54 protein-coding genes (1 of these 54 only partly in view) are annotated in these 56,245 nt (G+C 65.7%); 39 read left to right on the top strand and 15 right to left on the bottom strand.

Features of this window, described 5'->3' with window-relative positions; translation table 11 throughout:
• Positions 1-43: 43 nt before the first annotated feature.
• Positions 44-2,734, bottom strand: coding sequence for an aconitate hydratase AcnA (gene acnA, locus PCA10_RS18960; RefSeq protein ID WP_016493683.1), 2,691 nt, complete (start codon positions 2,732-2,734; stop codon positions 44-46).
• 357 nt (positions 2,735-3,091) lie between these two features.
• On the opposite strand from acnA, the gene rlmM reads away from it, so the two are divergent.
• The gene (gene rlmM, locus PCA10_RS18955; protein ID WP_016493682.1) at positions 3,092-4,141 is read left to right on the top strand and encodes a 23S rRNA (cytidine(2498)-2'-O)-methyltransferase RlmM; all 1,050 of its coding nucleotides are present in this window, start codon (positions 3,092-3,094) and stop codon (positions 4,139-4,141) included.
• Positions 4,142-4,239: 98 nt separating this feature from the next.
• Here rlmM and PCA10_RS30750 read toward each other — a convergent pair whose 3' ends face one another.
• A complete protein-coding gene (locus tag PCA10_RS30750) occupies positions 4,240-4,410 on the bottom strand; it encodes a hypothetical protein (protein WP_016493681.1) in 171 nt (56 codons plus the stop codon).
• A gap of 112 nt (positions 4,411-4,522) precedes the next feature.
• Between PCA10_RS30750 and tusA the strand changes: the two genes are divergently transcribed.
• On the top strand, positions 4,523-4,762 hold the full coding sequence (gene tusA, locus PCA10_RS18950; RefSeq protein WP_016493680.1) for a sulfurtransferase TusA: 240 nt from the start codon (positions 4,523-4,525) through the stop codon (positions 4,760-4,762).
• 52 nt (positions 4,763-4,814) lie between these two features.
• On the opposite strand, the gene PCA10_RS18945 is transcribed toward tusA, so the two are convergent.
• Positions 4,815-6,197 carry an MATE family efflux transporter gene (locus tag PCA10_RS18945; RefSeq protein ID WP_016493679.1) on the bottom strand — a complete coding sequence of 461 codons (1,383 nt, stop codon included), beginning with the start codon at positions 6,195-6,197 and terminating at the stop codon, positions 4,815-4,817.
• A gap of 254 nt (positions 6,198-6,451) precedes the next feature.
• Between PCA10_RS18945 and pdxB the strand changes: the two genes are divergently transcribed.
• Positions 6,452-7,582: a 4-phosphoerythronate dehydrogenase PdxB gene (gene pdxB, locus PCA10_RS18940; RefSeq protein WP_041770357.1), complete on the top strand. Its 1,131-nt coding sequence runs from the start codon at positions 6,452-6,454 to the stop codon at positions 7,580-7,582.
• 34 nt (positions 7,583-7,616) lie between these two features.
• Here the strand turns inward: pdxB and PCA10_RS30745 are convergent, their stop codons facing one another.
• Positions 7,617-7,793 (bottom strand): PA1571 family protein, encoded by a 177-nt coding sequence (locus tag PCA10_RS30745; RefSeq protein ID WP_016493677.1) that lies wholly within the window; start codon positions 7,791-7,793, stop codon positions 7,617-7,619.
• Positions 7,794-7,982: 189 nt separating this feature from the next.
• Between PCA10_RS30745 and PCA10_RS18935 the strand changes: the two genes are divergently transcribed.
• From PCA10_RS18935 to PCA10_RS18910, 6 genes are all read left to right on the top strand, one after another.
• Positions 7,983-9,101 (top strand): ATP-NAD kinase family protein, encoded by a 1,119-nt coding sequence (locus PCA10_RS18935; protein WP_016493676.1) that lies wholly within the window; start codon positions 7,983-7,985, stop codon positions 9,099-9,101.
• A 180-nt stretch (positions 9,102-9,281) separates the two neighbouring features.
• Complete coding sequence (locus PCA10_RS18930; RefSeq protein WP_016493675.1) at positions 9,282-10,514, top strand: OprD family outer membrane porin; 1,233 nt, start codon at positions 9,282-9,284, stop codon at positions 10,512-10,514.
• A gap of 29 nt (positions 10,515-10,543) precedes the next feature.
• Positions 10,544-11,335 carry an acid phosphatase gene (locus PCA10_RS18925; RefSeq protein ID WP_016493674.1) on the top strand — a complete coding sequence of 264 codons (792 nt, stop codon included), beginning with the start codon at positions 10,544-10,546 and terminating at the stop codon, positions 11,333-11,335.
• A gap of 55 nt (positions 11,336-11,390) precedes the next feature.
• On the top strand, positions 11,391-11,831 hold the full coding sequence (locus PCA10_RS18920; protein WP_016493673.1) for a thiol-disulfide oxidoreductase DCC family protein: 441 nt from the start codon (positions 11,391-11,393) through the stop codon (positions 11,829-11,831).
• Between the two features lie 42 nt (positions 11,832-11,873).
• On the top strand, positions 11,874-13,655 hold the full coding sequence (locus tag PCA10_RS18915) for an ABC transporter transmembrane domain-containing protein (protein ID WP_016493672.1): 1,782 nt from the start codon (positions 11,874-11,876) through the stop codon (positions 13,653-13,655).
• Between the two features lie 164 nt (positions 13,656-13,819).
• Positions 13,820-15,022, top strand: a complete 1,203-nt coding sequence (locus tag PCA10_RS18910) for an ISL3 family transposase (protein WP_016493671.1) — start codon at positions 13,820-13,822, stop codon at positions 15,020-15,022.
• A gap of 52 nt (positions 15,023-15,074) precedes the next feature.
• Here PCA10_RS18910 and rne read toward each other — a convergent pair whose 3' ends face one another.
• Positions 15,075-18,206, bottom strand: coding sequence for a ribonuclease E (gene rne / locus PCA10_RS18905; RefSeq protein ID WP_041770355.1), 3,132 nt, complete (start codon positions 18,204-18,206; stop codon positions 15,075-15,077).
• Between the two features lie 556 nt (positions 18,207-18,762).
• Here rne and rluC point away from each other — a divergent pair.
• Genes rluC through sppA form a run of 3 tightly spaced genes read left to right on the top strand, consistent with a single transcriptional unit; the run spans position 18,763 to position 21,374 of the window.
• Positions 18,763-19,716, top strand: coding sequence for a 23S rRNA pseudouridine(955/2504/2580) synthase RluC (rluC, locus tag PCA10_RS18900; RefSeq protein ID WP_016493669.1), 954 nt, complete (start codon positions 18,763-18,765; stop codon positions 19,714-19,716).
• The gene (locus PCA10_RS18895; RefSeq protein WP_016493668.1) at positions 19,709-20,401 is read left to right on the top strand and encodes an HAD-IA family hydrolase; all 693 of its coding nucleotides are present in this window, start codon (positions 19,709-19,711) and stop codon (positions 20,399-20,401) included. The genes rluC and PCA10_RS18895 overlap by 8 nt, the downstream gene beginning before the upstream one ends.
• Entirely contained in the window at positions 20,394-21,374 is a 981-nt protein-coding gene (sppA, locus tag PCA10_RS18890; protein ID WP_016493667.1) for a signal peptide peptidase SppA, read from the top strand. The genes PCA10_RS18895 and sppA overlap by 8 nt, the downstream gene beginning before the upstream one ends.
• Positions 21,375-21,450: 76 nt before the next feature.
• On the opposite strand, the gene PCA10_RS18885 is transcribed toward sppA, so the two are convergent.
• The gene (locus PCA10_RS18885) at positions 21,451-22,029 is read right to left on the bottom strand and encodes a Maf family protein (protein WP_016493666.1); all 579 of its coding nucleotides are present in this window, start codon (positions 22,027-22,029) and stop codon (positions 21,451-21,453) included.
• Positions 22,030-22,138: 109 nt separating this feature from the next.
• On the opposite strand from PCA10_RS18885, the gene PCA10_RS18880 reads away from it, so the two are divergent.
• The 13 genes from PCA10_RS18880 to PCA10_RS18820 all read left to right on the top strand — a co-directional run bounded on the left by PCA10_RS18880 (position 22,139) and on the right by PCA10_RS18820 (position 32,240).
• Entirely contained in the window at positions 22,139-22,666 is a 528-nt protein-coding gene (locus PCA10_RS18880; RefSeq protein WP_016493665.1) for a YceD family protein, read from the top strand.
• Positions 22,667-22,679: 13 nt separating this feature from the next.
• A complete protein-coding gene (rpmF, locus tag PCA10_RS18875; RefSeq protein WP_004422311.1) occupies positions 22,680-22,862 on the top strand; it encodes a 50S ribosomal protein L32 in 183 nt (60 codons plus the stop codon).
• 33 nt (positions 22,863-22,895) lie between these two features.
• Positions 22,896-23,876 (top strand): phosphate acyltransferase PlsX, encoded by a 981-nt coding sequence (gene plsX, locus PCA10_RS18870; RefSeq protein ID WP_016493664.1) that lies wholly within the window; start codon positions 22,896-22,898, stop codon positions 23,874-23,876.
• 103 nt (positions 23,877-23,979) lie between these two features.
• Positions 23,980-24,918, top strand: a complete 939-nt coding sequence (fabD, locus tag PCA10_RS18865; protein ID WP_016493663.1) for an ACP S-malonyltransferase — start codon at positions 23,980-23,982, stop codon at positions 24,916-24,918.
• Positions 24,919-24,933: 15 nt separating this feature from the next.
• A complete protein-coding gene (gene fabG, locus PCA10_RS18860; RefSeq protein WP_016493662.1) occupies positions 24,934-25,677 on the top strand; it encodes a 3-oxoacyl-ACP reductase FabG in 744 nt (247 codons plus the stop codon).
• Between the two features lie 191 nt (positions 25,678-25,868).
• On the top strand, positions 25,869-26,105 hold the full coding sequence (gene acpP / locus PCA10_RS18855; protein WP_016493661.1) for an acyl carrier protein: 237 nt from the start codon (positions 25,869-25,871) through the stop codon (positions 26,103-26,105).
• Positions 26,106-26,274: 169 nt separating this feature from the next.
• Entirely contained in the window at positions 26,275-27,519 is a 1,245-nt protein-coding gene (fabF, locus tag PCA10_RS18850; protein ID WP_041770354.1) for a beta-ketoacyl-ACP synthase II, read from the top strand.
• Positions 27,519-28,334: an aminodeoxychorismate lyase gene (gene pabC, locus PCA10_RS18845; RefSeq protein WP_016493659.1), complete on the top strand. Its 816-nt coding sequence runs from the start codon at positions 27,519-27,521 to the stop codon at positions 28,332-28,334. Before fabF ends, pabC begins: the two co-directional genes overlap by 1 nt.
• Before the next feature lie 3 nt (positions 28,335-28,337).
• Positions 28,338-29,375: an endolytic transglycosylase MltG gene (gene mltG / locus PCA10_RS18840; RefSeq protein ID WP_016493658.1), complete on the top strand. Its 1,038-nt coding sequence runs from the start codon at positions 28,338-28,340 to the stop codon at positions 29,373-29,375.
• A 13-nt stretch (positions 29,376-29,388) separates the two neighbouring features.
• Positions 29,389-30,021: a dTMP kinase gene (gene tmk, locus PCA10_RS18835; RefSeq protein WP_016493657.1), complete on the top strand. Its 633-nt coding sequence runs from the start codon at positions 29,389-29,391 to the stop codon at positions 30,019-30,021.
• The gene (locus tag PCA10_RS18830) at positions 30,014-31,000 is read left to right on the top strand and encodes a DNA polymerase III subunit delta' (protein ID WP_016493656.1); all 987 of its coding nucleotides are present in this window, start codon (positions 30,014-30,016) and stop codon (positions 30,998-31,000) included. The genes tmk and PCA10_RS18830 overlap by 8 nt, the downstream gene beginning before the upstream one ends.
• 35 nt (positions 31,001-31,035) lie before the next feature.
• On the top strand, positions 31,036-31,392 hold the full coding sequence (locus PCA10_RS18825; RefSeq protein ID WP_016493655.1) for a PilZ domain-containing protein: 357 nt from the start codon (positions 31,036-31,038) through the stop codon (positions 31,390-31,392).
• 65 nt (positions 31,393-31,457) lie between these two features.
• Positions 31,458-32,240, top strand: a complete 783-nt coding sequence (locus tag PCA10_RS18820; protein ID WP_016493654.1) for a TatD family hydrolase — start codon at positions 31,458-31,460, stop codon at positions 32,238-32,240.
• A gap of 246 nt (positions 32,241-32,486) precedes the next feature.
• Here PCA10_RS18820 and PCA10_RS18815 read toward each other — a convergent pair whose 3' ends face one another.
• The gene (locus tag PCA10_RS18815; protein WP_016493653.1) at positions 32,487-33,620 is read right to left on the bottom strand and encodes an aminotransferase class V-fold PLP-dependent enzyme; all 1,134 of its coding nucleotides are present in this window, start codon (positions 33,618-33,620) and stop codon (positions 32,487-32,489) included.
• A gap of 74 nt (positions 33,621-33,694) precedes the next feature.
• Here PCA10_RS18815 and PCA10_RS18810 point away from each other — a divergent pair, with 74 nt between their 5' ends.
• From PCA10_RS18810 to PCA10_RS18795, 4 genes are all read left to right on the top strand, one after another.
• Positions 33,695-34,333 carry a TetR/AcrR family transcriptional regulator gene (locus PCA10_RS18810; RefSeq protein ID WP_016493652.1) on the top strand — a complete coding sequence of 213 codons (639 nt, stop codon included), beginning with the start codon at positions 33,695-33,697 and terminating at the stop codon, positions 34,331-34,333.
• 89 nt (positions 34,334-34,422) lie between these two features.
• Positions 34,423-35,391 (top strand): GTP 3',8-cyclase MoaA, encoded by a 969-nt coding sequence (locus PCA10_RS18805; protein ID WP_041770353.1) that lies wholly within the window; start codon positions 34,423-34,425, stop codon positions 35,389-35,391.
• Positions 35,392-35,457: 66 nt separating this feature from the next.
• Positions 35,458-36,060 carry a DUF4823 domain-containing protein gene (locus PCA10_RS18800; protein ID WP_016493650.1) on the top strand — a complete coding sequence of 201 codons (603 nt, stop codon included), beginning with the start codon at positions 35,458-35,460 and terminating at the stop codon, positions 36,058-36,060.
• Between the two features lie 10 nt (positions 36,061-36,070).
• Positions 36,071-36,640, top strand: a complete 570-nt coding sequence (locus PCA10_RS18795) for a DUF1285 domain-containing protein (RefSeq protein ID WP_016493649.1) — start codon at positions 36,071-36,073, stop codon at positions 36,638-36,640.
• A gap of 53 nt (positions 36,641-36,693) precedes the next feature.
• On the opposite strand, the gene PCA10_RS18790 is transcribed toward PCA10_RS18795, so the two are convergent.
• A complete protein-coding gene (locus PCA10_RS18790) occupies positions 36,694-38,358 on the bottom strand; it encodes an electron transfer flavoprotein-ubiquinone oxidoreductase (RefSeq protein ID WP_016493648.1) in 1,665 nt (554 codons plus the stop codon).
• 319 nt (positions 38,359-38,677) lie between these two features.
• Here PCA10_RS18790 and PCA10_RS18785 point away from each other — a divergent pair, with 319 nt between their 5' ends.
• Both PCA10_RS18785 and PCA10_RS18780 read left to right on the top strand, forming a co-directional pair.
• On the top strand, positions 38,678-39,427 hold the full coding sequence (locus PCA10_RS18785) for an electron transfer flavoprotein subunit beta/FixA family protein (protein WP_016493647.1): 750 nt from the start codon (positions 38,678-38,680) through the stop codon (positions 39,425-39,427).
• Positions 39,427-40,356, top strand: coding sequence for an electron transfer flavoprotein subunit alpha/FixB family protein (locus PCA10_RS18780; protein ID WP_016493646.1), 930 nt, complete (start codon positions 39,427-39,429; stop codon positions 40,354-40,356). Before PCA10_RS18785 ends, PCA10_RS18780 begins: the two co-directional genes overlap by 1 nt.
• 602 nt (positions 40,357-40,958) lie before the next feature.
• Here PCA10_RS18780 and PCA10_RS18775 read toward each other — a convergent pair.
• Positions 40,959-41,888 (bottom strand): alpha/beta fold hydrolase, encoded by a 930-nt coding sequence (locus PCA10_RS18775; protein ID WP_016493645.1) that lies wholly within the window; start codon positions 41,886-41,888, stop codon positions 40,959-40,961.
• 114 nt (positions 41,889-42,002) lie between these two features.
• Here PCA10_RS18775 and PCA10_RS18770 point away from each other — a divergent pair, with 114 nt between their 5' ends.
• The 8 genes from PCA10_RS18770 (at position 42,003) to PCA10_RS29390 (ending at position 49,402) form a co-directional block, all read left to right on the top strand.
• On the top strand, positions 42,003-42,821 hold the full coding sequence (locus PCA10_RS18770; RefSeq protein ID WP_016493644.1) for a substrate-binding periplasmic protein: 819 nt from the start codon (positions 42,003-42,005) through the stop codon (positions 42,819-42,821).
• Between the two features lie 14 nt (positions 42,822-42,835).
• Positions 42,836-43,192: a DUF4398 domain-containing protein gene (locus PCA10_RS18765; protein WP_016493643.1), complete on the top strand. Its 357-nt coding sequence runs from the start codon at positions 42,836-42,838 to the stop codon at positions 43,190-43,192.
• Entirely contained in the window at positions 43,189-44,001 is an 813-nt protein-coding gene (locus PCA10_RS18760; RefSeq protein ID WP_041770352.1) for an OmpA family protein, read from the top strand. The genes PCA10_RS18765 and PCA10_RS18760 overlap by 4 nt, the downstream gene beginning before the upstream one ends.
• 154 nt (positions 44,002-44,155) lie before the next feature.
• Positions 44,156-45,589 (top strand): aminotransferase-like domain-containing protein, encoded by a 1,434-nt coding sequence (locus PCA10_RS18755; RefSeq protein WP_016493641.1) that lies wholly within the window; start codon positions 44,156-44,158, stop codon positions 45,587-45,589.
• A 254-nt stretch (positions 45,590-45,843) separates the two neighbouring features.
• Positions 45,844-47,571 (top strand): vWA domain-containing protein, encoded by a 1,728-nt coding sequence (locus PCA10_RS18750; protein ID WP_016493640.1) that lies wholly within the window; start codon positions 45,844-45,846, stop codon positions 47,569-47,571.
• Positions 47,564-48,163, top strand: a complete 600-nt coding sequence (locus PCA10_RS18745) for an RNA polymerase sigma factor (protein ID WP_016493639.1) — start codon at positions 47,564-47,566, stop codon at positions 48,161-48,163. The genes PCA10_RS18750 and PCA10_RS18745 overlap by 8 nt, the downstream gene beginning before the upstream one ends.
• Complete coding sequence (locus PCA10_RS18740; protein WP_016493638.1) at positions 48,160-48,813, top strand: hypothetical protein; 654 nt, start codon at positions 48,160-48,162, stop codon at positions 48,811-48,813. The genes PCA10_RS18745 and PCA10_RS18740 overlap by 4 nt, the downstream gene beginning before the upstream one ends.
• Positions 48,814-48,889: 76 nt before the next feature.
• Positions 48,890-49,402 carry a hypothetical protein gene (locus tag PCA10_RS29390; RefSeq protein WP_016493637.1) on the top strand — a complete coding sequence of 171 codons (513 nt, stop codon included), beginning with the start codon at positions 48,890-48,892 and terminating at the stop codon, positions 49,400-49,402.
• A gap of 52 nt (positions 49,403-49,454) precedes the next feature.
• On the opposite strand, the gene PCA10_RS18730 is transcribed toward PCA10_RS29390, so the two are convergent.
• The 6 genes from PCA10_RS18730 to PCA10_RS18705 all read right to left on the bottom strand — a co-directional run.
• A complete protein-coding gene (locus PCA10_RS18730; protein WP_016493636.1) occupies positions 49,455-50,279 on the bottom strand; it encodes an SDR family oxidoreductase in 825 nt (274 codons plus the stop codon).
• A gap of 79 nt (positions 50,280-50,358) precedes the next feature.
• Positions 50,359-52,341, bottom strand: coding sequence for a geranyl-CoA carboxylase subunit apha (gene atuF / locus PCA10_RS18725; protein ID WP_016493635.1), 1,983 nt, complete (start codon positions 52,339-52,341; stop codon positions 50,359-50,361).
• 32 nt (positions 52,342-52,373) lie between these two features.
• Positions 52,374-53,171: an isohexenylglutaconyl-CoA hydratase gene (gene atuE, locus PCA10_RS18720; RefSeq protein ID WP_016493634.1), complete on the bottom strand. Its 798-nt coding sequence runs from the start codon at positions 53,169-53,171 to the stop codon at positions 52,374-52,376.
• 102 nt (positions 53,172-53,273) lie between these two features.
• On the bottom strand, positions 53,274-54,434 hold the full coding sequence (atuD, locus tag PCA10_RS18715; protein WP_016493633.1) for a citronellyl-CoA dehydrogenase: 1,161 nt from the start codon (positions 54,432-54,434) through the stop codon (positions 53,274-53,276).
• A gap of 49 nt (positions 54,435-54,483) precedes the next feature.
• Complete coding sequence (gene atuC, locus PCA10_RS18710; RefSeq protein ID WP_016493632.1) at positions 54,484-56,100, bottom strand: geranyl-CoA carboxylase subunit beta; 1,617 nt, start codon at positions 56,098-56,100, stop codon at positions 54,484-54,486.
• Positions 56,101-56,104: 4 nt separating this feature from the next.
• Positions 56,105-56,245, bottom strand: partial view of an SDR family oxidoreductase gene (locus tag PCA10_RS18705; protein WP_016493631.1) — the end only. It continues 735 nt past the right edge of the window; only the last 141 of its 876 coding nucleotides appear in the window; the start codon falls outside the window, past its right edge — the gene reads right to left on this strand; it ends in the stop codon at positions 56,105-56,107.

Here is a 56,245-nt window from a genome sequence, read left to right as displayed (position 1 = left end):
GGTGGGTTCTTCCCGGATTGCATCCGGGGCCTGGCGTGGCGACCTAGCCCGCCAGCAGCTGGCGCAGCACGTAGTGCAGGATGCCCCCGGCCTTGAAGTACTCCACCTCGTTCTGGGTGTCGATGCGGCAGAGCAATTGCGCTTGTGCCTTCGATCCATCCGCGCGGGTGATTTCCAGCTGCAGGTCCATGTGCGGGCGCAGGCTGGCGCCGTCGAGACCTTCGATGGCTAGGGTTTCGTTGCCGGTCAGCTTGAGGCTCTTGCGGTCGTCGCCGTTCTTGAACTGCAGCGGCAGCACGCCCATGCCCACCAGGTTGGAGCGGTGGATGCGCTCGAAGCTCTCGGCGATCACCGCCTTGACCCCCAGCAGGTTGGTGCCCTTGGCGGCCCAGTCGCGGGAGGAGCCGGTGCCGTATTCCTTGCCGGCGACTATCACCAGCGGCGTGCCCTCGGCCTGGTAGCGCATGGCGGCATCAAAGATCGCCAGCTTGTCGCCGCTGGGCACGTGCAGGGTGTTGCCGCCTTCCTCGCCGCCGAGCATCTCGTTGCGGATGCGGATGTTGGCGAAGGTGCCGCGCATCATCACTTCATGGTTGCCGCGCCGCGAGCCGTAGGAGTTGAAGTCCGCCGGGGTCACGCCGTGCTCGCGCAGGTAGCGGCCGGCGGGGCTGTCGGCCTTGATGTTGCCGGCGGGGGAAATGTGGTCGGTGGTCACCGAGTCCCCCAGCAGGGCGAGGATCCGCGCCTGGCGCACGCTCTCTACCTTGGGCGGCGCGCCGGTGATGTTGGCGAAGAAGGGCGGATGCTGGATGTAGGTAGAGTCCGCCTGCCAGGCGTAGGTGTCCGATTCCGGGACCTGGATCGCCTGCCATTGCTCGTCGCCGGCGAAGACCTCGGCGTACTCCTTGTGGAACATCGCGGTGTCCACCTTCTGGATGGCCGTGGCGATTTCCTGCTGGCTGGGCCAGATGTCCTTGAGGTAGACCGGTTTGCCGTCCTTGCCCTGGCCCAGGGGCTGGCTGCCCAGGTCCAGGCGCACGCTGCCGGCCAGGGCGTAGGCCACCACCAGGGGCGGCGAGGCCAGCCAGTTGGCCTTCACCAGCGGATGCACGCGGCCCTCGAAGTTGCGGTTGCCGGAGAGCACCGAGGCGACCGTCATGTCGGCCTGCTGGATGGCTTTCTCGATGGGCTCGAGCAGCGGGCCGGAGTTGCCGATGCAGGTGGTGCAGCCATAGCCCACCAGGTTGAAACCGAGCTGGTCGAGGTAGGGGGTGAGGCCGGCGGCGCGGAAGTACTCGGTCACCACCTTGGAGCCGGGCGCCAGGGAGGACTTCACCCAGGGCTTGCGGGTGAGGCCTTTTTCCACCGCCTTCTTGGCCACCAGGCCGGCGGCCATCATCACGCTCGGGTTGGAGGTGTTGGTGCAGGAGGTGATGGCGGCGATGACCACGGCACCGTCCTCCAGGGTGAATTCCTGGCCGTCGTCCAGCCTGACCTTGCCATTGCCGACATCGCGGATGCCTTCGGTCTTGAGCTGCAGGCCCAGCAGGTCGTCGAAGGCCTGGGGCACCCGCGGCAGCGGTACGCGGTCCTGGGGGCGGCGCGGGCCGGCCAGGCTGGCTTCCACGCTGCCGAGGTCGAGGGACAGGGTGCCGGTGAACGCCGGCTCGTGGCCGGGCTCGCGCCACAGCCCCTGGGCCTTGCTGTAGGCCTCCACCAGTTGCACGGTGGCCTCGGGCCGGCCGGACAGGCGCAGGTAGCCCAGGGTGATGTCGTCCACCGGAAAGAAGCCGCAGGTGGCGCCGTACTCCGGGGCCATGTTGGCGATGGTGGCGCGGTCGGCCAGGGGCAGGTCGGCCAGGCCGTCGCCGTAGAACTCGACGAATTTTCCCACCACGCCCTTCTTGCGCAGCATCTGGGTCACGGTGAGCACCAGGTCGGTGGCGGTGATGCCTTCGGCGAGCTTGCCTTCGAGCTTGAAGCCGATCACCTCGGGAATCAGCATCGACACCGGCTGGCCGAGCATGGCCGCCTCGGCCTCGATGCCGCCGACGCCCCAGCCGAGTACGCCGAGGCCGTTGATCATGGTGGTGTGGGAGTCGGTACCCACCAGGGTGTCGGGGAAGGCGTAGGTGATGCCGTCCTCCTCGCGGGTCCAGACGGTGCGGGCCAGGTACTCCAGGTTGACCTGGTGGCAGATGCCGGTGCCCGGCGGCACCACGCTGAAGTTGTCGAAGGCCCGCTGGCCCCAGCGCAGGAACGCGTAGCGCTCGCCATTGCGCTGCATCTCGATCTCGACGTTCTCGCCGAAGGCCTCCTGGGAAGCGAAGCGGTCCACCATCACCGAGTGGTCGATCACCAGGTCCACCGGCGACAGCGGGTTGATCCGCTGCGGGTCGCCCCCGGCGGCCGCCACGGCGGCGCGCATGGCGGCCAGGTCGACTACCGCCGGTACGCCGGTGAAGTCCTGCATCAGCACCCGCGCCGGACGGTACTGGATTTCCCGCTCCGAGCTGCGCGGTCCGAGCCATTCGGCCAGGGCCTTGAGGTCGGCGGCACTGACGGTTTCGTCGTCCTCCCAGCGCAGCAGGTTTTCCAGCAGCACTTTCATCGACATGGGCAGCTTGTCGATGGCGCCCAGGCGTTTGGCGGCCTCGGGCAGGCTGAAGTAGTGGTACGTCTTGCCGGCCACATCGAGACTGCGGCGGCAGTTCAGGCTATCCAGGGAAGGCATCGGGCTTTCTCCTTGAGGCCCACAAGGCATGGGCCGGTTTCTCGCTCGGACCTAGGTTCTGTACGAAAACTGCCTGCGCTCGGTGATGCTGCGTTGAAATCGGCCTCAGAATGCTCATTTGCAACACGCAAACTGCGCTTCTTCGGCCGATTTCGCCTTGCCTGACCTTCGCTCGACGACTTTTCGTACAAGACCTTGAAAGCTAGCTCCGCTTGGCCGGTCCTGCCATGTCCGCCGACCGGCAGGGTGGTACGGGCGTTCCCATGGGGCAGGTATCCGGCTGTAGGAAATTCCTTGTTGTCCTGTGTGAAAACGCTCGTCGCGCAACTATAGTGCGCGCCCAGGAGGAGCCCCCCGATGAACACCTTGCTGTTGCACTGCCGCCCCGGTTTCGAGGCTGAGGTCTGTGCCGAGATATCCGAACACGCCGCCCGCCTCGAAGTGGCTGGCTATTCCAAGGCCAAGCCCCAGAGCGCCTGCGCCGAGTTCGTCTGCAGCGAACCCGGCGGTGCCGAGTACCTGATGCGCAAGCTGCGTTTCAGCCAACTGATCTTTCCCCGCCAGTGGGCGCGCGGCGAGTACGTGCCCTTGCCGGAGACCGACCGTATCGGCGTCCTGCTGGCGGCCCTGGCCGACTACCCGGTGTGCGGCAGCCTCTGGCTGGAGGTGCTGGACACCAACGACGGCAAGGAGCTGTCGACCTTCTGCCGCAAGTTCGAGAAGCCTTTGCGCAGTGCCCTGGTGAAAGCCGGCCGGCTCAAGGACGACCCGCAGTTGCCGCGCCTGCTGCTGACCTTCCGCAGTGGCCGCGAGGCCTTCGTCGGCCTGGCCGAGTCGAACAATTCGGCGCTCTGGCCCATGGGCATCCCGCGCCTGAAGTTCCCCCGCGAGGCACCGAGCCGCTCCACCCTCAAGCTGGAGGAGGCCTGGCACCACTTCATCCCGCGCAACCAGTGGGATGCACGCCTGGCACCGGGCATGACCGCCGTTGACCTGGGCGCGGCACCCGGCGGCTGGACCTGGCAGCTGGTGCAGCGGGAGATCAAGGTCATCGCGGTGGACAACGGCCCCATGGCGGAAGACCTGATGTATTCCGGCTTCGTCGAGCACCAGCGCGCCGACGGCTTCACCTTCAAGCCACGGCGGCCGGTCAACTGGATGGTCTGCGACATTGTCGAGAAACCGGCACGCACCGCCGCGCTGATCGAGACCTGGCTCGGCGAGGGCTGGTGCCAGGAGGCGGTGGTCAACCTCAAGCTGCCGATGAAGCAGCGCTACGCCGAGGTGCGCAAGCTGCTGGCGCGCATCGACGACGGGCTGAAGGGGCGGGGTCTGAAAGTCTCCATCGGCTGCAAGCAGCTCTATCACGACCGCGAGGAAGTGACCTGCTACCTGCGCAAGCTCTAGGAGCGGAATCAGGACCCTGTAGGTTGGGCCAAGCGCAGCGCGGCCCAACGGAGGTATGTGGGGCGGCGATGTTGGGCTTCGCGTAGCTCAGCCACAACCTACCTGGGCGCCATTCGCTGCACCCAATAGCTCTGCTTGTGCCCCCGCGCCTGGTATTCGGCCGCCAGGCGCTCAGCTTCCTCGCGGGTCAGCCCGGCGCGCAGGACGAACTCGTTGCCGTTGTCGTCCAGTCGCTTGACGCACCAGTCATGCCCGTCGTCGTGCGCCATCGCCGGCCTCCGGGGAAAGTCCCATGCTGCGCCGCCTTCCGCCGGCTGGCGAGAGACGCTGGGCGGGCAGCCGGCTTTGCGCCACAATAGCGGCCAGTTTTTGGAGTGCCCCATGTCCCAACAGCCCGATGCCATTCTCGACGCCACCGGCCTCAACTGCCCCGAGCCGGTGATGATGTTGCACAACAAGGTGCGCGACCTGCCGGCCGGTGGCCTGCTCAAGGTGATCGCCACCGACCCCTCCACGCGCCGCGACATCCCCAAGTTCTGTGTCTTCCTCGGCCATGAGCTGCTGGACCAGTCGGAAGAGGCGGGGACCTACCTGTACTGGATTCGCAAGAAGGCCGACTGAAGGCCTTGTCCTGACACCATGAAAAAGGGCCGCTCGAAGCGGCCCTTTTTCGTCAGTGGCGGATCCGTGCCCGCGCACTGCGTGCCAGCCTCAGGCTGAGCAGCAGCGCAGCGCAGGTAAGCCCCACCACCAGCCCTTGCCAGAGGCCCTTGGGACCGCTGGGTTCGCCCAGCCAGTGGGACAGGCCGAGGGCGTAGCCCACCGGCAGGCCGATGCCCCAGTAGGCGAAGAGGGTGATGACCATGGTCGCGCGGGTGTCCTGATAGCCGCGCAGGGCGCCGGCGGCGGCCACCTGGATGGCGTCGGAGAACTGGAACAGCGCCGAGTAGACGATCAGCATCGCCGCCACCGCGATCACCTCGGGGTCGGGTGAATACATCTTCGCGATCAGTTCGCGACACAGCAGCATCAGGCTGGCGGACAGGCAGGCATAGGCCAGCGCCGCGCCTATCCCGATCCCGGCGGCGAAGCGCGCCTCGCGCGGCTCGCCCCGGCCCAGGGCCTGGCCGACCCGCACGGTGACGGCCATGGCCAGGGCGTAGGGGATCATGAACACCAGGGCGCTGAAGTTCAGCGCGATCTGGTGGCCGGCGACCACTGTGGCGCCCAGGCCGCCGATCAGCAGGGCAATCACGGCGAAGATGCTGGACTCGGCGAACACCGCGATGCCGATCGGCCCGCCAATGGAGAACAGGCGCTTGATCACCGGCAGTTGCGGTGTGTCGAAACGCTCGAACAGGCCGCTCGGCTTGTACACCGGGGCGCGGCTGACCCAGCCGAGCATGGCCAGCAGCATGAACCACATCACCGTGCCGCTGGCCCAGCCGCAGCCCACGCCGCCCATGGCCGGCATGCCCAGGTGGCCGTAGATCAGCACGTAGTTCAGCGGGATGTTCAGCAGCAGGCCGCCCATGCCCACCATCATGCTCGGGCGGGTGCGGCCGAGGCCGTCGCTGAAGCAGCGCAGCACGTAGTAGAGGGCCACGGCGGGGAAGCCGAAGGCGATGCCGTGCAGGTAGCCCATGGCCGGGTCGATCAGTTCCGGGTCCACGCCCATCAGTGCCAGCACCGGGCGGGCGTTGATCAGCAGCAGGGCGCCACACAGGCCGACGACCAGGGCCAGCCAGAGGGCCTGGCGCACCAGCGGGCCGATCTCCTCCTGGCGGCCGGCGCCGAAGCGTTCGGCGACCTTGGCGGTGGTGGCCAGGAGGATGCCGGTCATCAGCAGGAATACCGGAATCCAGATGGAGTTGCCCAGTGCCACGGCGGCCAGGTCGCGGGGGCTGACGCGGCCGGCCATCACCGCATCGACGAAGCCCATGGCGGTGTTGGACAGCTGGGCGACCATGATCGGCGCGGCCAGCTTGAGCAGCGCACGCAGCTCCGTGGCGGCGCGACGGAAACGGGTTTGAGCGGGGTTCAATGAGAGTTCCATATCAATAAGGCATCCTCCGGGCGTGCCGGTGGTGTCCATGCTAGAGGTGGCTGAGGGACGCTGCCTGGTTGCGACGGGCTCGCAACGGTGCACTATCCCAGCCTTTGCAGCAGAAGCTGCCGGCGGAACGGGATGTGGAGGCTGAGGGGCGTCCAGTTTACGCCCTGACGGATGGGTCAGGAAAGGGGCGTTTGCGGCACGGGCGCCTGGCGAGGGGATTGCGTAGAATGACGCTCTCTCTGCTGGAGCCTGCCATGCGAATTGTTGCCGACGAAAATATCCCCCTGGTCGAGGCCTTCTTCGGCGACCTGGGCGAGATCCGCCGTCTTCCCGGCCGCGCCATCGACGCGGCCGCCCTGGCCGACGCCGACCTGCTGCTGGTGCGCTCGGTGACCCGCGTCGACCGCGCCCTGCTGGCCGGCAGCCCGGTGCGCTTCGTCGGCACCTGCACGATCGGCACCGATCACCTCGACCTCGATTACTTCGCCGAGGCGGGCATCGCCTGGTCCAGCGCCCCCGGCTGCAACGCGCGTGGCGTGGTGGACTACGTACTGGGCAGCCTGCTGGTGCTGGCCGAAGATGCAGGCGTCGACCTTGCCTCGCGCACTTTCGGCGTGGTGGGGGCCGGCCAGGTGGGCGGGCGCCTGGTGGACGTGCTGCGCGGCCTCGGCTGGCGGGTGCTGGTGTGCGATCCGCCGCGCCAGGCCGCCGAAGGCGGCGACTATGTGGACCTCGCGACCATCCTTCGCGAATGCGATGCCATCAGCCTGCACACGCCGCTGGATCAGGGCACCCATCACCTGCTGGACGCCCAGCGCCTGGCCCAACTGCGCCCCGGTGCCTGGCTGATCAATGCCAGCCGCGGCGCGGTGGTGGACAACCAGGCCCTGCGCGAACTGCTCGGCCGGCGCGACGATTTGCGCGTCGTGCTGGATGTCTGGGAGGGCGAGCCCCAGGCGGACGCGGCGCTGGCGCAGCTGTGCCGCATCGCCACGCCGCATATCGCCGGCTACAGCCTGGACGGCAAGTTGCGCGGCACCGCGCAGATCTACCAGGCCTGGTGCCGGGTGAGCGGGCAGGCGGAAAGCGTCAGCCTGGGTGAACTGTTGCCCGCGACCTGGTTGCCCGAGCTGGCCCTGGATGCCAGCTGCGACCCCGACTGGGCATTGGCGACCCTGTGCCGGGCGGTGTACGACCCGCGCCGGGATGATGCGGATTTCCGCCGCAGCCTGGTGGGTGACGATGCCCAGCGCCGCGCGGCCTTCGACGGGTTGCGCAAGCACTATCCGGTGCGTCGGGAGATCGACGGGCTAAGGGTGGCGTTGAAGGGGGATGCGCCGAGACTGGCGGAACTGGTGCGGGCGCTCGGGGCCGAGCTGGTGTAGCGGCAGGCCCGGGATTGCCCCGGGCCTGATGCGGTCAGGCTTGTTTCAGCTCGCTGCACAGCTGCTTGTGCAGTTCCTGGCAGGCGCGCTGGATCATGTTTTCGGTAATCGGAATTTCGCGGCCCTGCGCATCGATGATGGCGCCGCCAACGGGGCGCCGTTGCTGCAGCGGGATAACGCGATGATTGGAAGTGCTGTCGTTCAAGCTCATGACCTGTCTCCTCTTCAGGTAATGCGCGCAGTCTAGGCAGCCTAGATGAATGCGCTGTGACAGCCGGCGTAGGCAATGCGCCGGAAAACGAAAGACCAGGAGACTCTAGCAGCCTTTGTGCCGGCTGGGAGTACCTGGTCCTGGTGGATGGACCCCCTGTGCGGGGCCAGAGTTCAGATCGAGGTAAGCATGTCCACGTTCCATATGGGCCTGATCATCAATCCCCTGGCCGGTCTGGGTGGCCCGGCTGCGCTCAAGGGCAGCGACAGTGTCGCCGCCGAGGCCCTTGCCAGAGGCGCCGAGCCCCGTGCGGCGGCGCGCACCCGGCTGGCCCTGGAATGCCTGTTGCCGCTCGTCGGCCGAATCGGTTTCCTGACCTTTCCCGGCCCCATGGGGGCCGACCTGCTGGCGGAGATGGGCTTCGCCCATCGGGTGCTGGGCCACCTCGACGGGCCGAGCACCAGTGCCGCCGACACGCAAAAGGCGGTCGAGGCCCTGCAGGAGGCCGGCGCCGCGCTGATCCTCTTCGCCGGTGGCGATGGTACGGCGCGGGATGTCAGCGCCGCGGTGCGCGAAGGGCAGCCGGTACTGGGTATTCCCGCCGGGGTGAAGATCCACTCCGGGGTCTATGCCATCAGCCCGCGCGCCGCCGGGGAGCTGGCCCGGCGTCTGGTGGAGGGTGACCTGGTGCGCCTGGCCAGCGGCGAAGTGCGTGACCTGGACGAGGCCGCCCTGCGCGACGGCAAGGTGGCCGCACGCTGGTACGGCGAGCTGACGGTGCCGGAAGAGGGGCACTTCATGCAGCACGTCAAACAGGCGGGCATGGAGTCGGAAGAGCTGGTGCTGGTGGACCTCGCCGATTGGTTGAACGACAGCTGGGAGGAGGGCGTGCGCTATGTCCTCGGCCCCGGCTCGACCCTGCACGGCCTGGCCGCCAACCTGGGGCTGGAGACCACGCTGCTGGGGGTCGACGTGATCGAGGATGGCGCGGTGATCGCCCGCGATGTGACCGAAGCGCAACTGTTCGCGCTGGTGGCCGACCACCCGGCGCGCCTGTTGGTCACCGCCATCGGCGGCCAGGGCCACATCATCGGTCGTGGCAACCAGCAGATCAGTCCGCGCGTGCTGCGTGCGATCGGCCTGGAGCACCTGCGGGTAGTGGCCACCAAGCGCAAGCTCGGCACCCTCGCAGGCCGCCCGTTGCTGGTGGACAGCGGCGATCCCGAGCTGGATGCGGCCTTCCCCGACGCGATTCGGGTCTGGGCCGGCTACAAGGAGGAGCTGCTCTATCCAGTGGGGTGGGACTGATCCTGCCCAGGGTTTCCCGCTTTCTATTCCAGAGTGCGGAATATCGCCGGAGATGGCCGCTTTTTTCCCCTTGGGCTTTCGGATTACGGGTTATGGAGTCCCAGGGCTGTGTGCCCCTAGCGTGTGCTTGTCCTCCCAGAGCCGCCCGGCTCGACAAGAACAACACAAGGGGAAGTCGCGATGCCTGCCTGCCGCCATCTGCTCTGGCTGTTCCTGCCTAGCCTGTCGCCCGCCTGGTCATCCTTCGAGGAAGGGAGCGCCAGCCTCGAGGCCCGCAACGTCTACCTCAACCGAGATTTTCGTGAAGGCGTCGGCCAGTCCAGGCGCGAGGAGTGGGGGCAGGGGCTGGTGCTGCGGCTGGCTTCGGGGCACACCGAGGGCAGCATCGGCTTCGGCCTGGATGCGGTGGCGATGCTGGGCCTCAAGCTGGATTCCAGCCCGGCGCGTAGCGGTAGTGGAATGCTGCCGGTAGGCAGTGACGGGCGCTCGCGGGACGAATTTTCCTGGGCCAGCTTCACCGGCAAGATGCAGGCTTCGCGCAGCCAGCTGCGGATTGGGCATCTGGAGCCGCCCAGCTCTCCGGCACTGCGGCCGAACGACGGACGTATCCTGCCGCAGACCTACGAGGGCGCCTGGTTCGAGCTGCGCGAACTCGACGGGTTGGAACTCGATGCCGGCCGCCTGACCCGCGTCCACCAGCGTAACGCCAGTGGCGCGCAAGACCCGGCCCTGGCCAATCCGTACCGGCGCTTCCCGCGGGTGGAGGCTCCGCACTACGACATGCTCGGGCTGTTCTGGCGCCCGGATCCCGGGCACTGGCTCGGCTACCAACTGGCCAGGCTGGACGAGGTCTATCTGCAGCACCACATCGCCGGTGCCTTCAGCCAGGTCCTGGGGCGTGGGCAGCTGCGTGGCGAGTTGCGTCTGAGCCAGGCCGAGGAAACCGGTGCCGCCAGGGCCGGCGAACTGGACAACCGCACCGTCCACGGATTTCTCGCCTACGGCCTGGGACCCCATCGATTGCTTCTGGCACGCCAGCAGGTGGGGGGAGCCAACGGCTTTCCCTACCTGCTGGGCGCGGACCCCGCATTGCTCAACCTTTCCCAGATCAACGACTTCGGCAATGCCGGCGAGCGCTCCTGGCAGTGGCGTTACGACCATGACTTCACGGCGTTGGGCCTGCCGGGATTCAGTGCCCTGATTCGCCGAGTTTCCAGCGAGGGCGCGCGGATACCGGGGCTGGCCGGCACTCATCACGCCCGGGAGCGGGACATCGAGTTCAGGTATCAGCCACGGCAGGGGCCGCTCAAGGACCTGAGCGTGCGGCTGCGCTTCGCCCACCTGCGGGGGGATTACGTGCGGGATACCGACGAGGTCCGCCTGCAGATCGGCTATACGCGAGCCATCTGGTGATGTCGGTCTTCACTACGGGAGGGTTCCCCATGCGTCTCAGTACAATCCTGCTTCTGGCCCTGGTGCTCGCGCACACTGCCTCGGCTCAGCAGCCCGTGGCGGAAATCCGTCCGGGCTTCCTGGCGGGCTACCTGGAAGCGCAGGCGCGGCCGGACAGCCTGCTGCTGGTGCCGCCGCCACCGGCGCCGGGCACCGCCGAGCATGCGCTGGACCTGGCCGTGGCGGAGCGCCAGCAGGCCCTGCGCGATACCCCGCGCTGGCAGGTGGCGATCGCAGACGCGCGGTTGCGTTTCCCCGAGGCGGCTGAGGCGTTCTCCTGTGCCTTGCAGGCGCCCATCGACGAGCAGCGCACGCCCAGTCTCTATCGAGTGCTCCGGCGTACCCTGGCCGATGCGGGGCTGGCAACCTATGGCGCCAAGAACCGCTACGCCAGGGGGCGCCCCTTTGCCGTACTGAAGCGGGTGTCCTGCACCCCGGAGGACGAGGCCAAGCTGGCTGTGGATGGCGCCTACCCCTCGGGGCACAGCGCCATCGGCTGGACCTGGGCGCTGCTGCTCAGCCAGCTGGCGCCGGAGCGGGGCGACGCGCTGATGGCGCGGGGCCGGGCCTTCGGCGAGAGCCGGCTGGTGTGCGGCGTGCACTGGCACAGCGATGTCAGGGCCGGCCGCGAGATAGGCGCGGCCACCTTTGCGCGGTTACAGGCCGACCCGCTGTTTCGCGCCGACATGCGCGCCGCCGCGGGCGAGATGGCGCGGCTTCGTGCCGAGGGCGTCCAGCCCCTTCGCGACTGTGCCGGGGAGGTGGACGCCCTGGCGCACTGAGCGGGTGCGGATCGGTTAACATCGAGGCACTTTTCCGTGGATGCAGGAGCCCGCGATGGCTGCCGAGCAGTACCCGCCCCATATCCGTCCTGGCGAGCGCGTCGTGCTCTTCGACGGAGTCTGCAAGCTGTGCAACGGCTGGGCGAGGTTCCTCATCCGCCATGATCGGGCCCGTGTGTTCAAGCTGGCTTCGGTGCAGTCCCCGGAAGGCCAGGCGATCCTGCGCTGGTTCGGCCTGCCCACCGACAGCTTCGCCACCCTGCTCTATGTCGAAGGCCGCCAGCTGTTCGTCCGCTCCGATGCCATCACCAGCATTCTGCGCCAGCTGCCGGCACCCTGGCCGGCGCTGGCGGTGTTCCGCTTCCTGCCTCTGGGCCTGCGCGACTGGTGCTACGACCGCGTCGCGCTGAACCGCTACCGCCTGTTCGGCCGATATGACGTCTGCCTGTTGCCGTCCCCCGACCACGAGGGGCGCTTCCTCGATGCCGATCGCTGAGCGCTTCCGACCGTTTTTCCGCACCCATCCATCGAGTCCCCAATGACCGACCTGCTCACTTCACGGCGGCGCGATGCGCTGCGCATGGCCGGGCGTTTCGTCGCGCCCTATCGCTGGCGTGTGCTGGGCGCACTGCTGGCCTTGCTGTTCACCGCCGGCATCACCCTGTCCATGGGGCAGGGTATCCGCCTGCTGGTGGACCAGGGCCTGGCGACCCAGTCGGAGGCGGCGCTGCGGCATTCGATCATGCTGTTCTTCGGCCTGGTGCTGGCCCTGGCGCTGGGTACCTTTACCCGTTTCTATCTGGTGTCCTGGATAGGCGAGCGTTTTGTCGCGGATATCCGCAAGCGCGTGTTCGACCACCTGATCCAGCTGCATCCCGGTTTCTACGAGAGCAACCGCGCCTCGGAGATCCAGTCGCGGCTGACCGCCGATACCACCTTGCTGCAATCGGTCATCGGTTCGTCGCTGTCCATGGCGTTGCGCAACGGCATCATGCTGGTGGGTGGCATCGGCCTCTTGTTCGTGACCAACCCCAAGCTCACCGGGATCGTGCTGCTGGCGTTGCCGCTGGTACTGGCGCCGATCCTCGTTTTCGGCCGGCGGGTGCGGCGCCTGTCGCGGCAGAGCCAGGACCGGGTCGCCGATGTCGGCGTCTATGTCGGCGAGACCCTGGGGCAGATCAAGACGGTGCAGGCCTACAACCATCAACCCCAGGACCGCCAGCGTTTCGCGCGCACGGTGGAAGGGGCGTTCGACACGGCGCGGCAGCGCATCGCCCAGCGCGCCTGGCTGATCACCCTGGTGATCGTGCTGGTGCTGGGGGCGGTGGGCGTGATGCTCTGGGTGGGTGGGACGGATGTGATAGCCGGGCGCATATCCCCCGGCGACCTGGCTGCCTTTGTGTTCTACAGCCTGATCGTGGGCGCAGCCTTTGGCGCCATCAGCGAAGTGATCGGCGAGCTGCAGAGTGCGGCCGGCGCCGCGGAGCGTATCGCCGAACTGCTGCAGGCACGCAATCTGATCCACGGCCCCGAGGACGGGCGGGTGACACTGCCGGCGCGGGTAAGCGGGCGTATCGAGATGGACGCCGTGCGCTTCGCCTATCCCGGTCGGCCCGAAGTGAACGCGCTGGACGATGTCAGCCTGACCGTGCGCCCTGGCGAAACCCTGGCGCTGGTGGGGCCTTCCGGAGCCGGCAAGTCGACGGTCTTCGAGCTGTTGCTGCGCTTCTTCGATCCCCAGGCGGGCACTATTCGGGTGGAAGGCGTGGAGCTCAGGCAGCTCGACCCGGCGGACCTGCGTCGCTGCTTCGCCCTGGTGTCCCAGAACCCCGCCCTGTTCTATGGCAGCGTCGAGGACAACATCCGCTATGGCCGTCCCGGCGCCAGCGATGCCGAGGTGGAAGCCGCGGCCCGCGCGGCCCATGCCCATGAGTTCATCGCCCTTCTGCCACAGGGCTACCGGACGCACCTGGGGGAGGGCGGCATCGGCCTCTCCGGCGGCCAGCGGCAGCGCCTGGCGATTGCCCGCGCGTTGCTGGTGGACGCGCCCATCCTGCTACTGGACGAGGCCACCAGCGCCCTGGATGCGGAAAGCGAACACCTGATCCAGCAGGCCCTGCCGGCGCTGATGAGCGGGCGTACCACCCTGGTGATCGCCCACCGCCTGGCCACGGTGCAGAACGCCGACCGCATCGCGGTGATGGAGCGGGGCAGGGTGGTGGCGGTTGGCAGTCACGCGCAACTGGTGGCCACCAGCCCGCTCTACGCGCGGCTGGCCGAGCTGCAGTTCGGTAGTCGGGAAGAGGCGGGCGCGGAATAACTCATTGGCACGACCCATCCGGACTGCCACAACCTACTCGCTTTCCTCAGGCGCAATAAAAAAAAGGTTCTTCGCGGATTCAGGGGGAAGAGCGAGTTGACAGTCAGGGAAGTGGGTAGATTGGCAGTCGCCAAACGAACCAACCCCCACTCCCTGCTGCCGCCGTGAATCCTATTGATCTTGCCCAGTTCTGGCCAGGCTACGAGGTCGTCGCCTGTCGCCAAGCCACTCACGACACCCTGCTGATTGAGCTCGAACCTCAAGCCGGCTCCCTCCCCAAATGTGGCCGCTGTCACCAAGACTGCCCGCTGATCCACGAGCGGCGAATCCGCCAGGTGCGTGACCGTGACCTGCTGGATCAGCGCGTGCTGCTCCAACTGCCGGTGCGTCGCGTCGATTGCCTGGATTGTGGGCGGGTGACCGAGCGGATCGACTGGCTGGAGCCGGCGTCACGCCTGACTCAGCGTTTGCGCGTCTGGCTCGAGGGTTTGCTGCAATTGCTGCCGATCAGTCACGTCAGCCGCCTCACTGGCCTGCATTGGCACACGCTCAAGACGCTCGACAAGCGCCGCCTGGACGCCTCGGTTGGCGCGTTTGAGCCAGGCGAGGTGCGTCGGCTGGTGATGGACGAGTTTGCCCTGCACAAGGGGCATCGTTACGCCACGGTGATCATGGATGCCGAGCGCACGCGGGTGCTGTGGGTCGGGCATGGCAACAGCCGTGAGGCGATCCGTCCGTTCTTCGAATTGCTCGGCGAGCACTGCCGGCAGATCGAGGCGGTGGCCATGGACATGAACACCGCCTTCGACCTCGAGGTGAAACGGCATTGCCCGCAGGCCGAGGTGGTGTACGACCTGTTCCACGTGGTGGCGCGCTACGGCCGGGACGTGATCGACCGGATCCGGGTCGACCAGGCCAACCGCCTGCGCGAAGACAAACCGGCGCGCAAGGTGGTCAAGCAGAGCCGCTGGCTGCTGCTGCGCAATCGCGAAAACCTCAAGGGCGGACAGGCCGTGCAGTTGCAGGAATTGCTCGCGGCCAACCAGCCACTGGCCACGGCCTACGTGCTCAAGGATGCATTAAAGGAAATCTGGTACGCCCCCAGTGTGCAGGACGGCTGGCGGCGCTGGCGAACCTGGCTGCGGCACGCCCGGGACAGCGGCTTGGCGCCGCTCCAACGCTTTGCCAGGAACCTCAAGCGTTACGCGCGCGGCATCCTCGCCAGCGCCCGTTTCCCCTTGCACACCAGCCAGCTGGAAGGGGTGAACAACCGCATCAAAGTGATCAAGCGCATGGCCTATGGCTTCCGCGACTCGGCCTACTTCTTCCTGAAAATCAAGGCCGCCTTCCCCGGGAAAGCGCGATGAACCAAAAAAAAGGGGATGCCAATGGCATCCCCTTTTTCATTCAGGACAGGCTTCAGACGACCGGTTTGGTCTCGTCCTTGGCTTCGTCCTTCTCTTCTTCGGCCTTGGTCTCGGTCGCTTCGGCCAGTTGCTCGGTTTGCTCGGTTTGCTCGGCCGGAGCCTCGACAACCTGTTCAACGGCAGCTTCGACCTGCTGCTCGGCGGCAACCACTTCCTCTTCCACGCCGGCGATGGCGTGGGCGGCAGCGGAGACCGGCTCGGCGGCGGCTACGGCTTCGACGGCCTTGGTAGCGGACTCATTGGCTTCCTTGGCCAGGCGCTCGGCTTCACGCTGACGACGGCGCACTTCACGCGGGTCGTTGGCAGCGCGACCGCCACTGACGACAGCGGGGGCCGGAGCCACTTCTGCCGATTCGGCGACGACTTCAGCGATCGGGGCTTCCACTACCGGAGCGGCAACAGGTGCTTCGACCACGGCTTCAACCGGAGCGGCTTCGACAACCTGGGGTGCGTCGAACTCGATCGGAGCCTGCTCGACCACTTGAGCCTGCTCGGCGACCGGAGCGGTTTCCTCGGCCGGAACTACGACGGCTTCGGCAACCTGAGCTTCGACAACCTCGGTTTCGACAACCACGGCTTCCACAACCTGGGAATCGGCCTGGGCCGGCGCTTCCTGGGTCGATTCGGCCAGCACTTCGGTGGCGACTACAGCAGTAGCGGCTACGGCAGCGACCTGGACGGCTTCAGCGGGAGAGGCCTGCTCGGCTTCTTCCTGGCCTTCCTGACCTTCGACGATCTCGTCGCCGTTGGCTTCACGCTGACGCTCGCGGCGGTTGCTGCGGCGGCGCTGGCCACGGGAGCGGCGGCGAGGACGTTCGCCATCGGCGCCTTCCTGATCGTCGTCCAGCAGCTCTTCGTTGTTCAGCAGCTCTTCGTCGACCACCTCGGCCGCGGCCATTTCGGCACGTGGCTGGCGTTCTTCGCGAGGCTGACGCTCTTCACGGGGCTGGCGTTCTTCGCGGGCCGGACGCTCAGCGCGTTCGCCACGCTCGCGACGACCTTCCTGGCCTTCACGGGCTTCGCGCGGCTGGCGCTCTTCACGTGGCTGGCGCTCTTCGCGCGATTCACGGGGCTGACGCTCCTCACGGGGCTGACGCTCTTCGCGAGGCTGACGTTCCTCACGCGGCTGGCGCTCTTCACGCGGTTCGCGCGGCTGGCGCTCCTCACGGGGCTGACGCTCTTCGCGCGGCTGGCGTTCTTCACGGGCCGGACGCTCGCGACGACCTTCCTGGCCTTCGCGGGCTTCGCGCGGCTGGCGCTCTTCACGCGGCTTGCGCTCTTCGTCGCGGCGGCCTTCACGGCCCTCACGACCTTCGCGGCCGTCACGGCGACGGTTCTGCTGGCGGCTGTTGCGACGCTCTTCACCGCGCGGCTGGCGCTCGGTAGCGGGCTTCTCGGCTTCGACCTTGGGTTCTTCCTTGCCGGCGAACAGGCCTACCAGGGACTTCACCAGGCCCTTGAACAGGCTGGGTTCCGGAGCCGGGGTGGGCGGTGCCAGCGGGGCGGCCGGAACCGGTGCCGGAACGGGACGCTCGGGAGAAACGGTCTTCACCGCGGCTTCCTGGCGAACCAGGGTGCGGGTGGAGCTGACCGGCTGGATTTCTTCAGCTTCGGCCGGGGTCATTTCGTAGCTGGACTGGCTGCTCTGTACTTCCGGGCTGTCGTCGCGCAGGCGCTGGACTTCGAAGTGCGGAGTTTCCAGGTGGTCGTTCGGCAGGATGACGATGCGCGCACGGGTGCGCAGCTCGATCTTGGTGATGCTGTTGCGCTTCTCGTTGAGCAGGAAGGCGGCAACCGGGATCGGTACCTGGGCGCGAACTTCGGCGGTGCGGTCCTTGAGGGCTTCTTCCTCGATCAGGCGCAGGATGGCCAGAGAGAGGGATTCGACGTCACGGATGATGCCCTGGCCGTCGCAACGGGGGCAGACGATGCCGCTGGTCTCGCCGAGGGACGGACGCAGGCGCTGACGGGACATTTCCAGCAGGCCGAAGCGGGAGATGCGACCGATCTGCACGCGGGCGCGGTCGGCTTCCAGGGCTTCGCGGACTTTCTCTTCCACGGCGCGCTGGTTCTTGGCCGGGGTCATGTCGATGAAGTCGATGACGATCAGGCCACCGATGTCACGCAGGCGCAGCTGGCGGGCGATTTCCTCAGCCGCTTCCAGGTTGGTCTGCAGTGCGGTTTCCTCGATGTCGCCACCCTTGGTCGCGCGAGCCGAGTTGATGTCGATGGACACCAGGGCTTCGGTCGGGTCGATGACGATGGAGCCGCCGGACGGCAGCTTCACTTCACGCTGGAAGGCGGTTTCGATCTGGCTTTCGATCTGGAAGCGGTTGAACAGCGGAACGCTGTCCTGGTACAGCTTGATCTTGCTCTGGTACTGCGGCATCACCTGGCGAATGAAGCTGAGGGCTTCTTCGTGGGCTTCGACGCTGTCGACCAGCACTTCGCCGATGTCCTGGCGCAGGTAGTCGCGGATGGCGCGGATGATGACGTTGCTTTCCTGGTAGATCAGGAAGGGGGCGCCACGCTCACCGGAAGCTTCCTTGATGGCGCTCCAGAGTTGCAGCAGGTAGTCCAGGTCCCATTGCAGCTCTTCGCTGGAACGGCCCAGGCCCGCGGTGCGCACGATCAGGCCCATGTCGGCCGGGGCGTCGAGGCCGTTCAGCGCTTCACGCAGTTCGTTGCGCTCTTCGCCTTCGATGCGGCGGGAGATGCCACCGGCGCGGGGGTTGTTCGGCATCAGTACCAGGTAACGGCCGGCGAGGCTGATGAAGGTGGTCAGGGCAGCGCCCTTGTTGCCACGCTCTTCTTTCTCGACCTGGACGATGACTTCCTGGCCTTCGCTGAGCACTTCCTTGATGTTGATGCGACCTTCAGGAGACTTCTTGAAGTATTCTCGGGAGATTTCCTTGAGGGGCAGGAAGCCATGGCGCTCGGCGCCAAAGTCGACGAATGCGGCTTCGAGGCTGGGTTCGATGCGAGTGATCCGGCCCTTGTAGATGTTGGCTTTCTTCTGCTCGCGGGCACCCGATTCAATGTCCAGGTCGTACAGGCGTTGGCCGTCGACCAGTGCAACACGCAACTCTTCGGGCTGAGTCGCGTTAATCAGCATTCTTTTCATGTGGTACCAATGGGTTTCCGGGCTTCCGGAAACGGCGATTGGCGCACACGACTCTCGCGGTCGGTGTCAGGTGCGTGTCAGGGGCGGCAGGCCACCCCAGTGTCTAGCGAGCCCCAGCCAGTGGGGCCAGGATCGCGACTACGTCTCCTGCTTGCTGTCGTGACAGAAGCACTTTGTCAGGAGGAGGAATCAATGGTCGGTAGCGGACGAAATGAAGCGTCTTGAAACTACGCAGTCCGACGATTGTGCATCTCCACCCTACACTTATCCCTTGAAAATCGGGTGCCGCTCGCTGAATCCGTAGCGGGTTGCATTTACCGCGATCGCCCATTTGAAAGGGTGATCGCGCGTCATGGCTCAAGGCTTTTGTTTCGGAAAAATCGCGGTCATTGCGGCGAATTTTCTGTAGGACGGCCTCACGTCCTGAAAGGGTTGCAGCGGTTAGGGCGGCAGAATTGGCGAACGCCCCGAAACCAGGCCGCTTTTGGCGGCGTTCGCGACTATAGCAGTAATCATTAAGTGCTTCAAATCCATAAAAAATTGTTATGATACGCAGATGAATACTCCCGCCTCTCCAGCCTCCAGCGTCCAGCTGCTTGAGGTTGCGCCGGAATATGCCGGCCAACGCATCGATAATTTCCTACGCACTCAGTTGAAAGGTGCGCCCAAGACATTGATTTATCGCATCCTTCGCAAGGGCGAAGTCCGCGTGAACAAGGGGCGGATCAAACCTGAGTACAAGCTGCAGGCGGGCGATATCATCCGTGTTCCGCCGCTGCGCCTGTCCGAGCCCGACGAGCCGGCACCGGTCGCCCAGGGGCTGCTGGAGCGGCTGGAAAGCGCCATCGTCTACGAAGACAAGGCCCTGATCGTGCTGAACAAGCCGGCGGGCATCGCCGTGCACGGTGGTAGCGGTCTCAGCTTCGGCGTGATCGAGGCCTTCCGTCAGTTGCGCCCCGAGTCGAAGGACCTGGAACTGGTGCATCGCCTGGATCGGGATACCTCCGGCCTGCTGATGATCGCCAAGAAGCGCAGCATGCTGCGCCACTTGCACGAAGCGCTGCGCGGCGACGGTGTCGACAAGCGCTACCTGGCGTTGGTGCGCGGTAGCTGGCCGACTTCGAAGAAGAAGGTCAGTGCGCCCTTGCTGAAGAACAACCTGCGTTCGGGTGAGCGCATGGTCGAGGTGAATCCCGAGGGCAAGGAGGCGCTGACCGAGTTTCGCGTGGTGCGCCGCTTCGGTGAGTTCGCCACCCTGGTGGAGGCGAGTCCGATCACCGGCCGCACGCACCAGATCCGTGTGCATGCCAAGCATGCCGGTCATTCCATTGCCGGCGACCCCAAGTACGGTGATGAGGATTTCACTCGCGAAATTCGCGATCTGGGCGGCAAGCGGTTGTTCCTGCACGCCCATTCGCTGGCCATCACGCTGCCCGACGGCGGTGAGCTGAAGGTGGAAGCGCCGGTGGACGAGATGTGGCAGAAAACCCTGGAGCGTCTCGGTGCCTGATTACCAGCTGCTGATCTTCGATTGGGATGGCACGCTGGTGGATTCCATTGCCCGAATAGTTGAATCCATGCGTGTGGCGGCGGAGCAGACCGAGCTGCCCTGGCGAGACGATGCCGCCATCAAAGGCATCATCGGTCTCGGCCTGCCCGAGGCTATCGCCACCCTCTACCCGGAGCTCGACGATGCTCGGCTCATCGATGCATTCCGGCGCCGCTATGGCGAGCATTACAACGCGCTCGAATGTCAGCCTTCTCCGCTGTTCGAGGGCGTGGGCGAGGCGCTGGAGGCTTTCCGCTCGCAGGGCTACCGTTTGGCGGTGGCCACCGGCAAGAGTCGGCGTGGGTTGGATCACGTATTGGCTGGGCGGGGCTGGCTGGAGTACTTCGACGTCACGCGCTGCGCTGACGAGACCGCCAGCAAGCCCGATCCGCGGATGTTGCAGGAAATCCTCGCCCATTGCGGCGTGACCGCCGAGCGGGCGGTGATGGTGGGGGACTCGCCTTTCGATCTGCGCATGGCGCATCGGGCGGGCATGGATTGTGTTGCGGTGGGCTACGGCGCCCAGTCGCTCGCTGAGTTGCTCAAGGAGTCGCCGACGCTGGCGATCGAACGTTTCGACGAGTTGCGTCACTGGCTGGATGGTGACCTGAATCGGCAATCCCGAGAGGTGGAGCTCTATGTCTGACGAATGGAAAGAATCGGCTGCCGACAAGGCTGAACAGAAGAGCTGGAAGCTGCTGGAGAAGGCCGTGCTGGCTGGCGTCCAGGAGCAGCGCCGGGCGCGTCGCTGGGGGATTTTCTTCAAGCTGCTGACCTTCGCTTATCTGCTGGGCATCCTGGCGCTGTTCTCGCCGGCGCTGGATCTGCGCAAGAGTGCGGCGCGCAGCCAGGAGCACACTGCCCTCGTGGAGGTCCAGGGGATGATTGCCGACCAGGAGGCGGCCAGCGCCGACAATATCGTCACCAGTCTGCGTGCGGCCTTCGAGGATCCGAACACCAAGGGCGTGGTACTGCGCATCAACAGTCCGGGCGGCAGCCCGGTGCAGTCCGGCTATGTCTTCGACGAGATCCGCCGCCTGCGCGACAAGCACAAGGACATCAAGCTCTATGCCGTGATCTCCGACCTCGGAGCCTCCGGTGCCTATTACATCGCCAGTGCGGCCGACGAGATCTATGCCGACAAGGCCAGCCTGGTGGGCTCCATTGGTGTCACGGCGGCCAGCTTCGGTTTCGTCGATGCCATGAGCAAATTGGGTGTTGAGCGTCGCGTCTATACCTCCGGCGAGCACAAGGCCTTCCTCGATCCCTTCCAGCCGCAGAAGCAGGAAGAAACCCAGTTCTGGCAGAGCGTGCTGGATACCACCCATCAGCAGTTCATCGAAAGCGTGAAGAAGGGGCGTGGTGATCGGCTCAAGGTCGATGATCATCCCGAGCTCTTCAGTGGACTGGTGTGGTCCGGCGAGCAGGCCCTGGAGTTGGGGTTGGTGGACAAGCTCGGCAACGCCAGCTTCGTCGCCCGCGAGGTGGTCGGTGCCGAGGAGATCGTCGACTACACCGTGCAGGAGTCGCCGTTCGACCGCTTCACCCGGAAGTTCGGCGCCAGTGTCGCCGAGCGCCTGGCGCTGTGGATGGGGTTCCAGGGCCCCAGCCTGCGCTGATCGTCTCTCGTGCGAAAAGAAAGCCCGGCCAATGCCGGGCTTTCTTCCTTTTATATGGGGGCGGACTGCTTGGGTGTCAGGGTACTTGCACGCCTTCGGCCAGCAGCATGTCCACCAGGCGGATCAGTGGCAGGCCCACCAGGCTGGTGGCGTCGCTGCCTTCGGTGGCGCGGAACAGGCTGACGCCCAGGCCTTCGGCCTTGAAGCTGCCGGCGCAGTCGTAGGGCTGCTCCGCTTCCAGGTAGCGACCGATGCGTGCTTCGTCCAGGTCGCGGAAGTGCACGGTGAAGGGCACGCAATCCACCTGGAATTGGCCGGTTGCACTGTTCAGCAGTGCGAGGCCGGTCAGGAAGCTGACGCTGGTGCCGCTGGCGGCCAGCAATTGCTCGCGGGCGCGTTCGAAGTCGTGGGGCTTGCCGAGGATTCTCTCGCCGAGCACGGCGACCTGGTCGGAACCGATGATCAGGTGGTTGGGGTGCTGGTGGGCGAGGGCGCGGGCCTTTTCCAGGGCCAGTCGGCGCACCAGGGCTTCGGCGGGCTCTTGCGCCTGGCGGCTTTCATCGATGGCCGGTGCGCTCCAGCTGAAGGGCAGGCGCAGGCGTTCGAGTAGTTCGCGGCGGTAGGGTGAGCTGGATGCGAGCACCAGGGGTGGCATTGGCGATCTCCGGGCTGTGGGGCGGTGAATTCTATAGAGCCCTTTTACCCACGGACAATGCGGAAATTCTTTTGACAGGTCGGGTACCCATCCCTAGAATGTCGCGCCTATGTCGAATGGGCCGATTCCACCTCATGTAGATCCGCGCAAGCTGGCGGACCGCGAAGTCACTCTAGAGGGTGAGATCGCACTTGCCAGCCTGGAGCGACTCTGCGATCCCCTAGCGGACAACGCGGGCAGCATCCATGCAAGCCTGTCGTTCAGCCGTGAAGAACGTCGCCTGGTCGTTATCCGCAGCAAGATCGACGTTGAGGTCAAGATGGTTTGCCAGCGTTGTCTAGAGCTGGTCGCCCTGAACATCCACAGCGAATGTGATTACGCCGTGGTGAAAGAAGGGGCTGACAGTCAGTCGCTGCCGAAGGGCTATGACGTGCTGGAAGTGGGAGAAGATCCTCTGGATCTGCTGACTCTGGTCGAGGACGAGCTTCTGCTCGCCCTGCCTATAGTTCCGGCCCATGACCCTGAAGATTGCCAGCAGCCGGCGGGTGCCATCGAGCCCACGCCGAGCGAGGACGAGGTTCCGCGGTCCAACCCGTTCAGCGTACTGGCGCAGTTAAAGCGTGACCCAAACGTTTAGGAGTTAATTGATTATGGCTGTTCAGCAGAACAAAAAATCCCGCTCGGCACGCGATATGCGCCGTTCCCACGACGCTCTCGATGCCAACGCTCTGTCCGTTGAAAAAAGCACCGGTGAAGTTCACCTGCGCCACCACGTTTCCCCGGACGGTTTCTACCGCGGTCGCAAAGTGATCGACAAGGGCGCCGCCGAGTAATCCTTGGCTGCCTCGATCGTCGCGATTGATGCAATGGGCGGGGACTACGGTCCCCGCTGCATTGTTCCAGCCAGCATCGCCTGCCTGGCTGAACACCCCTCGCTCCACCTGGTCCTCGTCGGCCAAGCCCCCCTCCTTGAAGAATTAGTCGCCCGTGTTCCCGCGGTCGATCGCCAGCGCCTGCAAATCGAACATGCCAGCGAAGTGATCGCCATGGACGAGCGTCCTGCGCAAGCGTTGCGCGGCAAGCCCGATGCCTCCATGCGTGTCGCCCTCGACCTGGTGCGTAGCGGTCGTGCCCAGGCCTGTGTCAGTGCCGGCAACACCGGTGCGCTGATGGCGCTATCTCGCTATGTATTGAAAACCCTGCCGGGCATCGATCGTCCCGCCATGGTCAGTGCCATTCCCACCGCGCGCGGGTATTGCCATCTGCTGGACCTGGGCGCCAACGTCGACTGCAGCGCCGAGCATCTCTACCAGTTCGCCGTGATGGGGGCCGTCGCGGCTGAAGCGCTGGGTACGGCCAATCCGCGCGTGGCGCTGCTGAACGTGGGTACCGAGGACATCAAGGGCAACCAGCAGGTCAAGCTGGCCGCGAACCTGTTGCAGCAGGCCGAAGGCCTCAACTACATCGGCTTCATCGAAGGCGACGGTTTGTATCGCGGCGAAGCGGACGTGGTGGTGTGCGACGGTTTCGTCGGCAACATCCTGCTCAAGTCCAGCGAGGGTCTCGCCTCGATGATCTCCGCGCGCATGGAGGCGCTCTTCACCGAGAGCCTGGGCGCGCGCCTGGTGGGTTCGCTGGCCTTGCCGCTGCTGCGCAGGCTGCGCACCGACCTGACTCCCGCGCGCCACAATGGCGCGAGCTTCCTGGGCCTGCAGGGCATCGTCATCAAGAGTCATGGCTCGGCCGGTTCGGAAGGCTTCCAGAGCGCCATCCGTCGGGCGCTCGTGGAGGTTCGCGAGAATCTGCCGCAGCGGCTCCATGGTCGGCTGGAACATCTGTTGCTGTAGGATGTGACCGCTATCGGCAGCCTGTCATCCAACTGTCAGTTTCGTGCGCTTGGCTATGCCGGGCGCTCCTCTCCCTATACCGCCAGACAAGGGACCTCACTCAATGTCCGCATCCCTCGCTTTCGTGTTTCCCGGTCAGGGCTCCCAGTCTCTGGGCATGCTGGCCGAGCAGGGGGGCCAGAACAAACTGGTCCTGGATACTTTCGCTGAAGCCTCCGAGGCCCTCGGCTACGACCTCTGGGCATTGACCCAGCAGGGTCCGGAAGAACAGCTCAACCAGACCGACAAGACCCAGCCCGCGATCCTCACCGCCTCCATCGCCCTGTGGCGTCTGTGGCTGGCCGAAGGTGGCGCTCGTCCGGCTTTCGTCGCTGGTCACAGCCTGGGCGAATACTCCGCCCTGGTGGCCGCCGGCAGCCTGGGCTTCGCCGACGCGGTGAAGCTGGTGGAGCGTCGCGGTCAGCTGATGCAGCAGGCCGTTCCGGCCGGGCAGGGCGGCATGGCCGCGATCCTCGGCCTGGAAGACGCCGACGTGCTCGCCGCCTGTGCCGAAGCGGCGCAGGGTGATGTGGTCAGCGCCGTCAACTTCAACGCCCCCGGCCAGGTGGTAATCGCCGGTGGCAAGGCTGCGGTCGAGCGTGCCATCGAGGCCTGCAAGGCCCGTGGCGCCAAGCGCGCCATGGCGCTGCCGGTGAGCGTGCCATCCCACTGCGCGCTGATGAAGCCGGCCGCCGAGCGTTTCGCCGAGTCCGTCGAGGCGCTGGCCTGGCAGGCGCCGCAGATCCCGCTGGTGCAGAACGTCAGCGCCGCCGTGGTGGCCGACCTGGGCGTGCTCAAGGCGGACCTGCTGGCCCAGCTCTACAGCCCGGTACGCTGGGTGGAGTCGATGGTCAGCCTGTCCGAACAAGGCGTGACCGACCTGGTGGAGTGCGGCCCGGGCAAGGTGCTGTCCGGCCTGAACAAGCGCTGCGTGAAGGGTGTCAACACCCACAACCTGGATACCCCTGATGCTTTCGCAGCCGCCCGTGCTGCGCTGGCCTGAACAAGGAGAAGACCTATGAGTCTGCAAGGTAAGGTGGCATTGGTCACTGGTGCGAGCCGCGGCATTGGCCAGGCTATCGCTCTCGAACTGGGCCGTCAGGGCGCCGTGGTGATTGGCACCGCGACCTCCGCTTCCGGTGCCGAGCGCATCACCGAGTACCTCAAGAGCAACGGCATCGAAGGTACCGGCCTGGTGCTGGACGTCAGCAACGACGAGTCGGTTGCCAACACCCTGGAGCAGATCCAGAAGAACCAGGGCCAGCCGCTGATCCTGGTGAACAACGCCGGCATCACCCGCGACAACCTCATGCTGCGCATGAAGGACGACGAGTGGTTCGACGTCATCAACACCAACCTCAACAGCCTGTTCCGCCTGTCCAAGTCCGTCCTGCGCGGCATGACCAAGGCACGTTGGGGTCGCATCATCAACATCGGTTCGGTGGTGGGCTCCATGGGCAACGCCGGCCAGACCAACTACGCCGCCGCCAAGGCCGGCCTGGAAGGCTTCAGCCGCGCCCTGGCGCGTGAAGTCGGCTCCCGCGCCATCACCGTCAACGCGGTGGCGCCCGGTTTCATCGACACCGACATGACCCGCGAACTGCCGGAAGCCCAGCGCGACGCGCTGCTGACCCAGATTCCGCTGGGCCGCCTGGGGCAGGCCGAAGAGATCGCCAAGGTGGTGGGATTCCTCGCCTCCGATGGCGCTGCATACGTCACCGGAGCTACCATTCCGGTGAACGGCGGCATGTACATGAGCTGAATGTGACGAATCCCTTCAGGAAGCTGTCATATGGGCTGTCTAGAATTCGCTATAAGCGTGCAGCCGGGTTATAGACATTTCGTTGCGGCGATCCCGAAGGGGTTCAGGCGTTCAGCTTGAAATGCGGAAAACCCTTTCTATACACTGCAGCCCCAGCTGCACGGATTTTTCCATAGGAGTGAAAACACGGTATGAGCACCATCGAAGAACGCGTCAAGAAAATCGTCGCCGAGCAACTGGGCGTCAAAGAAGACGAAGTAACCAACAGCGCTTCCTTCGTTGAAGACCTGGGCGCCGATTCCCTTGACACCGTTGAGCTGGTGATGGCTCTGGAAGAGGAATTCGAGACCGAGATCCCGGACGAACAAGCCGAGAAGATCACCACCGTTCAGGAAGCCATCGACTACATCAACGCCCACGCGCAGTAATGTAGTCGTCGGTTCCCCGACGCGGAAAAGCCGCACGACCCGACTGGGCGTGCGGCTTTTCTTTAAGCCGATTGTTGAAAATCCACGGTGGGCGACCGCCGCTGCCGGGCTTTTCAAGAGTCTGTTAACCCGAACAACCGCCGTGTAGAGATTGATGAAGGAGAGCGCTGTGTCGCGTAGACGCGTCGTGGTCACTGGCCTTGGCATGCTGTCGCCGCTGGGTACCGATGTACCGAGCACCTGGCAGGGAATTCTGGCCGGTCGTAGTGGCATTGGCCTGATCGAACATATGGACCTGTCCGCCTATTCCACCCGCATCGGTGGTTCGGTGAAGGAGTTCGATGTCGAGCAATACCTGTCGGCCAAGGAAGCGCGAAAGCTCGACCTGTTCATCCAGTACGGCCTCGCCGCGAGCTTCCAGGCCGTGCGCGATTCCGGCCTGGAAGTCACCGATGCCAACCGCGAGCGCATTGGCGTGGCCATGGGTTCCGGTATCGGCGGCCTGACCAATATCGAGAACAACTGCAAGTCCCTGCACGAGCAGGGCCCGCGCCGTATCTCGCCGTTCTTCGTGCCCGGTTCGATCATCAACATGGTGTCCGGCTTCCTGTCGATCCACCTGGGTATCCAGGGGCCGAACTACGCCATCGCCACCGCCTGCACCACCGGTACCCACTGCATCGGCATGGCCGCACGCAACATCGCCTATGGCGAGGCCGACGTGATGATCGCCGGTGGCTCCGAGATGGCCGCCTGCGGCCTGGGCCTGGGCGGCTTCGGTGCGGCTCGTGCGATGTCCACCCGCAATGACGACCCGACCCGCGCCAGCCGTCCCTGGGACAAGGGCCGCGATGGCTTCGTGCTGTCCGACGGTGCCGGCGCCCTGGTGCTGGAAGAGCTCGAGCACGCGAAGGCCCGTGGCGCGACCATCTACGCCGAGCTGATCGGCTTCGGCATGAGCGGCGACGCCTTCCACATGACTTCGCCGCCCGAAGACGGCGCCGGTGCTGCGCGCTGCATGCGCAATGCCCTGCGTGATTCCGGTCTGAACGCCGACCAGGTGCAGTACGTGAACGCGCACGGTACGTCCACCTCGGCTGGCGACCTGGCCGAAGCCATGGCGCTCAAGTCTGTGTTCGGCGAGCACGCCTACCAGTTCGCGGTCAGCTCCACCAAGTCCATGACCGGTCACCTGCTGGGTGCCGCGGGTGCCGTGGAAGCGATCTTCAGCGTCCTCGCCCTGCGCGATCAGGTAGCGCCGCCCACCATCAACCTGGAAGAGCCGGACGAAGGCTGCGACCTCGACTTCGTGCCTCACGAAGCGCGCTCCATGCCCATCGACGTGGTGTTGTCCAACTCCTTCGGCTTTGGTGGCACCAACGGCTCCCTGGTGTTCCGCAGGTTCCAGGACTGATGCCGAGCTGGGTCGACGGCCATCCGGCCGAGTCGCTGTCCATCAAGGATCGCGGCCTGGCCTACGGCGATGGATTGTTCGAAACCATCGCCGTACGCGCCGGTCGACCCCCGCTTCTCGAGTACCACCTGGCGCGCCTGGCCGAAGGCTGTCGGCGCCTGGGTATCGCCCTCGATCTTGCGCTGATGCGCACCGAGCTGCTGGCCTTCTCGGCCGGGTTGGGGGAGGGCGTCGCCAAGCTGATGATCACTCGCGGCGAAGGCTTGCGCGGCTACGCTCCGCCACCCGTGGCGTTGCCCCGACGCATCCTGCAGAGCAGCGCTTTCCCGGCCTACCCCGAGGCCAATGCCGAGCAGGGCGTGCGGCTCTTCCCTTGCGCCACCCGCCTCGCGGAGCAGCCGCTGCTGGCTGGCCTCAAGCATCTCAATCGCCTGGAACAGGTCCTCGCCCGAGCCGAATGGCAGGGTGGCGAGTTCGCCGAGGGATTGATGCGTGATCAGTCCGGGCGAGTGATCGAGGCGGTGTTCAGCAACCTGTTCCTGGTGCGCGACGGCGGCCTGGTCACCCCCGATTTGTCCCGCTGCGGCGTCGCCGGTGTGATGCGTGCGGCGCTTCTGGGCAGTGCCCGCGCACAGGGGATCGAGGTCGACGTACGCGATGTCTCGTACGGCGAACTCCTCCAGGCCGACGAGGTCTTTCTCTGCAACAGCCTCTTCGGTATCTGGCCAGTGCGTTCGGTAACAGAGCAAAACTGGCCGGTCGGGCCGCTGACCCGTAAACTTCAGGCCATCGCCCGCGATCTACTGGACATCTGATTCGTGATACGCAAATTCCTGCTGATGCTGGAGGCAGGCCTGCTTCTCGCCGGCCTGCTGGTGGCCTTTGCCGGCTGGCAGCAGCACGTCACCCTCGAGCAACCCCTGAACATCTCCTCCGAAAGGATGCTGGACGTACCGGCTGGCGCCACCCCCGGCGGCCTGCTGAACCGGCTGGAGGAGGAGGGCGTTCTGAACAATGCCTTCTGGCTGCGCCAGTACTGGCGCTTCAACCTCTCCAACGCATCCCTGCACAGCGGCGAATACCGCATGACGCCGGGCATGAGCGCCGCCGACCTGCTGGGGCTCTGGCAGCGCGGCGAGGTGGTGCAGTACAGCGTGACCCTGGTGGAGGGCTGGAACTTCCGTCAGGTGCGTGCGGCGCTGGCCAAGCAGGCCAAGCTGGAGCAGACCCTGGCGGACGTCAGCGACGCCGAACTCATGGCGCGCATCGGGCGTCCCGGCGAGTACCCGGAAGGCCGCTTCTTCCCCGACACCTACCGATTTGTGCGGGGAATGCGCGACATCGACATTCTCAAGCAGGCCCGCGAACGCCTGGACCAGGTGCTGGCCGAGGAGTGGGAGCGGCGCGCCGATCCGTTGCCTTACAACGATCCGTATCAGGCGCTGATCATGGCTTCCCTGGTGGAGAAGGAAACCGGCGTGCCCAGCGAGCGCGAAGAGATCGCCGGCGTCTTCGTACGGCGCCTGCGCACCGGCATGCTGCTGCAGACCGACCCTACCGTGATCTATGGCCTGGGCGAGCGCTACGCCGGCAACCTGACCCGCGACCACCTGCGCGAGCCGACGCCCTACAACACCTATGTCATCAGCGGCCTGCCGCCGACCCCCATTGCCCTTGCCGGGCGTGAGGCGATCCGCGCCGCGTTGCATCCGGCGTCGGGCAAGAGCCTCTACTTCGTCGCACGCGGCGACGGCAGCCATGTATTCTCCGAGACCCTGGGCGAGCACAACCAGGCCGTGCGCGACTTCCAGTTGAAGCGCCGCAGCGACTACCGCTCGAGCCCGGCCCCGCAATGAATAAGGACACCCTGTGAGCGGTCTGTTCATCACCCTGGAAGGCCCGGAAGGCGCCGGCAAAAGCACCAACCGCGAGTACCTCGCCGAGCGTCTGCGCGAGCGGGGTATCGAGGTCGTACTGACCCGCGAGCCGGGCGGCACGCCCCTGGCCGAGCGCATCCGCGAGCTCCTGCTGACCCCCAGTGACGAGACCATGGGTGCGGACACCGAGCTGCTGCTGGTCTTCGCTGCCCGCGCCCAGCACCTGGCCGGCGTGATCAAGCCGGCCCTGGCCCGTGGCGCCGTGGTGCTGTGCGACCGCTTCACCGATGCGACCTACGCCTACCAGGGTGGCGGTCGCGGCCTGCCGGAAGCGCGCATCGCGCTGCTGGAGAATTTCGTCCAGGGCGATCTGCGCCCGGATCTGACCCTGGTCTTCGACCTGCCGGTGGAGATCGGCCTGAGCCGCGCTGCCGCCCGTGGTCGCCTGGACCGTTTCGAGCAGGAGCAACGCAGCTTCTTCGATGCGGTGCGGCATACCTACCTGCGCCGCGCCGAGGCCGCAAAGGAGCGCTACCGGGTGATCGACGCCGCGCTGCCGCTGGCGGAGGTGCAGGCCAACCTCTACACGCTGCTGCCGGAACTGCTGGAGCGCTGCAATGGCTGAGGCCTACCCCTGGCAGGACAGCCTCTGGCAACAACTGGCCGGCCGTCCGCGCCACGCCCATGCCTACCTGCTGCACGGGCCGGCCGGCATCGGCAAGCGTGCCCTGGCCGAGCGGCTGATGGCGCGCCTGCTCTGCCAGAAGCCCGTTGGCACCGATGCCTGTGGCCTGTGCAAGGCCTGTCTGCTGTTGGCGGCCAACACCCATCCGGATGCCTTCGTGCTGGAGCCGGAGGAAGCCGACAAGGCCATCCGCGTCGACCAGGTGCGCGAACTGGTGGAGTTCGTGGTCCAGACCGCGCAGCTCGGCGGACGCAAGGTGGTGCTGCTGGAGCCGGCGGAGGCGATGAACATCAACGCATCCAACGCCCTGCTGAAAAGCCTGGAAGAACCTTCCGGCGACACCGTGCTGCTGCTGGTCAGCCACCAGCCCAGTCGCCTGCTGCCGACCATCAAGAGCCGCTGCCAGCAGCAGGCCTGTCCGCTGCCTGGCACGGAGCAGAGCCAGGCCTGGTTGAAGGCGGCGCTGCCCGAGGCGTCGCCCGAGCAATTGCAGGAGCTGCTGGTCCTGGCCGGCGGTTCGCCGCTTTCCGTCCTGCGCCTGGAAGGCCAGGGCGTGCGCACGCAAAGGGCCGAGGTGGTGGAGGGGGTGAAGAAGCTGCTCAAGCAGCAGGTGGGCGCGAGTCAATTGGCCGAGGGCTGGAACGCCGTGCCCTTGCCCCTGCTGTTCGACTGGTTCTGCGACTGGGTCCAACTGATGCTGCGCTACCAGCTCACCCGTGACGAAAGCGGCCTGGGGCTGGGCGATATGCACAAGGTGGTGCAGTACCTGGCCGACAAGGCGCCGCAGCACAAGGTCCTGGCAATGCAGGACTGGCTGCTGCAACAGCGGCAGAAGGTCATCAACAAGGCCAACCTCAACCGTGTCTTGCTTCTCGAAGCGCTGCTGGTGCGGTGGGCAAGCCTGCCCGGACCGGGCTAGAATCGGTGGCTGAACCAGCTTGCTAGGGAAACCGCATGAGCCTGCCGCCGAACCTCGGCCCGCGTAACGGGATTCTGTCCTTGACCATCAAGGACAAGTCCGTGCTGTACGCCGCCTACATGCCGTTCATCAAGAACGGCGGGCTGTTCATTCCGACCAACAAGACCTACAAGCTCGGCGACGAGGTCTTCATGCTGCTCAACCTGATGGACGAGCAGGAAAAGATCCCGGTCGCCGGAAAAGTCGTCTGGATCACCCCCAGGGGCGCCCAGGGCAACCGCGCCGCAGGTATTGGTGTCCAGTTCAACGACGGCGACAGTGGTGCTCGCAACAAGATCGAGACCTACCTCGCCGGCGCCCTCAAGTCGGACCGTCCCACCCACACGATGTAACCGGCAGCGGACCGGGCTGCAAGCGACAGGCTTGAAGCCTGGCGCCTGTGCCTGGAGCTTGAACCATGCTGATCGACTCCCACTGCCACTTGGACCGCCTCGACCTGGCCGCCCACGATGGTTCCCTTGACGCCGCACTGGACGCCGCACGTGCCCGGGGCGTCAGCCAGTTCCTGTGCATCGGCGTGAGCGCCGACAACGCCGCCGCGGTGAAGTCCCTGGCCGAACGCTACGAGGATGTGCACTGCTCCGTCGGGGTACACCCCCTGGACCTGCAGCCGGGCGAATCCCTGGCCCTGGACTGGCTTCTGGGCGAGCTGGAGCATCCGCGCGTGGTGGCCATCGGCGAAACCGGCCTGGACTACCACTACGAGCCCGAAGCCGCCGAGCTCCAGGTGCAGGCGTTCCGCCTGCACCTGGACGCCGCGAAGGTCACCGGCAAACCGGTGATCGTGCATACCCGCGAAGCCCGTGCCGACACCCTCTCCCTGCTGCGCGAGGCGGCCTTGCCCCAGGCCGGCGTGCTGCACTGTTTCACCGAGGATTGGGAGATGGCCCGCGCGGCGCTGGACCTGGGCTTCTACATCTCGCTGTCCGGCATCGTGACCTTCCGCAATGCCGAGGCGCTCCGGGAGGTGGCCCGCCAGGTGCCGGCCGACCGCCTGCTGGTGGAAACCGATTCGCCCTACCTGGCCCCGGTACCCCATCGCGGCAAGCCCAACCTGCCGCAATACGTGCGCGAAGTGGCGGAGTTCCTCGCCGAGCTCCGTGGTGTTTCCTTCGACGCATTCGCCGAGCAGACCAGCGAGAACTACCTGCGCCTGTTCCCGCTGGCGCGGCGCGGCTGAGCAGGCCTGGCGGGCGTTTCGACTAAATCGCGGACAAAAAAAACCCGGGTTCTGGGGGATGAATCCGGGTCAAGACCATTAGGAGTAAAACAAAGGAACACGATCCACGGTTCCTCGACTGGCTGGGCACTTGGGGGGAGATGCCGCGCGCCAGTAACTTGAAGTATCGGCCATTATCCCGACGCGTCCAGACAGCCGGCGGCGATTCTTAAACCTATTTGGAATACAGCCGCACCGGCTGAGTCCTCATGTGTCTGCGAGCTGGCGCAGCAGTGCCAGGGTCTCGTCGATTACCTTGGGCGTGGTGTAGAAATGCGGCGAAAAACGGATGCCGCCGCCGCGCTGGGCGCACACCACCTGCTCGTTGCGCAGGCGCTCGAACAGCGGCTGATTGTCCCAGCCGTCCAGGCGGAAGCTGATGATCCCGGCTCGGCGCGCCGGATTCAGCGGGCTCAGCAGCTGCACGCCGGGAATCCCCGTAAGGCCATCCTGTAGCCATTGCACGCGTTCGGCCAGCGCGTTGGCTACCTGCACCATGCCGACTTCCTCCAGCAGCGACAGGCTGGCCTCCAGGGCCATGGCGCCGAGCATGTTGGGGCTGCCGCACTCGAAGCGACGAGCGGTGGGCGAGGGCTGCCAGTCGAGGCGCTCGTAATCGCCAGGGTGCTCCAGCATGTGCCAGCCGTATTCGTGGAGCTTCAACTGCTGGCGCAGGTCGGCGCGGCAATAGAAGACGCCCAGGCCTTCCGGGCCGAGCATCCACTTGTGGCCGTCGGCCATGGCGAAGGCGCAATCGATGGCCTGGACGTCGAAGGGCAGGGCGCCCAGCTGCTGGATGGCGTCGACGCAAAACAGCACGCCGCGCTGGCGACAGCCCAGGCCCAGGCGTTGCAAGTCCAGGCGCAGGCCACTGGCGTATTGCACGGCGCTGATCGACATCAACCGGGTGCGCGGGCCGCACGCGGCCAGCAGCGCGCCTTCGGGGTCCGGGCCATCCAGCGACACCTGGACGCAGTCCACGCCATATCGCTTCAGGGCCTCCCAGACCACTCGGTTGGAGGGAAACTCCTGGTCGCTGATGACCACCTGATCGCCTGTCGACCAGTCCAGACCAAAGGCAACGAAGGACAGTGCTTCCGATGTATTCTTGACCAGTGCGAGGTCCGCCGTGGTCGGTGCGTTCAGTAGTTTTGCCAGGCGTTCGCGCAGGCGACGCTCCACTACCAGCCAGTCCGGATAATCCCTCGCGCCTACGTGCCAGTTCGCTTCGGCGAAGCTCTGGACCGCGCGGGTCGCGCGTTTGGGCCAGGGCGCAACGGCGGCATGGTTCAGATAGCGCAGCCCTTCGGCTTGGGCGAACTCATCTTGTAATATGCTCATAGTCGGATGTTCCGTGCATTTTTACGCCAGTTAGGCATAATACTCGGCTTGATTTTTGACCCCACAGTCCCTTTATGCAGAAAGAACCCCGTAAAGTCCGTGAGTTCCGCCGCCGAGAGCAGGAAATTCTCGACACAGCTCTGAAACTCTTCCTCGAAGAGGGCGAAGACAGCGTCACCGTCGAGATGATCGCTGACGCAGTGGGTATCGGCAAAGGCACCATCTACAAGCACTTCAAGTCGAAGGCGGAGATTTACCTGCGCCTGATGCTCGATTACGAGCGCGACCTGAACTCGCTGCTCCATTCCGCTGACGTGGACCGGGACAAGGAGGCGCTGTCGCGTGCCTACTTCGAGTTCCGGATGCGTGATCCGCAGCGCTACCGCCTGTTCGACCGCCTCGAAGAGAAGGTGGTGAAGAACAGCCAGGTGCCGGAGATGGTCGAGCAGCTGCACAAGATCCGTGCTTCCAACTTCGAGCGCCTGACCCAGCTGATCAAGGGACGCATCGCCGAAGGCAAGCTGGAGGACGTGCCGCCGTACTTCCACTACTGCGCCGCCTGGGCGCTGGTGCACGGCGCCGTCGCGCTCTATCACTCGCCGTTCTGGAGCAGCGTGCTCGAGGATCAGGAAGGCTTCTTCCAGTTCCTCATGGATATCGGCGTGCGCATGGGCAACAAGCGCAAGCGGGACTCCGAAGCACCCGCCGGTTGACGTATTCAGTACGTCTATAACGCGGTCGCGGATATGTGCGGGAGTGACCGCGGGGATATACTCCGGTGTACCACATGCCGGAGCGTCCCATGATCGTCGACCGCCAAGGCAGGCGCTTCCGCAACCTGCGTATCAGCCTGACCGCCGCCTGCAACTACGCCTGCACCTACTGCGTGCCGGACGGCAAGCGCCTGGTGGCGGCACAGGATGAGCTCTCGGCCGAAGCCATGGTGCGTGGCGTGGCCTATCTCATCGAAGCGGCCGGCATCGAACGTCTGCGCATTACCGGCGGCGAGCCGCTGGTGAGCCCCAAGCTCGATCCTTTCCTTCGTGAAGTCAGCAAGCTCGGCCTCGAAGACATCAGCCTGACCAGCAACGGCCAGTTGCTGTCGCGCAAGCTGCCGCTGCTGCTGGACTGCGGCATCCGCCGCCTGAACATTTCCCTCGATACCCTCGATGCCGACGAGTTCCGCGGCATTGCCCGTGGCGGCGACCTGGCCACCGTGCTCAAGGGCCTGGAAGAGGCGAGGGCGGCCGGGCTGAAGATCAAGGTCAACATGGTCCCCCTGCGCGGCAAGAACCTCGACCAGGTGCTGCCATTGCTGGACTACTGCCTGGAGAACGGCTTCGAACTGCGCTTCATCGAACTGATGCGCATGGGGCACCTGGCCCGTGATCCCAATGCCTTCCACCAGCAGTTCGTCGGCCTGGAGGAGTTGCTGGCGCTGATCCGTCCCCACCACGAATTCGTCCAGGCCGCCGCGCCGCTGGATGCCACCGCGCTGCGCTACCGGGTGCCGGGTGCCGGGCACTTCGGCGTGATCGCCAACGAAAGCGTGCCCTTCTGCCGCACCTGCTCGCGTTTGCGTCTGTCTTCCACCGGCTGGCTGCATGGCTGCCTGTCGTCGAGCAATCGCCACTATGTCGGCGACCTGCTGGAGAAGCCTCGGCACCAGGCGCTCCCGGCCCTGCAACGGTTGCTGGTCAAGGCCCTGGCCGACAAGCAGGACCTGGCCTTCTCCGGTGGCGTCACCGTGATGAAGATCATCGGCGGTTGATGGCGCGGAAGCTGCATTGGTTCTCTATCCGCCGGTTTTACGTCGCCGGCGTCTGGAGGACACACGATGCGTAGTTTGATTCTGTTGCTGGCGATTCTCGGCCTGGTGGGCTGCATGAAGGTCAGCGACATGGCCGACGGTACTCGCGAGCAACTGAGCGATGCCGGGCTCCTGGACCACAGCGATACCCGCCGCGCCAGCCCTTGGCGCCTGCAGGCGGACTCTTTCATTTTCATCGCTCAGGGGCATTTCGTGCCACCGGGTTCGGCCTATCCGCGGCCCAACGTGGTAGCAGAGGAGGCCTTCAACGGCTTCGTCGAATACTTCCCCATGGTGCGCCGCGCCAAGGGGCCGCTTGGTCTGGAGGAGGCCATGGGCGAGGCCCGCTCGTTCGGGGCGCACTATCTGCTCTATGCCCGCTTCGCCAGTGCCGACGACCGCATTGGCACGGTTGTGGAGTGGGAGGACCAGGAAGCCCTCGACCGCCTCGGTCGCGACCGCGGGGTGATCCAGTTGATGCTGATCGAGACCAACACCCGCTACCTGGTGGATACGGCGCGCATCCGCAATCGCGGCGGTTTTCTGACGATGCACGATAACAAGCCGGAAGATCAGATCGCGGCGCCCTTGCAGGAGTATGCTCGCAGCCTGATTGGCGTGAGTCGTTGAGGAGATTGAAATGAGCGATCCCGGCAAGGCCGGCGACCTGCTGGCGCAGATACCCAAGGGCGACAAGCCCGGCGGTGCGCCTGTCCATCTATGGAATCCGGATTTCTGCGGCGATATCGACATGCGCATCGCCCGCGATGGCACCTGGTTCTACCTGGGTACGCCGATCGGTCGCAAGCCCATGGTCAAGCTGTTCTCCAGCGTGATCCGCAAGGATGGCGACGACTACTTCCTGGTGACCCCGGTGGAGAAAGTTGGCATCCGCGTCGATGACGCCCCGTTTATCGCCGTGGAGCTGCGGGTCGAAGGGGAGGGCGAGACGCAACAGCTGCGCTTCGTCACCAATGTCGAGGACGAGGTGGTGGCTGGCGCGGTGCATCCGCTGCGCTTCGAGCTGGATCCGCAGACCCAGGAGCCCTCGCCCTATGTGCTGGTGCGTACCAACCTGGAAGCGCTGATCAACCGCAATGTCTTCTACCAGTTGGTGGAGCTGGCCGTGCCCCGCGAGATCGATGGTGTCGCCTGGCTCGGAGTCTGGAGCGGCGGGGAGTTCTTCCCCATCGGGCCATTGCCGGAATAGGCAGTGAGACGACCATGAAAAAAGGCTCCCGAGGGAGCCTTTTTCGTGACCGCTTACATGTTGGGGTAGTTCGGGCCGCCGGTGCCTTCCGGGGCAACCCAGGTGATGTTCTGGGCCGGGTCCTTGATGTCGCAGGTCTTGCAGTGCACGCAGTTCTGGGCGTTGATCTGGAAGCGCTTGCTGCCGTCGTCGTTGGCCACCACTTCGTATACGCCGGCCGGGCAGTAGCGCTGCGCCGGTTCGTCGTACAGCGGCAGGTTCTTGCCGATCGGGATGCTCGCGTCGGCCAGCTTCAAGTGGCAGGGTTGTTCCTCTTCATGGTTGGTGTTGGAGAGGAATACCGAGCTGAGCTTGTCGAAGCTGATCTTGCCGTCCGGCTTCGGGTACTCGATGCGCTGGGACTGGGCGGCGGGCTTCAGGCAGGCGTAGTCCGGCTTGTTGTCGTGCAGGGTGAAGGGGATCTTGCCACCGAACCAGTTCTGGTCGATGTAGTTGATCGCACCGCCCACCAGGGCGCCGTACTTGTGGATTGCAGCACCGAAGTTGCGGCTGCGGAACAGCTCGTCGTACAGCCAGCTGCCCTTGAACGCGTCGACGTAGTTGGTCAGCTCGTCGCCACCCTCGCGGCCGGCGGCCAGGGCTTCTGCGATGGACTCGGCGGCCAGCATGCCGGACTTCATCGCGGTGTGGCTGCCCTTGATCTTGGCGAAGTTCAGGGTGCCCAGGTCGCAACCGATCAGGGCGCCGCCCGGGAAGACCATCTTCGGCAGCGAGTTCAGGCCGCCCTTGCAGATGGCGCGGGCGCCATAGGCAACACGCTTGCCGCCTTCCAGGTACTGCTTGATCACCGGGTGGTGCTTGTAGCGCTGGAACTCGTCGAAGGGCGAGAGGAAGGGGTTGCTGTAGGACAGGTCGATGATCAGGCCAACGACCACCTGGTTGTTTTCCAGGTGATAGAGGAAGGAGCCGCCGGTGTTCTCGGTGCCCATGATGTCCATCGGCCAACCGGCGGTGTGGACCACCAGGCCAGGCTGGTGCTTGGCCGGATCGATGTCCCAGATTTCCTTGATGCCGATGCCATAGTGCTGGGCATCGGCGTCGGAGTCGAGGTTGTACTTCTTGATCAGCTGCTTGCCGATGTGGCCACGGCAGCCTTCGGCGAACAGGGTGTACTTGCCGCGCAGTTCCATGCCGGGGGTGTAGTAACCCTCTTTCGGATGGCCTTCACGGTCCACGCCGAGGTCGCCGGTGATGATGCCGCGAACCACGCCGTTCTCGTCGATCAGGGCTTCCTGGGCGGCGAAGCCCGGGTAGATTTCCACGCCCAGGCCTTCGGCCTGCTGGGCCAGCCAGCGGCAGAGATTGCCCAGGGAGATGATATAGTTGCCCTCGTTGTGCATGGTCTTGGGCACGAACAGGTCAGGCAGCCTGATGGCGGACTCGGCATCCTTGAGCATATAGATGTCGTCGCGGGTCACCGGGGTGTTCAGCGGTGCACCCAGGTCCTTCCAGTCAGGGAAGAGCTCGTTCAGGGCTCGCGGTTCGAATACGGCGCCGGAGAGAATGTGGGCGCCCACTTCGGAACCCTTCTCGACCACGCACACGCTGATCTCCTGACCAGCTTCCGCGGCCTTCTGCTTCAGTCGGCACGCGGCGGACAGGCCAGCGGGGCCGGCACCGACGATGACGACGTCGAATTCCATGTATTCGCGTTCCACAGTCAATCTCCTCAAGGCTCTTCGATATTTTATGTTGGAGGGCTAGGCTCGATCCCTGACCTGAGCCGGCGCATTATATCCAGCCCCTTGGCTCGGTCCAATACAAACGTTTGTTTGAATTTTGTGAAGCCCTGATAGGATAAGGCTCTGCGGCGTATAAAGGGCCATTTTGCTGTATTGACCCGAATAGGCGATCCGGTCAAGATACGGGCGGTTTTGCGCTCGCTGTCTGGGCTGAGAGTCGGTTCCGGCCGACCTGCATCACTGGCCAGGCCCGTCTTGGCGACATTCTTATTAACCGGAGAGTAACGAGGAATCCATGAAGGTTCTTGTAGCTGTCAAACGAGTGGTCGACTACAACGTCAAGGTCCGCGTCAAGGCGGACAACTCCGGCGTCGACCTTGCCAACGTGAAGATGTCGATGAACCCCTTCTGCGAAATTGCCGTGGAAGAAGCCGTCCGTCTGAAAGAGAAAGGCGTAGCGAGTGAAATCGTCGTCGTCACCATCGGCCCGAACACTGCTCAAGAGCAGCTGCGTACCGCTCTGGCCCTGGGCGCCGACCGCGCCATCCTGGTCGAGTCCTTTGAGGAGCTGAACTCCCTGGCCGTGGCCAAGCTGCTGAAAGCTGTGGTCGACAAGGAGCAGCCGCAACTGGTCATCCTCGGCAAGCAGGCCATCGATAGCGACAACAACCAGACCGGCCAGATGCTGGGCGCCCTGACCGGCTACGCCCAAGGCACCTTCGCCTCCAAGGTCGAGGTTGCTGGCGACAAGGTCAACGTCACCCGTGAGATCGACGGCGGTCTGCAGACCGTTGCGCTGAATCTGCCGGCGATCGTCACCACCGACCTGCGCCTGAACGAGCCGCGCTACGCGTCTCTGCCGAACATCATGAAAGCCAAGAAGAAGCCGCTGGACGTGGTTACCCCGGACGCCCTGGGTGTTTCCACCGCTTCCACCGTCAAGACCCTGAAAGTAGAAGCCCCGGCCGCCCGCCAGGCTGGTATCAAGGTCAAGTCCGTGGCTGAACTGGTCGAAAAACTGAAGAACGAGGCGAAGGTAATCTGATGGCTATCCTGGTTATCGCTGAACACACCAACGCCGCACTGGCTGCCGCCACCCTGAACACCGTGGCTGCTGCCGCCAAGATCGGTGGTGATATCCACGTGCTGGTTGCTGGCTCCAACGCCGCTGCCGCTGCCGAAGCCGCTGCCAAGATCGCTGGCGTGAGCAAGGTGCTGGTTGCCGACAACGCCGCCTACGCTCACCAGCTGCCGGAAAACGTCGCTCCGCTGATCGCCGAGCTGGGCAAGGGCTACAGCCACATCCTGGCTGCTGCCACCAGCAACGGTAAGAACATCCTGCCGCGCGTTGCCGCGCAGCTGGACGTCGACCAGATCTCCGAGATCATCGCCGTTGAAAGCGCCGACACCTTCAAGCGTCCGATCTATGCCGGTAACGCCATCGCTACCGTGCAGTCCTCGGCTGCCGTGAAAGTGATCACCGTGCGTGCCACCGGTTTCGACCCGGTTGCTGCCGAAGGCGGCTCCGCTGCCGTTGAAGCCGTGAGCGGCTCGGCCGACGCAGGCAAGTCCGCCTTCGTGGGCGAAGAACTGGCCAAGTCCGACCGTCCGGAACTGACCGCTGCCAAGATCGTCGTTTCCGGCGGCCGTGGCATGCAGAACGGTGACAACTTCAAGCACCTGTACGCCCTGGCCGACAAGCTGGGTGCCGCTGTGGGTGCTTCCCGTGCCGCCGTCGACGCCGGTTTCGTACCGAACGACATGCAGGTCGGCCAGACCGGCAAGATCGTTGCCCCGCAGCTGTACATCGCCGTGGGCATCTCCGGTGCCATCCAGCACCTGGCCGGTATGAAGGACTCCAAGGTCATCGTCGCGATCAACAAGGACGAAGAAGCCCCGATCTTCCAGGTGGCTGACTACGGCCTGGTGGCTGACCTGTTCGAAGCCGTACCGGAACTGGAAAAGCTGCTGTAATAGCGCTTCCCGGCCTGCCGTACGAAAGAACCCGCTCCTAGGAGCGGGTTTTTTTATGGTTCGTTGCTGGCGTTTGGGGGGTACCGGGTTGGCAACTTTGTGTAATTACCTTTGCCTGACTCCGTGCCACCGGAGGCATCCCTCTTCCGAACGCGGCCCGCCCCGCCCCTCTCCCAGGGGGCGAGGGGTGACTCGCGCCGGCAGGCACGAAGCAACCCTGTTGCCCACACCGGACTGGAACGAAGCAGCGAAGATGACGCCGCGCAAGCCGCCCCTTCAGGAGGCCGAGTGGAATCCTTGTGTAGGGGGACGAGCGGCATGGATGCCGCGAGAGCCGCGCAGGGCCATGGATGGCCCTTCGCGGCGGGCCCCCGGAACAAGGATGGAGCGAGGGCAGTCCGGCGAAGCCGGGCCCGGATGTCGGGGCAAGCCTTTTGCTTCCTTTGGGGCGATTGCCAAAGGGAGTCGCCCGGGAGGGCGAAACAGAAACCCGCAACCAACGCGGCAATGAGCTGGGATCAGAATTTAAAGCCCATCCCTGATACCGGATTGCCAATCCGGTGTGTCCCCAAAGAGTCCGCGAGAAGCTTTCGCCCCCTTCCTCAGCCACGATGGCCGTCGAGGAAGGCCTGGTAATGCCGGGCGGTTTCTTCGGGGCGCTCGATCATCGGCGCGTGGCCGCAGTCCTTCATGATCACCACGCTGGGGTGCTTCAGCAGCGGCTTCATCACCTCGATACTGGACACGTCCAGCACCCGGTCACGGTCGCCCCAGAGCAGCAGGGTGGGCGCGGTGATGCGCGGCAGCTCGGGCTCCAGCGGGATGTAGCGCTCGCGCAGCTGGCGGAAGACTTCATCGTAGTGCGCCTCGTTGGCCATGGACTGTTCGGCCAGGTAGGCCTTCACCGAGGCCGGCAGTGGCGGTGGCTCGACGAAGACGAACTCCAGCATGCGCTGGAATTCCTCGGCATTGCGCGCCACCAATGGGTTGGGCTGGCCGCTTTCGATCAGGCGGAACATCTCGCTCTTGTTCGGCGCCGTGACGCCGCCGTTGTCGAACAGCGCCAGGCTGCGCACCTGGCGCGGGTAGCGGGAGGCGAAGAGCGCGGCGATGTGTCCGCCCATGGAATTGCCTACCAGGTGCACCCGGCCCAGTTCCAGGGCCTTGATGAAGGACTCCAGGCGTTCGGCCTGGGTACCGACGTCGTAGCTGCCGGCGGGTCTGTCGCTGTCGCCGAAGCCGGGCAGGTCGAGGGCGATCACGTGGTAGCGCTCGGTGAAGTGCCGGGCGAAGCGCAGCCAGTTGTCCTTGCTGGCGCCGAAACCGTGAACCATCACGATGGTTTCACCCTTGTTCGGGCCGCCCTCGTAGTAATGGATGCTAAGATCGCCCAGCGTGACCTGTCGCTCCGACAGGCCGGCGAGCTGGCGTTCCACCAGGCGCACACTGGCCGTCAGCGCGGCGGGGGAGAGGTAAAGGGTCGCCGCAACTGCCGTCAGCAGGATGACGATTGCGATGATGAGCTTTTTCATGGCCATCCTTATAACCAATGGTTCTTCTTGCCGCCTGTACGCTAGCATGGCGCGCACCGCAAGCGCTGTCGCCCGCCTCACAGCCAATCGATTGTCCAGTCCGGGAAACCTCAGATGCCAAGTCGACTCCACCTCTCGTCCCTGCTTCTCGCGCTCTGCCTGCTACCCGGGCTTGGGCAGGCGGCCGGGAAATGCGAGCGCCTGGTGGCCACTGGCAACCCCGAGTATCCGCCGTATCTCTGGCGCGATCCCGAGGACCCCAAGCGACTGATCGGCGCCAACGCCGACCTGCTCAAGCAGATCGCCAAGGAACTCGGGCTGAAGGTGGACGTGCTCTACACCGGCCCCTGGTCCCGCGCCCAGGATGAAGTGCGCACCGGTCGTGTCGACCTGCTCGCCGGCGCTTTCCTCACCCTGCCGCGCCTGGAAACCATGGACTACGTCCATCCGCCGTTCCTCGAGACCCAGAGCGTTGCCTGGGTCAAGCGCGACAAGGCCTTCCCCTACAGCGGTTGGGACGACCTGCGCAATCACACCGGCGGCACCCTGGTGAAGAACAGCTTCGGCGAAGCCTTCGATCGCTTCGCCAGGGAAAACCTCAAGCTCGAGGAAGTCCCCAGCCTCACCCAGGCGTATCAGAAGCTCCTGCTCGAGCGCACCGACTTCGTCCTGTACGAACGCTACCCCGGCCTGGTGCTGGCCGACACCTTAGGGATGGCCGATGATCTGGTTGCCCTGGAACCTCCGATTTCAAGTGAAGGTCTGTTCCTCACGCTGTCCCACAACTCGGCCTGCAACGACCCCTGGCTGCGCGGACAGTTGGCGAAAAAAATGACAGAATTGGTCGCCGCCGGGGTGCCGGAAACCCTGCTGCAACGCAACCTGGAACGCTGGAAGGCCCTGCAGATGCAACCGCCCGGCACTCCCGAATGATTAGGAATTCTCTAGTGAGCAAGACACCCCTGTTTGCCGCCGGCCTCGCCTTGCTGGCCCTGGCCGGCTGCGCCCACGACCCGGCGCCCGTCGAGCAGATGCGCCTGACCCAGAAGGCGGTGGAGCAGGCCAAGGCCGTTGGCGCCACCGAACAGCTGGAAGAAATGAAGCTGGCGCAGGACAAGCTCGCCCTGGCCGAGAAGAACATGGGCGAGGAAGACTACAAGCGCGCCCGTGTCCTGGCCGAGCAAGCCGAACTGGACGCGCGCCTGGCCGAGGCCAAGGTGTTGACCCAGAAGAGCCAGGAGCAGCTGGCCGAGCTGAACTCGCGGATCAATCGCCTGCGTAAGCAGTTGGGGGATGCGCAGTGAAGCGGAATCGAGCATTGAGTGCCGGCCTGCTGCTCGGCCTTGGACTGCTGGGCGGCTGCGCCAATCAGCAAAGTACCGAAGAGAGCCTGGAGCAGTCCCGGCAGATGTTCCAGCAGGTCAAGGAGGACCAGAATGTCCTCAGCGCCGCGCCCAAGGATGTGATCCGCGCCGGTGAATCCCTGGCCCGCGCCGAACGCCTGTCCAGCTACTGGGGCAATGACGCCGACGTCGTCCACTACGCCTACCTCAGCCGCCGCTACAGCGAGATCGCCACCCAGCACAGCGAGCAGAGCCAGAACCAGGCCCGCGCCGCCAAGTTGCAGCTGGAGCGCGAGCGGCTGCAACTGGCGCTGCGTGAAGCCAAGCTGCTCAGCGTCCAGCAGCAGGGCAAATGGCTGGAAGAACAGATGATCGCCCTGGCCGCCACCGAAACCGATCGCGGCCTGGTGATGACCCTGGGCGATGTGCTGTTCGACACCGGCCATGCCGATCTCAAGCCGTCGGCCAACCGCACCGTGCTCAAGCTGGTGCAGTTCCTCCAGCTCAATCCACGGCGCATCGTGCGCATCGAGGGTTACACCGACAGCAGCGGCACCAAGGCCGACAACCTGAGGCTCTCCACCGAGCGTGCCCAGGCGGTGGCCGATGCGCTGATCGACCTCGGCATCGATGCCAAGCGCATCCAGGTCCAGGGCTTCGGCGAAGCCTTCCCGGTGGCGGAGAACGCCTCCAACCGGGGCAGGGCGCAGAACCGCCGGGTGGAGATCGTCTTCTCCAACGAAAAGGGCCAGCTCGGCCAGGCGCGCTGACCCGCGCCAAGGAAAGCCCCGGCCGCCATTCGGCGCCGGGGCTTTTTCGTGCCTGGACAAAATCGCTGTATCGCACACAATTTATTGATCTGTACCGGTTCAGTTGCAGAGTGTTCCTATAGTGTTTCGGTCCAGTGATTCAGGTAATGCCGCCATGACCAATCTGTTGCTCTACCAACGCATCGCCCAGCAACTGGCCGATGATATTCGCCGTGGCGTCTACCAGCCTGGCGAACGCGTACCCTCGGTGCGCAAGCTCAGTTCCCAGCTCAGCGTCAGCCACGCCACGGTGCTGCAGGCCTACGCCAGCCTCGAGGACCAGGGCCTGATCCGCGCCCGTCCGCAATCCGGTTTCTATGTACACCAGACCCCGGCCCTGACCGCCTCCACGCCGGACATCGCCCGTGTCGAGCGCCCAGGCCTGGTGACCCGCGCCAGCATCATCCAGCAGGTGCTGGCCGAATCCCGCCGCGAGGGTGTGTTCCCCCTGGGCGCTGCGGTTCCCCATGTCGACTACCTGCCGGTGCGCACCCTGCACCAGCAACTGGCCAAGGTGACGCGCTTCCACAGCCCGCGCGCCTTCAGCTACATGTTCAGCCCCGGCTTCGAGCCGCTGCGGCGCCAGGTGGCGATCCGCATGCGCGACGCCGGCGTGGTGGTCGACCCGAGCGAAGTGGTGATCACCCATGGCTGCGTGGACGCGCTGCAGATGAGCCTGCGCGTGCTGACCCGGCCGGGGGACCTGATCGCCACCGAGTCGCCCACCTACTATGGCCTGCTGCAATTGGCCGACCTGCTGGGCCTGAAAGTGATCGAGATCCCCAGCGATCCGACCACCGGCATCAGCCTGGAGGCCCTGCAACTGGCCGCCAACCAGTGGCCGATCAAGGCCCTGGTGCTCACCGCGCGGCTGAGCAACCCGCTGGGCGGGACCATCCCGGAAGAGCGGCAGAAGCAGCTGCTGCGCCTGTCCTCGGATTTCGACATCCAGATCATCGAAGACGATATCTACGGCGAGCTGATGTTCGACCAGGGGCCGTCCAAGGCCATCAAGGCCTATGACCTGGATGACCGGGTGATCTACTGCTCCAGCTTCTCCAAGACCCTGTCCCCCGGCGTGCGGATCGGCTGGATGGTGGCCGGCAAGTACCAGGCGGAAATCCAGCGGCTGCAGACCTTCAGCACCCATTCGGCGTGCAGCGTGACCCAGATGGGCGTCGCGGCGTACCTGGAGAACGGCGGCTACGACCGGCACCTGCGCTATATCCGCCAGGAGTACCGGAAGAACCTCACCGCCTTCCAGCTGGGGGTGCAGCAGTACTTCCCCGAGGGCACCCAGATCACCCGGCCCAACGGCGGTTTCATCCTCTGGATCAGCCTGCCGGCCAAGGTGAATACCAAGGACTTGCACGTGCGCGCCTTGCAGCAGGGCATCAGCATCGCGCCAGGGCTGATCTTCAGTAACACCGAGCAGTTCAACCACTGCGTCCGGTTGAACTGCGGCATCCCGTGGAACCGCGAGGCCGAGCGCGCCATCATGACCCTCGGCATGCTGGCCAAGCAGCTCTGCCAGGAGGCCGGGCTGTAGGGGCTGCGCTGTGCCGTAGGTTGGTGTAGAGCGAAGCGAAACCCAACGATTCCCGCTCGGGCTACGCCTGGATCTGAAGGGGCTGTCGTTGCTGGTGGACTGGGGCAACTGCGCCGCCCTTTCGCGAATGAATTCGCTCCTGCAGCTAGCGCTGTAGCCAGCCTGCAGCCGAAATAACGACACAGCCCTAACCCGTTTGCTGCCGCGCCTCCGTCCAAGGGTACGAATGATCCATTCGTGCCCGGGAGGCGTCCATGTCCAGCCATAACTTCCTTCGCCATCAACCCCTAGCCGCCGGCTTCACTGCCGGTATTCTGCTGGCCCTGGCAGCCTGCAGCGCCCAGGATGCCTCTGCGCCGGCAAGTGGCAAGGCGGTGGTGCCAGCGCCGCTGTCGAGCCGAACCGAGCCTGAACCGCTGCAAGAGCAGGAAATGCTCGGCGCTCCCGCCTCCCAGGCCAAGCGCGCCGCCTACTCCGCCGAAGGCCGCCAGATGACCTTTGCCGCCCCGGCACCCATGGCCGATGCGCTTGCGCCCGGCTACCGCGATGTGCCCCGCGAGCAGTACCAGCATCTGGCCGACAATCCGGTGCAGGCGGTGGCCAGCGCACCGGTCTCCACCTTCAGCATCGACGTCGATACCGGCAGCTATGCCAACGTGCGGCGCTTCCTCAACCAGGGCCAGCTACCACCGGGCGACGCGGTGCGCCTGGAAGAGATGGTCAACTACTTCCCCTACAGCTACCCGCTGCCCGAAGGCGACGTGCCCTTCGGCATTGGCGTCGAGCTGGCGCAGACCCCCTGGAACCCACAGACCCGCCTGCTGCGGGTGGCGATCAAGGCCTCCGACAGCAGCGTCGAACGCCTGCCGCCGGCCAACCTGGTGTTCCTGGTGGATGTCTCCGACTCCATGGACCGCCGCGAGGGCCTGCCCATGGTCCAGGGCACCCTCAAGCTGCTGGTGGACCAGTTGCGCCCGCAGGATCGCGTGTCCCTGGTCACCTATGCCGGGGAGGCGAGGGTGGTGCTGGGCTCCACGCCGGGCAGCGAGAAGGCGAAGATCCGCGCCGCCATCGAGCAGCTCAGCGCCGGGGGTTCGACGGCTGGCGAATCGGGCATCCAGCTGGCCTATGCCGAGGCGCAGAAGGGCCTGATCAGCGGTGGCATCAACCGCATCCTGCTGGCCACCGATGGTGACTTCAACGTCGGCATCAGCGACTTCGAAAGCCTGCGCCAGATGGCGGAGCACAAGCGCAAGGGCGGGGTATCCCTCACCACCCTGGGCTTCGGCGTGGACAACTACAACGAGCGGCTGATGGAGCAACTGGCCGACGCCGGCGACGGCAACTACGCCTACATCGACAACCTGCGCGAAGCGCGCAAGGTGCTGGTGGACCAGCTTGGCTCGACCCTGTCGGTGGTGGCGCGGGACGTGAAGCTGCAACTGGAGTTCAACCCCGCGCAGATCAGCGAGTACCGCCTGCTGGGCTACGAGAACCGGGCCCTCAAGCGCGAGGACTTCAGCAACGACAAGGTGGATGCCGGCGAAATCGGTGCGGGGCACAGTATCACCGCCCTCTACGAGATTGTTCCGGCCGGTGCCAAGGGCTGGCTGGAACCGCTGCGCTACCAGGCAGCCGCCAAGGCCGAAGGCAAGGCCGATGAACTGGCCTGGCTGCGGGTGCGTTACAAGGTCCCGGGCTCCGAGCAGAGCCGCCTGCTGGAGCGCCCCATAGCCGCCGGCCAGGCGGCCAGCCTGGACGACGCCAGCGAAGACTTGCGCTTCGCCGCCGCGGTAGCGGCATTCGCCCAGCAGCTCAGGGGTGGCAAGTACACAGGCGATTTCGGCCTGACCGATAGCGCCAGGCTGGCCCGCGAGGCCCGTGGCGACGATCGCTTCGGCCTGCGCGGCGAGTTCGTGCAACTGGTGGAACTGGCGCAAAGCCTGCAAACTTCCGCTCCATCCCAAGCGCGGAATGAATGACGTGAACGCGACCCTCACGGATGATGACGCCAGCCTGTTGCGGCGTTACCGCAACGGCGATGCCGAGGCGTTTGGCGTGCTCTATGCGCGCCATCGTCTTGGCCTCTATCGCTTCCTCTGCGGCCTCAGCGGCGACGCCAGCCTGGCCGAGGAGATCTTCCAGGAAACCTGGCTGAACCTGATCCGCAGCGACTCCGAACAACGGGGCCAGGCCAGCTTCAAGACCTGGCTCTACCAGATCGCCCGCAACCGCCTGATCGACCACTGGCGCAAGCACGGCCGTCAGCAGGGCCGCGAGGAAACCTTCGATGAGGTCCTGCACGGCGACGCACTGCCGGGCAGCAGCCCGGACCCGGAGCGGGAACTGTCCCTCAGCCAGGACCAGCAGCGCCTGCGCGCGGCCCTGGATGAACTGCCCGGCGAGCAGCGTGAGGTGTTCCTGCTGCGCGCCCATGGCGACCTGGAGCTGACCGAGATCGCCGAACTCACCCGCACGCCCGCCGAGACGGTGAAAAGCCGCCTGCGCTATGCGTTGCAGAAGTTGCGTCGGCTGCTGGCCGACCCGGCCGCCGCCGAGGAGGTATCCGCATGAACCAAGACCCGCACGAGACGGACGCCATGGAGCGGGAGCTGCTCGAACACTACCGCTGCCACCACCACGACGAGCCCTCGGCAGCCCTGGACCAGCGTATCCTCGCCGCGGCCGCCGCCCAGGCGGCGAAAAGCCAGGAAATGCCCCGGCCGTCCTTTGGCGAACGCCTGCATGCCTGGTTCTTCGGTTCCGGTGGCCGGCAGCGCTGGGCGTTGGCCCTGGCGGGTTTCGCCACCCTGGGTATTGGCCTGAGCCTGACCCTGCGCACCCAGGAGCAGACCGAGCCGCGCTTCGACGCACCGCCGGCCAGCGCCATGCCGTATTCCGCTCCGGCCCCGGCGGTTGCGCCGCTATCGCGTGCCGCCGCGCCAGCCAGTCCGGCCGGTGCATCGATGGAGGCCGCGAAGAAGCAATCGGCGCCCATGGCCGACAGCGCCGCGGAGTTGCAGGAGCGGCAGGCTGAGCCGCGGCGCCAGGAAATGGCCGAATCCGTCGCGCCGGACGAACCCCTGGCCAGCCTGCGCCGGGTGCTGGAGCTGCAAGGGGCGGGCAAGCGCGAGGAGGCCCAGCGGTTGCTGGACGAGTTGCAGGCGCGTTATCCGCAACGGGATATCGCGGCGGAGTTGCGGCAGCTGGAAGGCAGCCGCTGAATGGGCGCGTGCCGGACTTGCCAGCAAGGCGGCTAAGGTGGAGCATTGCGCCATCTCCGACCCCCGCAGAGTCTCCATGCGTTCGATTAGCCTGTTTGGCGCCTCCCTGGTGCTGGCGCTGCTCGCTGCCTGCGACAAGGAAGCGCCTACGCCACCCAAGGCACCTCCCGCGCCACCGCCGCTGTCCTCCAGCCCCCAGCCGGAGCCCGCAGCGCCGGTTGAACCGGTGGCGCCGCCGGCTGCACCCGAGCCGCCGCCACCGCCCGCACCGGCACCCGCACCGAAGTCGATTCCCCAGCCGCCCACGCCGGCCAAGCCCAAGGAGCCGTCGGTAGCGGTGTCGGTGAAGGCGCCGCTGCCCAAGGCCAAGCTCGACCTCAGCCTGCCCGAGGAACTGGTGGAGCAATTGCAGCCGCGGATCGCCGAGGACGAAGCCCCCAGGCAGCCGCTGTTGCCGCCGCTGTTCGTGCAGAAACCGGCCGCGGAAAGTCCCTTCCAGCTCAACGGCAAGCTGCTCACCAATGAGCGCGAGGACGATTACTGGCGTTCGGTGGAAGGCGCCGAGCTGCAGTTCGAGTTCAAGCGCTGATTCCACACGCACCGATGACGGGAGCGAGTGATTTCGCTCCCGTCATCGGGCCTCAGTCCAGGAAGAGATCGGGCACCAGCGAACCGCCCTGCGGGTCGTAGCGGTATTGCTCGAACTCGGTCTGGCCCTGTTCGCGCAGCAGCTCTTCGTCGATCAGCAGGCGCCCGGTGATGCTGCGGCCTTCGCTCACCAGAATGGCGTGGGCGGCGTCAGCCATGATGGCCGGGGTGCGCGCACGCTTGAAGGCGTCGCGGCTGCCCAGCTCGAACTCGATGGCGGCGGTGGCGATCATGGTCTGCGGCCAGAGCGAGTTGACGCTGATGCCGTAGCGCTTGAACTCCTCGCTCATGCCTAAGGTGAGCATGCTCATGCCGTATTTGGTGACGGTGTAGGGGCCATGCTGGGCGAACCATTTCGGCGCCAGGTTCAGCGGCGGCGAAAGGTTGAGGATATGACCGGACGCGCTCTGCTTCAGGTAGGGCAGGGCGGCCTGGCTGCCGACCATCACCGCGCGGGTGTTGATCTGGTACATCAGGTCGAAGCGCTTGGGCTCCAGGTGCTCGACGCCGGTAAGGCGGATGGCGCCGGCGTTGTTGACCAGAATGTCGATGCCGCCGAAGTGCGCGGCAGCCTGGGCCATGGCCTCGCGCACGGCGTTCTCGTCGCGTACGTCCAGCTGCAGGGCCAGGGCCTTGCCACCCGCGGTCTCGACTTCTTCCGCCACGCTGAAGATCGTGCCGGGAAGCTTCGGATGGGGTTCGGCGCTCTTGGCGGCGATGACGATATTGGCGCCGTCGGCGGCGGCGCGCAGGGCGATCTCGCGGCCGATACCGCGGCTGGCGCCGGTGATGAACAGGGTCTTGCCGGAAAGGGACATTTCTTGGCTCCTGGTTATTGTTGTCATGGGGCCGCGTTGCGGCCCTTGGCGAATGAATTCGCCCCCACAAGGGCGCCTGTCAGGCTTCTTCCACCTCCACCAGCAACTGGCGGTTCTTGACCTGGTCGCCACGGCTGACCTGCACGCGACGGATCACGCCGTCCACGCCGGCCTTCAGCGGGTGTTCCATCTTCATGGCCTCCAGCACCAGCAGCAGCTGGCCCTTGCCGACCCGTTCGCCTTCGCTCACCAGCACCTCGACTATGGCGCCGTCCATGGGTGCCTTCACCGCGCCGGAGGCGGCGCCACCCTGGCTGCCAACGGGCTCGTGGGTGATGTCCTGCAGTTCCAGGTTGCCGTTCTGGCCGAACAGCCAGAGCTGCGCGGCCTGCTGATGGTAGGCCACGCGGCGGCGGATGCCGTCCAGCTCCAGCACCGCCCAGCGGCCATCGGCGCTGAGCAGACGGACGGCGATTTCCACATCGCCTACCCGCGCCAGCAGGCGTGGCTGCAAGCCGGCTTCCTGGACCGCCAGTTCGATGGCGTGCTTCTGCTCGCCCTGGCGCAACACCAGGCGCCAGGGCGCGCTGCCGGAACTGCGCCAGCCGGCCAGGCCAACCTGGTGGGCGGTGCTGGTGGCCGAATCCTGATAACGCAGGGTCGCGGCTATGGCCAGCTCGACCGGCGCGGCGGCTTGCGGGCTCAGGCTCGGGTCGGCGCCGAAGGTTTCGCCGATGAAGGCCGTGGTGGCGTGGCCGGCCGCGAAGTGCGGATGGCGCAGCAGATTGGCGAGGAAGCGCTGGTTGCCATTCACGCCGAGCAGCACGCAATCCTCCACAGCGCGGGCCAGTTTGCGCCGGGCCTCGTCGCGGGTGGCGCCCCAGGCGATGACCTTGGCCAGCATGGGGTCGTAGAAGGGCGTCACGGCCTGGCCTTCCACCAGGCCATGGTCGATGCGGATACCGTCCACCACGGCCGGTTCCCAGCGCAGTACGTCGCCGGTCTGGGGCAGGAAGCCGGCGGCCGGGTCCTCGGCATACAGGCGTACTTCCATGGCGTGGCCGTCGAGGCGGATTTCGTCCTGCCGCAAGGGTAGCGGCAGGCCCTCGGCCACCTGGATCTGCCAGGCCACCAGGTCCTGTCCGGTGATGAGTTCGGTGACCGGATGCTCCACCTGCAGGCGGGTGTTCATTTCCAGGAAGTAGAAGCGGCCTTCGGCGTCCAGCAGGAACTCCACCGTACCTGCGCCGACATAGTTCACCGTGCGCGCGGCCTGCACCGCCGCCTCACCCATGGCCTGGCGCAGCTCGGGCGTCATGACCGGGCAGGGCGCTTCTTCGATGACTTTCTGGTGGCGGCGCTGCACCGAGCAGTCGCGCTCTCCCAGGTACACGATGTTGCCGTGCCGGTCGCCGAATACCTGGATCTCCACATGGCGCGGCTGCAATACGGCCCTTTCCAGGATCAGTTCGCCACTGCCGAAGGCGTTCAGGGCCTCGGAGCGGGCGGTGCGCAGTTGCGCGGCCAGCTCCGAGGCATCGTTGACCAGGCGCATCCCGCGCCCGCCGCCGCCGGCGCTGGCCTTGACCATCAGCGGGTAGCCGATGCGTTCGGCCTCGCGGGCCAGGGTGGCGTCGTCCTGTTCGGCGCCCTCGAAGCCGGGGATGCAAGGCACCCCGGCTTCCAGCATGGCCAGCTTGGACAGGCGCTTGCTGCCCATCAGGTGGATGGCTTCCACGGTCGGGCCGATGAAGGTGATGCCGGCCGCCTCGCAGGCACGGGCGAAGTCGGCGTTCTCGGAGAGGAAGCCGTAGCCGGGGTGGATGGCGTCGGCGCCGGTGCGTTGCGCGGCGTCGATGATGGCCGCGATCGACAGGTAGGACTGGCCCACCGGCGCCGGGCCGATGCACACCGCCTCGTCGGCCAGTTGCACATGGCGGGCCTCGCTGTCGGCCTCGCTGTACACGGCGACGGTGCGGTAGCCGAGGCTCTGCGCGGTGCGCATCACCCGGCAGGCGATCTCGCCACGGTTGGCGATGAGGATCTTGTTGAAAGCGGGCATCGAGTGCTCCTGCTATGAGTAGTCCGTGGTTGTTACTGGGCCCAGCCGGGTTTGCGTTTCTGCACGAAGGCCATCGTGCCCTCGGCGCCTTCCGGGCCGGTGACGGCGGCGGCGAAGCGCTCGGCGGCGTGGTCCAGCAGCGTGTCCAGGGGCTCGGTTTCCGTTGCCAGCAGCAGCGCCTTGGTTTGCGCGTTGGCACCTGGGGCGCAGCGGCGAACCTGTTCCAGGCTCTCGGCCAGACGCTGTTCCAGGACTGCGCCATCGGCTTCGGCGAAGTGCACCAGGCCCAGGCGCAGCGCCTCGGCGCCGTCGAAGCGGGCGGCGGTGAGGGCCAGGCGGCGGGCCTGGGTCAGGCCGATGCGCTTGACCACGAACGGTGCGATCTGCGCCGGCAGGATGCCGAGGCTGGTTTCCGGCAGGCCGAACTGGGCACTGGCGTGAGCGATGGCGATATCCGAGATGCACGCCAGGCCGAAACCGCCTCCCAGCACCGCGCCTTCCAGTACGGCGACCATTACCTGGGGCTGGGCCTGGGCTTCCTCCAGCAGGCTGCCGAAGGCACGGTTCAGCTGGCGATAGGCGTCGCTGCCGGTGGCCCGCGCCGTGGCCATGTCCTTGATGTCGCCGCCGGCGCAGAAGTGTCCGCCGGCACCCCGCAGTACCAGGGCGCGCACGCGGCTGTCATCGCGAACGGCAGCCAGCACCGCGCGCAGTTCCTCGACCATGGCCAGGCTCATGGCATTGCGGCTCTCCGGCCGGTTCAGGGTGACGTGCAGCACGCCATCGGCCAGCTCCAGCAGCAGGGTCTCGCAGTTCGGCAATTCACTCATGCCGGCATCCTCGTCAGTCGTAGGATGGGTCGAGGCGCGCAGCGCCGATACCCATGGGTCGGGATGATGGGTATCGCTGCGCTCCACCCATCCTACGGGCCATCAACCTTTCTTCTTGCCGGGCAGGATGCCCATCAGCTTGCAGATGATCCCCAGCATGATCTCGTCGGCGCCGCCGCCGATGGACACCAGGCGGGTGTCGCGATAGGCGCGGGAAACATGGTTGTCCCACATGAAGCCCATGCCGCCCCAGTACTGCAGGCAGGCGTCGGTGACTTCGCGGCCCAGGCGGCCGGCCTTGAGCTTGGCCATGGAGGCGAGGCGGGTGACGTCCTTGCCTGTGACATAGAGCTCCACGGCCTGGTAGACCAGGGCGCGCAAGCACTCGATCTCGGTCATCAGCTCGGCCAGGCGGAAGTGGATCACCTGGTTGTCGATCAGCGCGTTGCCGAAGGTCTTGCGCTCCTTGCAGTAGTCGATGGTGACGTCCACGCAGTGCTCCAGGCCCTTGATCATGTTGGCCGCGCCGAACAGGCGCTCTTCCTGGAACTGCAGCATCTGCATCATGAAGCCGGCGCCCTCGTGGCCGATGCGGTTGCGCTGCGGCACGCGGACGTTGTCGAAGAACACCTGGGCGGTTTCCGAGCTGCGCATGCCGAGCTTGTCCAGGTGCGGGCTCAGGGTGATGCCGGGGGTGTTCATCGGCACCATGATCAGCGACTTGTTGACGTGGGGCTTGTCGTCCGAGGTGTTGGCCAGGAGGCAGATGAAGTCGGCGCTGGGGGAGTTGGTGATCCACATCTTGCTGCCGTTGATCACGTAGTCGGCGCCGTCCTTGCGGGCGTTGGTCTTCATGCCCGCCACGTCGGAGCCGGCGCCCACTTCCGAGACGCCGATGCAGCCGACCATCTCACCGCTGATGGCGGGGCGCAGGAACTCCTCGCGCAGCTCGTCGGAGCCGAAGCGCGCCAGGGCCGGGGTGCACATGTCGGTCTGCACGCCGATGGACATGGGAATGCCGCCGCAATGGATGGTGCCGAACTCTTCGGCGGCGACGATGGAGTAGCTGTAGTCCAGGCCCATGCCGCCGAACTTCTCCGGCTTGGAGATGCCCAGCAGGCCCAGCTCGCCGGCTTTCCTGAAAATGTCATGGATAGGGAAGCGACCTTCCTTCTCCCATTGCTCGACATGGGGGTTGATTTCCTTGTCGACGAAATTGCGCACCGTGCGGCGGAGTTCTTCGTGTTCCTGGGTGAAGATCATCTTGTTGTTCTCCTTGTAGGGTGCGCCCCGCGCACCGTGATCGTTCGGGTCAGAAACGGGCCACGCCGAAGCTGTTGGCCCGCAGAGGTCGGGCTTCGGCCTCCGCGCAGATATCCAGCAGATAGCCCAGCAGGCGACGGCTGTCACGGGGGTCGATGAGACCGTCGTCCCACAGGCTGGCAGTGCCGTAGAGGGCGGTGGACTGGCTGTCGAGCTTCTGTGCGGTCATCTGTTCGAGCATGTCGAGCATCTTCGGATCGGGCTCCTTGCCCTCCTTGGCGTGCTTTTCCTCTGTGACGATGCGCAGCACCTTGCCGGCCTGGGCGCCGCCCATCACGGCGGTACGGCTGTTTGGCCAGGCGAAGATGAAGCGCGGGTCCAGGCCACGGCCGCACATGGCGTAGTTGCCGGCGCCGTAGGAACCGCCCACCACCAGGGTGAGCTTGGGTACCCGGGCGTTGGCGACGGCCTGGATCATCTTCGAGCCGTGCTTGATCACGCCGAGCTGCTCGGACTCGGTGCCCACCATGAAGCCGGTGGTGTTCTGCAGGAACAGCAGCGGCACATTGGCCTGCTCGCAGAGCTGGATGAACTGCGCCGCCTTGGCCGCGCCCTGGGGCGTGATCGGGCCGTTGTTGCCGATCAGCCCGCAGGGCCTGCCTTCTATGCGCAGGTGGCCGCAGACGGTCTGGCTGTCGAACTCGTTCTTGAAGTCGAGGAATTCCGAGCCGTCGGCGACGCGCGCAACGATCTCGCGCACGTCATAGGGTTTCTTCGGGTCGGCCGGGACCACCCCCAGGAGCTCCTCGGCGCTGTACAGCGGCTCCCGCCATTCGGCCTGGCGCTGGGCCGGCAGCTGGGCGTTCCAGGGCAGCATGGCCAGGATGTCGCGGGCCAGGCGCACGGCGTCGGCATCGTTCTCGGCCAGGTATTCGGCGGTGCCGGCCACCTGGGCGTGCATCTCGGCGCCGCCCAGTTGCTCGTCGGTGGCCACTTCGCCGGTGGCGGCCTTGAGCAGGGGCGGGCCGGCGAGGAACATCTTGGCCTTGCCGCGCACCACGACCACATAGTCCGACAGCCCTGGCTGGTAAGCGCCACCGGCGGTGCTCGAACCGTGCACCACGGTGACCTGGGGAATGCCCATGGCAGAAATCCGCGCCTGGTTGGCGAAGCCACGCGCGCCCTCGACGAAGATCTCCGCCGCGTAGTTCAGGTTGGCGCCGCCACTCTCGGCCAGGGTTACCATCGGCAGTTTGTTCTCGATGGCGATCTGCTGCAGGCGCAGGGTCTTCTTCAGCCCGGTGGGGGAAATGGTGCCGCCCTTGATGGCGCTGTTGCTGGCGCTTACCAGGCAGCGGGTGCCGGCGATGTAGCCGATCCCGGCGATGATGCCGCCGCCGGCCTGGGTGCCGTCCTTGTCGTCGTGCAGCTTGTAGCCGGCCAGGGAGCAGAGTTCGAGGAAGGGGCTGCCCGGGTCCAGCAGCAGGTTCAGGCGCTCGCGGGGCAGCAGCTGGCCGCGCTTGTCGAACTTCGGCTTGGCCTCGCTGGCCTTGTCCAGCACCTTCTGCTCCACGTCACGGAAGCTGGCGATGGCGGCGAGCATGGCCTCGCGGTTCTTCGCGAAGTCTTCGCCATGGGCATCGAGCTCGGATTGGATCACCGTCATCGCGTCACTCCTGGTCCTTCAGTACATCGGGCAGGTAGGCCCGGTGGAAGCCGTTGTAGGCCTTGCTCTGTCCGGGCTTGGCCTTGAACAGCGGGAAGGCGCGGCTGCCCTGGCTGGCGGCACCGTCGATGCGGATGGTGTTGCC

It is taken from the genome of Pseudomonas resinovorans NBRC 106553, assembly GCF_000412695.1.
GTDB lineage: Bacteria > Pseudomonadota > Gammaproteobacteria > Pseudomonadales > Pseudomonadaceae > Metapseudomonas > Metapseudomonas resinovorans_A.
The sequence above is the reverse complement of the archived record's forward strand: the minus strand, read 5'-3'. Positions and strand labels throughout refer to the sequence as shown.

Coding starts and splice junctions, on each gene's coding strand:
- acnA (WP_016493683.1), bottom strand. CDS start 2,734: ATGCCTTCCCTGGATAGCCTGAACTGCCGCCGCAGTCTCGATGTGGCC.
- rlmM (WP_016493682.1), top strand. CDS start 3,092: ATGAACACCTTGCTGTTGCACTGCCGCCCCGGTTTCGAGGCTGAGGTC.
- PCA10_RS30750 (WP_016493681.1), bottom strand. CDS start 4,410: ATGGCGCACGACGACGGGCATGACTGGTGCGTCAAGCGACTGGACGAC.
- tusA (WP_016493680.1), top strand. CDS start 4,523: ATGTCCCAACAGCCCGATGCCATTCTCGACGCCACCGGCCTCAACTGC.
- PCA10_RS18945 (WP_016493679.1), bottom strand. CDS start 6,197: ATGGAACTCTCATTGAACCCCGCTCAAACCCGTTTCCGTCGCGCCGCC.
- pdxB (WP_041770357.1), top strand. CDS start 6,452: ATGCGAATTGTTGCCGACGAAAATATCCCCCTGGTCGAGGCCTTCTTC.
- PCA10_RS30745 (WP_016493677.1), bottom strand. CDS start 7,793: ATGAGCTTGAACGACAGCACTTCCAATCATCGCGTTATCCCGCTGCAG.
- PCA10_RS18935 (WP_016493676.1), top strand. CDS start 7,983: ATGTCCACGTTCCATATGGGCCTGATCATCAATCCCCTGGCCGGTCTG.
- PCA10_RS18930 (WP_016493675.1), top strand. CDS start 9,282: ATGCCTGCCTGCCGCCATCTGCTCTGGCTGTTCCTGCCTAGCCTGTCG.
- PCA10_RS18925 (WP_016493674.1), top strand. CDS start 10,544: ATGCGTCTCAGTACAATCCTGCTTCTGGCCCTGGTGCTCGCGCACACT.
- PCA10_RS18920 (WP_016493673.1), top strand. CDS start 11,391: ATGGCTGCCGAGCAGTACCCGCCCCATATCCGTCCTGGCGAGCGCGTC.
- PCA10_RS18915 (WP_016493672.1), top strand. CDS start 11,874: ATGACCGACCTGCTCACTTCACGGCGGCGCGATGCGCTGCGCATGGCC.
- rne (WP_041770355.1), bottom strand. CDS start 18,206: ATGAAAAGAATGCTGATTAACGCGACTCAGCCCGAAGAGTTGCGTGTT.
- rluC (WP_016493669.1), top strand. CDS start 18,763: ATGAATACTCCCGCCTCTCCAGCCTCCAGCGTCCAGCTGCTTGAGGTT.
- sppA (WP_016493667.1), top strand. CDS start 20,394: ATGTCTGACGAATGGAAAGAATCGGCTGCCGACAAGGCTGAACAGAAG.
- PCA10_RS18885 (WP_016493666.1), bottom strand. CDS start 22,029: ATGCCACCCCTGGTGCTCGCATCCAGCTCACCCTACCGCCGCGAACTA.
- PCA10_RS18880 (WP_016493665.1), top strand. CDS start 22,139: ATGTCGAATGGGCCGATTCCACCTCATGTAGATCCGCGCAAGCTGGCG.
- rpmF (WP_004422311.1), top strand. CDS start 22,680: ATGGCTGTTCAGCAGAACAAAAAATCCCGCTCGGCACGCGATATGCGC.
- plsX (WP_016493664.1), top strand. CDS start 22,896: ATGGGCGGGGACTACGGTCCCCGCTGCATTGTTCCAGCCAGCATCGCC.
- fabD (WP_016493663.1), top strand. CDS start 23,980: ATGTCCGCATCCCTCGCTTTCGTGTTTCCCGGTCAGGGCTCCCAGTCT.
- fabG (WP_016493662.1), top strand. CDS start 24,934: ATGAGTCTGCAAGGTAAGGTGGCATTGGTCACTGGTGCGAGCCGCGGC.
- acpP (WP_016493661.1), top strand. CDS start 25,869: ATGAGCACCATCGAAGAACGCGTCAAGAAAATCGTCGCCGAGCAACTG.
- pabC (WP_016493659.1), top strand. CDS start 27,519: ATGCCGAGCTGGGTCGACGGCCATCCGGCCGAGTCGCTGTCCATCAAG.
- PCA10_RS18830 (WP_016493656.1), top strand. CDS start 30,014: ATGGCTGAGGCCTACCCCTGGCAGGACAGCCTCTGGCAACAACTGGCC.
- PCA10_RS18825 (WP_016493655.1), top strand. CDS start 31,036: ATGAGCCTGCCGCCGAACCTCGGCCCGCGTAACGGGATTCTGTCCTTG.
- PCA10_RS18820 (WP_016493654.1), top strand. CDS start 31,458: ATGCTGATCGACTCCCACTGCCACTTGGACCGCCTCGACCTGGCCGCC.
- PCA10_RS18815 (WP_016493653.1), bottom strand. CDS start 33,620: ATGAGCATATTACAAGATGAGTTCGCCCAAGCCGAAGGGCTGCGCTAT.
- PCA10_RS18810 (WP_016493652.1), top strand. CDS start 33,695: ATGCAGAAAGAACCCCGTAAAGTCCGTGAGTTCCGCCGCCGAGAGCAG.
- PCA10_RS18805 (WP_041770353.1), top strand. CDS start 34,423: ATGATCGTCGACCGCCAAGGCAGGCGCTTCCGCAACCTGCGTATCAGC.
- PCA10_RS18800 (WP_016493650.1), top strand. CDS start 35,458: ATGCGTAGTTTGATTCTGTTGCTGGCGATTCTCGGCCTGGTGGGCTGC.
- PCA10_RS18795 (WP_016493649.1), top strand. CDS start 36,071: ATGAGCGATCCCGGCAAGGCCGGCGACCTGCTGGCGCAGATACCCAAG.
- PCA10_RS18785 (WP_016493647.1), top strand. CDS start 38,678: ATGAAGGTTCTTGTAGCTGTCAAACGAGTGGTCGACTACAACGTCAAG.
- PCA10_RS18780 (WP_016493646.1), top strand. CDS start 39,427: ATGGCTATCCTGGTTATCGCTGAACACACCAACGCCGCACTGGCTGCC.
- PCA10_RS18775 (WP_016493645.1), bottom strand. CDS start 41,888: ATGAAAAAGCTCATCATCGCAATCGTCATCCTGCTGACGGCAGTTGCG.
- PCA10_RS18770 (WP_016493644.1), top strand. CDS start 42,003: ATGCCAAGTCGACTCCACCTCTCGTCCCTGCTTCTCGCGCTCTGCCTG.
- PCA10_RS18755 (WP_016493641.1), top strand. CDS start 44,156: ATGACCAATCTGTTGCTCTACCAACGCATCGCCCAGCAACTGGCCGAT.
- PCA10_RS18750 (WP_016493640.1), top strand. CDS start 45,844: ATGTCCAGCCATAACTTCCTTCGCCATCAACCCCTAGCCGCCGGCTTC.
- PCA10_RS18745 (WP_016493639.1), top strand. CDS start 47,564: ATGAATGACGTGAACGCGACCCTCACGGATGATGACGCCAGCCTGTTG.
- PCA10_RS18740 (WP_016493638.1), top strand. CDS start 48,160: ATGAACCAAGACCCGCACGAGACGGACGCCATGGAGCGGGAGCTGCTC.
- PCA10_RS29390 (WP_016493637.1), top strand. CDS start 48,890: ATGCGTTCGATTAGCCTGTTTGGCGCCTCCCTGGTGCTGGCGCTGCTC.
- PCA10_RS18730 (WP_016493636.1), bottom strand. CDS start 50,279: ATGTCCCTTTCCGGCAAGACCCTGTTCATCACCGGCGCCAGCCGCGGT.
- atuF (WP_016493635.1), bottom strand. CDS start 52,341: ATGCCCGCTTTCAACAAGATCCTCATCGCCAACCGTGGCGAGATCGCC.
- atuE (WP_016493634.1), bottom strand. CDS start 53,171: ATGAGTGAATTGCCGAACTGCGAGACCCTGCTGCTGGAGCTGGCCGAT.
- atuD (WP_016493633.1), bottom strand. CDS start 54,434: ATGATCTTCACCCAGGAACACGAAGAACTCCGCCGCACGGTGCGCAAT.
- atuC (WP_016493632.1), bottom strand. CDS start 56,100: ATGACGGTGATCCAATCCGAGCTCGATGCCCATGGCGAAGACTTCGCG.